44 protein-coding genes and 1 pseudogene are annotated in these 41,635 nt (G+C 72.4%); 25 read left to right on the top strand and 20 right to left on the bottom strand.

Going from position 1 to position 41,635, the window contains the following annotated elements:
• Positions 1 to 58: 58 nt before the first annotated feature.
• From fdxA to RIN75_RS39030, 3 genes are read left to right on the top strand one after another with little or no spacing between them, the layout of a single operon-like run.
• The gene (fdxA, locus tag RIN75_RS39040; protein ID WP_053716290.1) at positions 59 to 385 is read left to right on the top strand and encodes a ferredoxin; all 327 of its coding nucleotides are present in this window, start codon (positions 59 to 61) and stop codon (positions 383 to 385) included.
• Positions 382 to 1,467: a succinyldiaminopimelate transaminase gene (gene dapC, locus RIN75_RS39035; RefSeq protein WP_309117143.1), complete on the top strand. Its 1,086-nt coding sequence runs from the start codon at positions 382 to 384 to the stop codon at positions 1,465 to 1,467. The genes fdxA and dapC overlap by 4 nt, the downstream gene beginning before the upstream one ends.
• Positions 1,468 to 1,517: 50 nt before the next feature.
• Positions 1,518 to 2,048, top strand: coding sequence for a gamma carbonic anhydrase family protein (locus RIN75_RS39030; protein ID WP_309117142.1), 531 nt, complete (start codon positions 1,518 to 1,520; stop codon positions 2,046 to 2,048).
• Positions 2,049 to 2,140: 92 nt separating this feature from the next.
• On the opposite strand, the gene dapD is transcribed toward RIN75_RS39030, so the two are convergent.
• A complete protein-coding gene (dapD, locus tag RIN75_RS39025) occupies positions 2,141 to 3,115 on the bottom strand; it encodes a 2,3,4,5-tetrahydropyridine-2,6-dicarboxylate N-succinyltransferase (RefSeq protein ID WP_309117141.1) in 975 nt (324 codons plus the stop codon).
• Positions 3,116 to 4,167: 1,052 nt separating this feature from the next.
• Here dapD and dapE point away from each other — a divergent pair.
• Positions 4,168 to 5,235, top strand: a complete 1,068-nt coding sequence (dapE, locus tag RIN75_RS39020; RefSeq protein WP_309117140.1) for a succinyl-diaminopimelate desuccinylase — start codon at positions 4,168 to 4,170, stop codon at positions 5,233 to 5,235.
• Between the two features lie 22 nt (positions 5,236 to 5,257).
• Positions 5,258 to 6,028, top strand: a complete 771-nt coding sequence (locus RIN75_RS39015; protein ID WP_309117139.1) for a TIGR00730 family Rossman fold protein — start codon at positions 5,258 to 5,260, stop codon at positions 6,026 to 6,028.
• A gap of 124 nt (positions 6,029 to 6,152) precedes the next feature.
• Here the strand turns inward: RIN75_RS39015 and RIN75_RS39010 are convergent, their stop codons facing one another.
• The 3 genes from RIN75_RS39010 to RIN75_RS39000 are packed head-to-tail and all read right to left on the bottom strand — an operon-like array spanning position 6,153 to position 9,078.
• The gene (locus RIN75_RS39010) at positions 6,153 to 7,193 is read right to left on the bottom strand and encodes a DNA glycosylase AlkZ-like family protein (protein WP_309117138.1); all 1,041 of its coding nucleotides are present in this window, start codon (positions 7,191 to 7,193) and stop codon (positions 6,153 to 6,155) included.
• Complete coding sequence (locus RIN75_RS39005; protein WP_309117137.1) at positions 7,186 to 7,551, bottom strand: DUF3224 domain-containing protein; 366 nt, start codon at positions 7,549 to 7,551, stop codon at positions 7,186 to 7,188. Before RIN75_RS39005 ends, RIN75_RS39010 begins: the two co-directional genes overlap by 8 nt.
• Before the next feature lie 36 nt (positions 7,552 to 7,587).
• A complete protein-coding gene (locus tag RIN75_RS39000; RefSeq protein ID WP_309117136.1) occupies positions 7,588 to 9,078 on the bottom strand; it encodes a CocE/NonD family hydrolase in 1,491 nt (496 codons plus the stop codon).
• 153 nt (positions 9,079 to 9,231) lie between these two features.
• Here RIN75_RS39000 and folP point away from each other — a divergent pair, with 153 nt between their 5' ends.
• Positions 9,232 to 10,104, top strand: a complete 873-nt coding sequence (gene folP, locus RIN75_RS38995) for a dihydropteroate synthase (RefSeq protein WP_375296078.1) — start codon at positions 9,232 to 9,234, stop codon at positions 10,102 to 10,104.
• Positions 10,101 to 10,988, top strand: coding sequence for a glucosyl-3-phosphoglycerate synthase (locus tag RIN75_RS38990; RefSeq protein WP_309117134.1), 888 nt, complete (start codon positions 10,101 to 10,103; stop codon positions 10,986 to 10,988). Before folP ends, RIN75_RS38990 begins: the two co-directional genes overlap by 4 nt.
• A 197-nt stretch (positions 10,989 to 11,185) precedes the next feature.
• Here the strand turns inward: RIN75_RS38990 and RIN75_RS38985 are convergent.
• The 4 genes and pseudogenes from RIN75_RS38985 to RIN75_RS38970 form a co-directional block, all read right to left on the bottom strand.
• Positions 11,186 to 11,608 (bottom strand): annotated as a pseudogene (locus RIN75_RS38985) (ATP-binding cassette domain-containing protein); the annotation flags it as partial.
• 740 nt (positions 11,609 to 12,348) lie between these two features.
• Entirely contained in the window at positions 12,349 to 13,860 is a 1,512-nt protein-coding gene (gene cydD, locus RIN75_RS38980) for a thiol reductant ABC exporter subunit CydD (RefSeq protein ID WP_309117133.1), read from the bottom strand.
• Positions 13,847 to 14,692, bottom strand: a complete 846-nt coding sequence (locus RIN75_RS38975) for a cytochrome d ubiquinol oxidase subunit II (RefSeq protein WP_309117132.1) — start codon at positions 14,690 to 14,692, stop codon at positions 13,847 to 13,849. The genes cydD and RIN75_RS38975 overlap by 14 nt, the downstream gene beginning before the upstream one ends.
• Positions 14,693 to 14,705: 13 nt before the next feature.
• Positions 14,706 to 15,869, bottom strand: coding sequence for a cytochrome ubiquinol oxidase subunit I (locus tag RIN75_RS38970; protein WP_309117131.1), 1,164 nt, complete (start codon positions 15,867 to 15,869; stop codon positions 14,706 to 14,708).
• Positions 15,870 to 15,958: 89 nt separating this feature from the next.
• Between RIN75_RS38970 and RIN75_RS38965 the strand changes: the two genes are divergently transcribed.
• Genes RIN75_RS38965 through RIN75_RS38940 form a run of 6 tightly spaced genes read left to right on the top strand, consistent with a single transcriptional unit; the run spans position 15,959 to position 18,941 of the window.
• Complete coding sequence (locus tag RIN75_RS38965; RefSeq protein ID WP_309117130.1) at positions 15,959 to 16,297, top strand: helix-turn-helix transcriptional regulator; 339 nt, start codon at positions 15,959 to 15,961, stop codon at positions 16,295 to 16,297.
• Positions 16,279 to 16,959, top strand: coding sequence for a permease prefix domain 1-containing protein (locus RIN75_RS38960; RefSeq protein WP_309117129.1), 681 nt, complete (start codon positions 16,279 to 16,281; stop codon positions 16,957 to 16,959). Before RIN75_RS38965 ends, RIN75_RS38960 begins: the two co-directional genes overlap by 19 nt.
• Before the next feature lies 1 nt (position 16,960).
• Positions 16,961 to 17,623 carry a permease prefix domain 1-containing protein gene (locus RIN75_RS38955; RefSeq protein WP_309117128.1) on the top strand — a complete coding sequence of 221 codons (663 nt, stop codon included), beginning with the start codon at positions 16,961 to 16,963 and terminating at the stop codon, positions 17,621 to 17,623.
• Positions 17,624 to 17,681: 58 nt separating this feature from the next.
• Positions 17,682 to 17,993, top strand: coding sequence for a DivIVA domain-containing protein (locus tag RIN75_RS38950; RefSeq protein WP_309117127.1), 312 nt, complete (start codon positions 17,682 to 17,684; stop codon positions 17,991 to 17,993).
• Entirely contained in the window at positions 17,980 to 18,387 is a 408-nt protein-coding gene (locus tag RIN75_RS38945; protein WP_309117126.1) for an SRPBCC family protein, read from the top strand. The genes RIN75_RS38950 and RIN75_RS38945 overlap by 14 nt, the downstream gene beginning before the upstream one ends.
• A complete protein-coding gene (locus RIN75_RS38940) occupies positions 18,387 to 18,941 on the top strand; it encodes a DNA-3-methyladenine glycosylase I (protein ID WP_309117125.1) in 555 nt (184 codons plus the stop codon). The genes RIN75_RS38945 and RIN75_RS38940 overlap by 1 nt, the downstream gene beginning before the upstream one ends.
• A gap of 874 nt (positions 18,942 to 19,815) precedes the next feature.
• On the opposite strand, the gene RIN75_RS38935 is transcribed toward RIN75_RS38940, so the two are convergent.
• Entirely contained in the window at positions 19,816 to 20,610 is a 795-nt protein-coding gene (locus RIN75_RS38935) for an enoyl-CoA hydratase-related protein (protein ID WP_309117124.1), read from the bottom strand.
• Positions 20,611 to 20,615: 5 nt separating this feature from the next.
• Entirely contained in the window at positions 20,616 to 21,389 is a 774-nt protein-coding gene (locus RIN75_RS38930; protein ID WP_309117123.1) for a PaaX family transcriptional regulator C-terminal domain-containing protein, read from the bottom strand.
• Between the two features lie 262 nt (positions 21,390 to 21,651).
• Here RIN75_RS38930 and RIN75_RS38925 point away from each other — a divergent pair, with 262 nt between their 5' ends.
• Positions 21,652 to 21,819, top strand: a complete 168-nt coding sequence (locus RIN75_RS38925; protein WP_012783412.1) for a DUF3117 domain-containing protein — start codon at positions 21,652 to 21,654, stop codon at positions 21,817 to 21,819.
• A gap of 98 nt (positions 21,820 to 21,917) precedes the next feature.
• On the top strand, positions 21,918 to 23,333 hold the full coding sequence (locus RIN75_RS38920) for a peptidase M17 (RefSeq protein ID WP_309117122.1): 1,416 nt from the start codon (positions 21,918 to 21,920) through the stop codon (positions 23,331 to 23,333).
• Between the two features lie 76 nt (positions 23,334 to 23,409).
• On the opposite strand, the gene RIN75_RS38915 is transcribed toward RIN75_RS38920, so the two are convergent.
• Together RIN75_RS38915 and RIN75_RS38910 are read right to left on the bottom strand one after the other, a co-directional pair.
• Complete coding sequence (locus RIN75_RS38915; RefSeq protein WP_309117121.1) at positions 23,410 to 23,772, bottom strand: hypothetical protein; 363 nt, start codon at positions 23,770 to 23,772, stop codon at positions 23,410 to 23,412.
• A 149-nt stretch (positions 23,773 to 23,921) separates the two neighbouring features.
• On the bottom strand, positions 23,922 to 24,788 hold the full coding sequence (locus RIN75_RS38910; protein WP_309117144.1) for a LysR family transcriptional regulator: 867 nt from the start codon (positions 24,786 to 24,788) through the stop codon (positions 23,922 to 23,924).
• A gap of 56 nt (positions 24,789 to 24,844) precedes the next feature.
• Between RIN75_RS38910 and RIN75_RS38905 the strand changes: the two genes are divergently transcribed.
• Positions 24,845 to 26,188: an MFS transporter gene (locus RIN75_RS38905; protein WP_309117120.1), complete on the top strand. Its 1,344-nt coding sequence runs from the start codon at positions 24,845 to 24,847 to the stop codon at positions 26,186 to 26,188.
• A 1,303-nt stretch (positions 26,189 to 27,491) separates the two neighbouring features.
• On the opposite strand, the gene glgA is transcribed toward RIN75_RS38905, so the two are convergent.
• Complete coding sequence (gene glgA, locus RIN75_RS38900) at positions 27,492 to 28,658, bottom strand: glycogen synthase (protein ID WP_309117119.1); 1,167 nt, start codon at positions 28,656 to 28,658, stop codon at positions 27,492 to 27,494.
• A gap of 103 nt (positions 28,659 to 28,761) precedes the next feature.
• Here glgA and glgC point away from each other — a divergent pair, with 103 nt between their 5' ends.
• On the top strand, positions 28,762 to 29,976 hold the full coding sequence (glgC, locus tag RIN75_RS38895) for a glucose-1-phosphate adenylyltransferase (protein WP_309117118.1): 1,215 nt from the start codon (positions 28,762 to 28,764) through the stop codon (positions 29,974 to 29,976).
• Here glgC and RIN75_RS38890 read toward each other — a convergent pair.
• Positions 29,963 to 30,334 carry a cupin domain-containing protein gene (locus RIN75_RS38890; protein ID WP_309117117.1) on the bottom strand — a complete coding sequence of 124 codons (372 nt, stop codon included), beginning with the start codon at positions 30,332 to 30,334 and terminating at the stop codon, positions 29,963 to 29,965. The genes glgC and RIN75_RS38890 overlap by 14 nt on opposite strands.
• A gap of 53 nt (positions 30,335 to 30,387) precedes the next feature.
• On the opposite strand from RIN75_RS38890, the gene RIN75_RS38885 reads away from it, so the two are divergent.
• A complete protein-coding gene (locus RIN75_RS38885; RefSeq protein WP_309117116.1) occupies positions 30,388 to 31,347 on the top strand; it encodes a helix-turn-helix domain-containing protein in 960 nt (319 codons plus the stop codon).
• On the opposite strand, the gene RIN75_RS38880 is transcribed toward RIN75_RS38885, so the two are convergent.
• A complete protein-coding gene (locus RIN75_RS38880; protein ID WP_309117115.1) occupies positions 31,344 to 31,967 on the bottom strand; it encodes an O-methyltransferase in 624 nt (207 codons plus the stop codon). The two genes, RIN75_RS38885 and RIN75_RS38880, sit on opposite strands and share 4 nt — an antisense overlap.
• A 240-nt stretch (positions 31,968 to 32,207) precedes the next feature.
• Between RIN75_RS38880 and sigE the strand changes: the two genes are divergently transcribed.
• The 4 genes from sigE (at position 32,208) to tatB (ending at position 35,444) form a co-directional block, all read left to right on the top strand.
• Entirely contained in the window at positions 32,208 to 32,780 is a 573-nt protein-coding gene (gene sigE / locus RIN75_RS38875; protein ID WP_309117114.1) for an RNA polymerase sigma factor SigE, read from the top strand.
• The gene (locus RIN75_RS38870) at positions 32,777 to 33,373 is read left to right on the top strand and encodes a zf-HC2 domain-containing protein (protein ID WP_309117113.1); all 597 of its coding nucleotides are present in this window, start codon (positions 32,777 to 32,779) and stop codon (positions 33,371 to 33,373) included. Before sigE ends, RIN75_RS38870 begins: the two co-directional genes overlap by 4 nt.
• A gap of 69 nt (positions 33,374 to 33,442) precedes the next feature.
• Positions 33,443 to 34,975, top strand: coding sequence for a trypsin-like peptidase domain-containing protein (locus RIN75_RS38865; protein WP_309117112.1), 1,533 nt, complete (start codon positions 33,443 to 33,445; stop codon positions 34,973 to 34,975).
• Positions 34,976 to 35,042: 67 nt separating this feature from the next.
• A complete protein-coding gene (gene tatB, locus RIN75_RS38860) occupies positions 35,043 to 35,444 on the top strand; it encodes a Sec-independent protein translocase protein TatB (RefSeq protein ID WP_309117111.1) in 402 nt (133 codons plus the stop codon).
• Between the two features lie 81 nt (positions 35,445 to 35,525).
• On the opposite strand, the gene RIN75_RS38855 is transcribed toward tatB, so the two are convergent.
• Positions 35,526 to 36,665: a P-loop NTPase gene (locus RIN75_RS38855; protein WP_309117110.1), complete on the bottom strand. Its 1,140-nt coding sequence runs from the start codon at positions 36,663 to 36,665 to the stop codon at positions 35,526 to 35,528.
• A 132-nt stretch (positions 36,666 to 36,797) separates the two neighbouring features.
• Here RIN75_RS38855 and RIN75_RS38850 point away from each other — a divergent pair, with 132 nt between their 5' ends.
• On the top strand, positions 36,798 to 37,265 hold the full coding sequence (locus RIN75_RS38850) for a MarR family transcriptional regulator (RefSeq protein ID WP_309117109.1): 468 nt from the start codon (positions 36,798 to 36,800) through the stop codon (positions 37,263 to 37,265).
• Between the two features lie 51 nt (positions 37,266 to 37,316).
• Here the strand turns inward: RIN75_RS38850 and RIN75_RS38845 are convergent, their stop codons facing one another.
• Both RIN75_RS38845 and RIN75_RS38840 read right to left on the bottom strand, forming a co-directional pair.
• On the bottom strand, positions 37,317 to 37,823 hold the full coding sequence (locus tag RIN75_RS38845; protein WP_309117108.1) for a DUF1003 domain-containing protein: 507 nt from the start codon (positions 37,821 to 37,823) through the stop codon (positions 37,317 to 37,319).
• Complete coding sequence (locus tag RIN75_RS38840; RefSeq protein WP_309117107.1) at positions 37,816 to 39,069, bottom strand: magnesium transporter MgtE N-terminal domain-containing protein; 1,254 nt, start codon at positions 39,067 to 39,069, stop codon at positions 37,816 to 37,818. The genes RIN75_RS38845 and RIN75_RS38840 overlap by 8 nt, the downstream gene beginning before the upstream one ends.
• A 56-nt stretch (positions 39,070 to 39,125) precedes the next feature.
• Here RIN75_RS38840 and RIN75_RS38835 point away from each other — a divergent pair, with 56 nt between their 5' ends.
• Positions 39,126 to 39,971: a PhzF family phenazine biosynthesis protein gene (locus RIN75_RS38835; protein ID WP_309117106.1), complete on the top strand. Its 846-nt coding sequence runs from the start codon at positions 39,126 to 39,128 to the stop codon at positions 39,969 to 39,971.
• Here RIN75_RS38835 and RIN75_RS38830 read toward each other — a convergent pair.
• Entirely contained in the window at positions 39,955 to 40,809 is an 855-nt protein-coding gene (locus RIN75_RS38830; protein ID WP_309117105.1) for an aminoglycoside phosphotransferase family protein, read from the bottom strand. The genes RIN75_RS38835 and RIN75_RS38830 overlap by 17 nt on opposite strands.
• Complete coding sequence (locus RIN75_RS38825) at positions 40,806 to 41,141, bottom strand: hypothetical protein (RefSeq protein ID WP_309117104.1); 336 nt, start codon at positions 41,139 to 41,141, stop codon at positions 40,806 to 40,808. Before RIN75_RS38825 ends, RIN75_RS38830 begins: the two co-directional genes overlap by 4 nt.
• Positions 41,142 to 41,315: 174 nt before the next feature.
• Between RIN75_RS38825 and RIN75_RS38820 the strand changes: the two genes are divergently transcribed.
• On the top strand, positions 41,316 to 41,635 hold a 320-nt coding region (locus RIN75_RS38820; RefSeq protein WP_375296079.1), incomplete at its 3' end, for an aldolase/citrate lyase family protein.

The following is a 41,635-nucleotide window of genomic DNA, read 5'->3' as shown; positions in this document are numbered from 1 at the left end:
TCCGCCGCGTACTCTCCGGCTTGCGCGGTGTGGACCAGAACAAGAGCAGGAGAGCGCAGTGACCTATGTGATCGCCCAGCCGTGCGTGGACGTGCTCGACAAGGCGTGCATCGAAGAGTGCCCCGTCGACTGCATCTACGAAGGCGACCGGATGCTCTACATCCACCCGGATGAGTGCGTCGACTGTGGTGCTTGCGAGCCGGTGTGCCCGGTTGAGGCCATCTACTACGAGGACGACGTCCCGGACGAGTGGAAGGAGTACACCAAGGCGAACGTGGACTTCTTCGACGAGCTGGGGTCCCCGGGCGGTGCCTCGAAGGTGGGCAAGGTCAGCGCCGACCCCGCGTTCATCAAGGCTCTCCCGCCGCAGGCGTCGCACGAGTGACCAAGCGGCTCCCGGACTTCCCCTGGGACTCCCTGGCCGACCACGCCGCCAAGGCGCGTGCGCACCCCGGCGGTGTGGTCGACCTGTCCATCGGGACCCCCGTGGACGAGGTTCCGGACCTGGTTCAACGGGCTCTGGCGAGCGTCGCCGAGCAGCCCGGCTACCCGACCACGCACGGAACGCCGGAGCTGCGCGAGTCGGTCGTCGGCGCCCTCGCGCGCCGGCACGGCGTCACCGGGCTGGACCCGAAGGACGTCCTGCCCACCATCGGGTCGAAGGAGCTGGTGGCCTGGCTGCCGACGCTGCTCGGGCTCGGCCCGGGTGACGTGGTGGCGATCCCGGCCCTGGCCTACCCGACCTACGAGGTGGGCGCGAAGCTCGCGGGCGCGACCCCGGTCCGCCTGGCCGACGGCGAACCGCCGCCCGAGGGCACCCGCCTGGTGTGGCTGAACTCGCCGTCCAACCCGACCGGCCGCGTGCAGGGCGCCGCCGCGCTGGCCCAGGCCGTGCGGGACGCCCGGGACGTGGGCGCGGTGGTGGCGTCGGACGAGTGCTACCTGGCGCTGCCGTGGGACGCCGAACCGGTGTCCGTGCTGCGCCCCGAGGTCAACGGCGGTGCGCTGGACGGGCTGCTGGCGGTGCACTCGCTGTCCAAGTCCTCCAGTCTGGCGGGCTACCGGGCGGGGTTCGTCACCGGCGACCCGGCCCTGGTCGCGGCGCTGCTGGAGGTCCGCAAGCACGCGGGGATGATCGTGCCCCGACCGGTGCAGGCGGCGATGACGGCGGCGTTGAACGACGACGACCACGTGGCCGTGCAGCGGGAGCGCTACCGCGCCCGGCGCGAGGTGCTGCTGCCCGCGCTGAAGTCGGCGGGCTTCACCGTCGACCACTCGGAGGCGGGCCTGTACCTGTGGTCGACCCGCGACGAGAAGGCGTGGGACACCGTGGCGTGGCTGGCCGAGCGCGGCATCCTGGCCGCTCCGGGCACGTTCTACGGGCCGACCGGCGACCGGCACGTGCGGATCGCCCTGACGGCGACCGACGAGCGGGTCGCGCGGGCGGCCGAGCGTCTCGGCGGCTGAGCGGCTGACGGGGCTGAGGTCGGCTTACCCAGCGGAGATTACTGTTGGGTATGCCGATCTACTCGTTTGAAGGCAAGACGCCCGTCGTGCACCCGAGCGCGTGGATCGCGCCGACCGCCACCCTCATCGGGGACGTCACCGTAGAGGCGAATGCGTCCGTCTGGTACGGGGTCGTCATCCGCGCCGACTTCGGGCCCGTGGTCATCCGGGAGGGCGCGAACGTGCAGGACAACACGGTCATCCACGTCCAGCAGGGCGTCGACATCGGGGCCGGGGCGACGATCGGGCACCTGTGCGTGGTGCACGACTGCACGGTCGGCGCGGGGGCGTTGATCGGCAACGGGGCCACCGTGCAGGACGGCGCGGTCATCGGGGAGCGGGCGTTGATCGCGGCCGGGGCGATGGTGGGGCCGGGGAGCGTGGTGCCGCCGGAGGTTGTGGCGATGGGGGTGCCGGCGAAGCGGCAGGTTCCGCTGGAGGGCGCGCCGAAGATGTGGGTGGACCACAACGCGGCCATCTACCAGGCGCTGGCGCAGCGGCACGCGGCCGGGATCGAAGAGGCGACGATCGAACAAGCCTGACCGGCCGGCATGCGAACAGGCCTGACCGGCCGGCGTGCGAACAGGGCTGACCGGTGGGGCCGCAGCGAACCAGGTTGCGGCCCCGTGGTGGGTCAGTCGTTCGAGTGCAGGGCCGCGTTCAGCTCCACGCCCGTGCCCTTGCGCGGCAGGACCTTGACCACACCGGTCGTCGAGTCGCGGATGAACAGCAGGTTGGACGTGCCGGACAGCGCCGCGCCCTTGACCACCGTCCCGTCCGGCCCGGTGATCTTGGTGCCCGCCGTGACGTACAGCCCGGCCTCGACCACGCAGTCGTCGCCCAGCGAGATGCCGACGCCGCCGTTCGCGCCGATCAGGCACCGCTCGCCGATGGCGATGACCTCCTTGCCACCACCGGACAGCGTGCCCATGACCGACGCGCCGCCGCCGATGTCCGAGCCGTCGCCCACGACCACACCCGCGGAGATCCGGCCCTCGACCATCGACGCGCCCAGCGTGCCCGCGTTGAAGTTCACGAAGCCCTCGTGCATGACGGTGGTGCCCGCCGCGAGGTGCGCGCCGAGGCGGACGCGGTCGGCGTCGGCGATCCGCACGCCGGTCGGCACCACGTAGTCGACCATGCGCGGGAACTTGTCGACGCCGTAGACGGTGACCGGGCCGCGGGTGCGCAGCCGCAGCCGGGTCTCCTCGAACCCGTCCACCGCGCACGGGCCGTGGTTGGTCCACACGACGTTGTTGAGCAGGCCGAACACGCCGTCCAGGTTCGCGCCGTGCGGCTGCACCAGGCGCGCCGACAGCAGGTGCAGGCGCAGGTAGACGTCGTGGGTGTCGGCGGGCGCGTCGGACAGCGAGCCGATGCCCACCCGCACGCCCACGACCTCGACGTCGCGCTCGGCGTCGAAGCCGAGCTGCTTCGCGGCGGCCTCACCGAGCGCTTCGGCGACCTCGGCGGCCGACAGGCGGGTCGTGCCGGTGGACTCGGGCGCGCCCAGCGACGGCGACGGGAACCAGGTGTCCAGCACGGCCCCGGTGGAGGTGACGGTGGCGAGTCCGACGCCGAACGCGCCGGTCGGGTTCTCGGTGCTCACGGGGGTCAACGGTAACGGACCGACCCTCAGCCACCCCCTCGCGCCCAACCTCCGGACACCCAGCCGCCCAGCCTCCCCACGCCCCCCACCACTCCACGGCCCCAGCCACCCCACGGCCCCAGCCACCTCCACGGCCCTCAACCACCCCACGCCCCCAGCCGCCCTACGCGCCCAGTCGGGCGGCGGAGCCGGCGAGCGGGCAGTCCGCCGGGGAGGACGCAACTCAACTTGGGCTTCTTGCTTGTGTCATCCCCGTATGGCCTGCCCGAAGGGCTACCACAGATTTCCCGGGTGCAGCCGAAAAGTTTTGCGAGGTACGAGCAAAAGTTTTCAGCGGTACCCGGGAAATCTGTGGTTGGCTTTGCCAGGCCATGCGGGGATGGCACAAGCAAGAAGCCCCCGCAGTTGCAGTTGTGTCATCCTTGGCGGCCTGCCCGCCGGCGAGGCTCTTTTGATCTTTAGACCTGCGCTTTCGCGCTCAAGTCCACGCTGTGCGCGTGTGAACGCAACGCGCTCCGCGCGGCTGGAGGAGGAACGCGCTTCGCGCTCTTGAACGGCGCTGACGCGCTCACAAGCTGAACGCGCCGGCGCGCTCTCAAGATCAAAAGCGGGCCTGGAGGACCACCGATGGGGGAGGAAGGGCGTCGGTTCCCCACCGCATGGCCTGGCAAAGCCAACCACAGATTTCCCGGGTGCCGCTGAAATTTTTTGCTCGTTCCTCGCAAAACTTTTCGGCTGCACCCGGGAAATCTGTGGTAGCCCTTCGGGCAGGCCATACGGTGGGGGAACCGAAGCCCCGCCTGTGGCTGGGAGCAGCCCGCCGCGCGGAGCGCGGCGAAAAGCAAAAGCAGCCGCTGCGCGGCGAAGGCCGTGTGCGGAACCCGCCACCGGGCGGCCTGAACCGCCGAACCCGAATTCCGGACCCCGGACCCCGGACCCGGGACCCCGGACCTCGGACCCCGGACCCCGGACCCCGGATCTCGAACCCCGGACCCCGGACCCCGGCGACGCCACCCGAAGAGGGCAACCGGCACGCGGTAACGTGCGGAGGCGTGGCCGACACCTTGAACCTCGCTGCCGATCCCGTCGAGCTGACCGCCGCCCTCGTGGACGTGCCGAGCGTGTCCGGGAACGAGGCCGAGCTGGCCGACCTGGTCGAGCGGTCGTTGCGCGCGCAGACCGCGCTCGAGGTCGTCCGCCTGGGCAACTGCGTGCTGGCCCGCACCGACCTGGGCCGCGCGAAGCGGGTCGTGCTCGCCGGCCACCTGGACACCGTCCCGGTGAACGACAACCTGCCCTCCCGCCTGGACGGCGACCTGCTCTACGGCCTGGGCACCTGCGACATGAAGGGCGGCGACGCGGTCATGCTGAACCTGGCCGCCACCGTCACCGACCCGGTCCACGACCTGACCTTCGTGTTCTACGACTGCGAAGAGGTCGAGGCGGTCCGCAACGGCCTGAACTTCGTCGAGCGCGACCTGCCGGAGTGGCTCAAGGCCGACCTCGCCATCGTGTGCGAGCCGTCGAACGCGGTCATCGAGGCCGGCTGCCAGGGCACCATGCGCATCGAGGTCCGCACCAAGGGCGTCCGGGCGCACACCGCGCGCGGCTGGATGGGCGTCAACGCGATCCACGCGATCGGCGAGGCCCTGCGCCGGCTGGAGAGCTACCAGCCGCGCCAGGTCGACATCGACGGCTGCCTGTACCGCGAAGGCCTCCAGGCGGTGAAGATCGAGGGCGGGGTCGCGGGCAACGTCGTGCCGGACGCCGCCGTGCTCACCGTCAACCACCGGTTCGCGCCCGACCGCAGCCCCGAGCAGGCCGAGCAGCACCTGCGCGAGGTGTTCGAGGGCTTCGAGGTCACGGTCACCGACATGTCCGCGGGCGCGTTGCCGGGCCTGCACACCGAGGCCGCGCAGGAGCTGGTGCAGGCGGCCGGCGGGACCCCGGTGGCCAAGCTCGGCTGGACGGACGTGGCGCGGTTCGCGGCCCTGGGCATCCCGGCGGTGAACTTCGGTCCCGGCGACCCGCTGCTGGCGCACACCCAGCAGGAACACGTGCCGGTGAATGACGTCCGACGGTGCCGCGAAGTGTTGTGGCGGTTCCTCAGCCGGGGGTGAGACCCGCACTAGACTCGCGCCAATGAGTGAGCACAACGGCGTCGACGAGCACCCCAAGGAGAAGCAGCGCGGACCGGTCGTCCTGCGCCGCGGGCGCCGTGAGGAGCTGACCACCACCGACCAGCGGCTGCTGGACTCGCGCGGCCCCAGCGACTGGGTCCACACCGACCCGTGGCGGGTGCTGCGCATCCAGGCCGAGTTCGTGGAGGGCTTCGGCGCGCTGGCCGAGGTGCCCAGCGCGGTCACCGTGTTCGGCTCCGCCCGCACCGGCCGCGACCACCCGGAGTACGAGATCGGCCGCAAGCTCGGCGGCGCGCTCGCCGAAGCCGGGTTCGCCGTGATCACCGGCGGTGGTCCGGGCTCGATGGAGGCGGTCAACCGGGGCTGCTCGGAGGCGGGCGGGTTCTCCATCGGGCTGGGCATCGAGCTGCCGTTCGAGCAGGGCCTGAACCCGTGGGTCGACCTGGGCGTGAACTTCCGCTACTTCTTCGTCCGCAAGACCATGTTCATCAAGTACTCCCAGGCGTTCATCTGCCTGCCCGGCGGGTTCGGCACGCTGGACGAGCTGTTCGAGGCGCTGACCCTGGTGCAGACCAAGAAGGTCACCAAGTTCCCGGTGGTGCTGTTCGGCAGCGACTACTGGCAGGGCCTGTACGACTGGGTGGAGCGCTCGGTGCTGGGCGGCGGGAAGATCGGCGAGAAGGACCTCGCGCTGCTGCACGTCACCGACGACATCGACGACGCCGTCCGCGTGGTCCAGGAGGCGCACAAGGCGTGGGGCGAGGCGCATTGACCGCCGTCACCGTTTAATCGTTGCGGACGGTCCCTCAGCCTGCACTCCCGCGGTTTCGTGTCCCGCTTCGCCCTGGACTCGCTGGTGGTGACCGACGACGTCACGGCAGCCTTGGACGCTTGCGCTACTTGAGCCTCGCGCTCTCCAAGCCCCTGGCGACAGCCAGGCGCTGGGCTTCCTCCTCGAAACGTTCGACGTCCAGAGGTGCGAACGGTGACAGGGTGACGTCCAAGCGCTTGCCCGACGTCTTCGCGCGCCAGGTGCCCAGGATCTCGCCGTCCACCATGATCGCCCCCGGCCGCCCCAGGATGCGCCACACCTCCTTCTGGTGCGCCTTGTCCGGCACCAACAGGTCCCGGTCGCGGGCGCTCAGGTAAGGGTCGAGCGGCGGCAGGAGGCGGGCCACGTCCGGCTCGGGCGGGTTCTCGAAGGCCGCCACCCGGTCCGCCGGCAGGAACGCCCCGCGCCCCACCTCGACCAGGTCGTCCGGCCACACCGCCTTGACGTCCTTGACCGGCGCGCCGAAGTAGGCCGCGACCTCGGACGGGCCGGCGGGGCCGTGCAGGGCCAGGCAGTCGTGCACCAAGCCCTCGAAGCCCTTGGTGCGCTGGGGAATCCGACGGCCTTTGATCGGCAAGAACGTCACCGTCTTCGCGGCCGGGTCGAACCGGAGCCCGGCGGGCAGCACGGCGATGCGGAAGATCGGGTCGTGCACGTGGGTCGCCTGGCAGCCCCGGCACCACCCGGTCACCTCCGGCGGCACCAACGGCGTCAGGCGGGTCGACGCCTCGCCCTTGGTCATCGGCTCGTCCACCACGGACTTCAACGCCTCGACCACCGCCCGGAACACGTCCAGCGGCGCGTCCACCTTGGGCCGGTTCATCCGGGCCAGCGCGTCGGCGTCGCTCAACGGCCACAGCGCGGCGGCCAGCGCGGGCAGCGCCTTCGGCCGGTGCCAGTGCGGCGCGCCCCGCACCGACCACGTCAGGGTGAACTCCGCCAAATCCGGCACCTCGGGCAGCCGGGCCGCGAGCGCGGGCAGCGCCGACCGCTCCGAGTCCTGCACGCCCAGGTCGAACACCCGCAGCGCGGCCGGGTCCGCCACACCGCGGTCGAACTGGTGGGCCGCGACCCGGTGGGCGAGGACCTGGCCGCGGTCAGTCAAGGCGGTAGTCCAGTTCGATCAGCTCGTGCGACATCCGCACGGTGCCGCCGATGCCCGCCAGTTCGCCGGTGCCGGACCCGGGCACCACGTGCCCGAAGCGGTCGGCACCGGCCGACCCGACGATCCCGCCGTGCTGGAAGACGAACGACCCCGTCCGCCCGTCCAGCACGCCGGTGAACCTCTCCGTCCCCACGTACCCGGCCTGCGTCTCACCGGGTTGGCACGTGGTCAACTCGGCCGTGCTCGTGCCCTCCATCGGTCCGCTGTACCGCTTGTCCACGGCGACCCGGCCGATCTTCGGCTCGGTGTCGTCGACGGTGGTCTCGTCCCAGCGGGTGATGGTGAACTTCGCTTCCATGCAGGCCATGCTGACAGCAATTCCTGCCACCTGCTGTCAGGCTTGGGGCACCTTCAGCCACGAGTCCGCCCCGAAGCGGACCGACCCGCCGAGGCTGCTCTCGCCGCCGTACCGGGCGTCGACCGAGTCCACGACCAGCACCAACCGGTTGCCCGGCGCCACCTCCCAGACCACCGGCTCCAGGTCGAGGTCCAGCGTCCGGGTGCCCGCGCCGCGCAGCGTGACCGGCTTGTGCGTGACCAGCGCGCCCAGGCCGAGGGCGTTGACCTCGTACAGGTAGGCGAACAGGGAGGTCGTGTCGGCGCTGGTGGTGACGGTGAGGTGGGCGCGGGGCGTGCCGCTGACCGTCGTGCCGCTCCAGTGGACCGGTCCGTGCCAGACCCCGGACGCGAGCCGGTCGACCAGCGGGATGGAGACACCGGTCGGGATGTTCAGGAAGCCCTGCAACGCGCCGCTGACCATGACCGTGCCGCTCTCGGCGATGGTGGGCCAGCCGGTGGTGTTCCAGTCGGCGGACAGCGGGATGGTCGAGGACTTCGTGGTCGCCGCCGCCCAGGACGGGTAGGACCGCCACCCGCCGCCGTTGTTCGGCTTGACCTGCACCGCGCCCTCGCGGTTGATGCCGTTGTCGACGCCCGCCAGGTGGTGGTCGAACCAGCGGCCGACCGACGCCCAGATCTCGTTGGGCAGCCCGGCCGCGCCGAACAGCTCGGCGGTGGCGTGGTCGCCGGGCGAGAGCATGAGCCGCTTCGGCCCCGTGAGACGGCCGAAGAAGTCGGTGATCTGCCCCGGCGGGAAGAGCCCGTCGTTCCAGGCGTTGCCGATCAGCACGGCGGCCTTGATCGAGGACACCTTGGACGCGGGGGAGCGCGGCGGCGAGATCGGCAGGACGTCCTCGAACCGGTTCTCCCGGTAGGCCGCCTCCGCCTCCCGCAGCACCGGCCCCGGCCGCCCGGTGAGGTTGCCCGCCGCGAGCAGCAGTTCGACGGCCTGCTTGCTGACCGTCTCGTTCGGGTACAGCGAGCGGGCCAGGTCGGTCCACGTGCTCAGCGCGGCGACGGCCTTGATGCGCGGGTCGACGGCGGCGGCCAGCAGCGACTGCCCGGCACCGTAGGAGATGCCGCCGACGCCGACCTTCGCCGCGTCACCGCCCGCGTTCGCGATGCCCCAGTCGATCACCCGGCTGACGTCCGCGATCGTGTCCGGGCCCGCCACGTCGATCTCGCCGGCGGAGTCCCAGAAGCCTCGACTGGTGTAGCTGATCACGGTGTAGCCGGACTCGTAGGCCAACCTGGCCGCCGCACCCACGTACTCGATGTTGTTGACACCCCAGCTGGACGGGAACACGAGCAGCGGGAACGGCCCGCTGCCCCGGCCCGTCGGCTCCACCACGAACGCCTTGAGCGGCGTGCCGCCCTGGCCGGGGATCGTCTCGTACCGCACGGCGAAGCCCGGCGCCGCCTGAGCCGGTGGCGCCAGGACCAGACCTGTTATGGCAACGAGCAGCAGGATGAGTGTCCGGCGCACGTGGTCCTCCTTGACCGTGACCTGGATCACGCAGGGTGTTACCAGCGAGTAAACAGAGTGGTACTCGCCAGTAGCAATGGCCTGTGACCTGGTTCACCCGGTCGGCGCCGGAGGTCCGCAGCGCCGAAGTGCGCTGGTGGGAGCGATGGCACGATGGCGACCATGCTTCGGTTCGGTACGCGTGAAGTGCCCCAGGATCGTGCGCTGGTGATGGCGATCGTCAACCGGACGCGCGACTCCTTCTACGACCAGGGGGCGACCTTCGCCGACGACGCCGCCATGGCCGCCGTCGACCGGGCCGTGTCCGAAGGCGCCGACATCGTGGACATCGGGGGCGTCAAGGCCGGGTCCAAGGGGGAGCACGTCGACACCGACGAGGAGATCCGACGGGTCGTGCCGTTCGTGGCGGCGGTGCGAGAGCGGCACCCCGGGTTGGTGATCAGCGTCGACACCTGGCGCCACGAGGTGGGGCGCGAGGTGTGCCGGGCGGGGGCGGACCTGCTCAACGACACGTGGGCCGGGGCCGATCCGTTGCTGGCGGAGGTGGCGGCGGAGTTCGCGGTGGGGATCGTGTGTTCGCACACCGGCGGGCTGCCGCCGCGCACCGACCCGCACCGGGTCCGGTACGAGGACGTGGTGGCGGCGGTCAGCGAGGAACTGGTCGCGCGGGCCGAGCGGATGGTGGCGTTCGGGGTGCCGCGTGAAGGGGTGTTGATCGACCCCACCCACGACTTCGGCAAGAACACCTGGCACGGCCTGGAACTGCTGCGCCGGCTCGACGAGTTGGTCGGCACCGGGTGGCCGGTGCTGATGGCGTTGTCGAACAAGGACTTCGTCGGGGAGACGCTGGGCGCGGACCTCGTCGACCGGGTCGACGGGACGCTGGCCGCCACGTCGGTCGCGGCGTGGCTGGGGGCGAAGGTGTTCCGGGCGCACCAGGTGAAGCAGACCCGGCACGTGGTGGAGATGGTGGCCGGTATCGCGGGCACGCGTCCGCCGGCGAAGGTGTTGCGGGCGTTGGCGTGATCGGCAACACCTGGCAGCGTCCACAGTGGACTTTGGCGGAACTCTTGCGGTGCAAAGGGTCTCGGACCGTGAGTGTTGTGCTGCCCGCGCTGGACGAGGAGGCCACCGTCGGCGGGGTGGTGGCGGCCGTGCGTCCGCTCGTCGGTGGGCTGGTGGACGAGCTGGTCGTGGTGGACTCCGGGTCGGTGGACCGGACGGTGGAGGTCGCGGCATCGGCCGGGGCCAGGGTCGTGCGGCGGACCGATGTGCTGCCGGACTTGCCGCCGTGGCCGGGCAAGGGTGAGGTGCTGTGGCGGTCGCTGGCGGCGACCACCGGGGACGTCGTGGTGTTCCTCGACTCCGACCTGGTCGACCCCGACCCGGGTTACGTGCCGGCCCTGCTCGGGCCGCTGCTGACCCGGGACGTGCACCTGGTGAAGGGCTTCTACCGGCGTCCGCTGGGGCAGGGCGCCACCGGGGGCGGGCGGGTCACCGAGTTGGCGGCGCGGCCGTTGCTCAACGCGTTGCGGCCGGAGCTGTCCTGGGTGGTGCAGCCGCTGGGCGGCGAGTACGCGGGCACGCGGGAGTTCCTGGAGTCGGTGCCGTTCGCGGCCGGGTACGGGGTGGAGGTCGGGCTGCTGCTCGACGCCGCGGACCGGTTCGGGCCGGCCGGGATCGCCCAGGTCAACCTGGGTGTCCGCCGGCACCGCAACCGGCCGCTGGACGAGCTGGGGCCGATGTCCAGTCAGGTGGTCGGGACCGTGCTGCGGCGGCTGGGCGTGCCGGTCGCGTCGGACACGCTGACCAGGTTCGTGCCGGTGGCGGACGAGTGGCTGCCCAAGCCGGTGGACGTGCTGATGGCCGACCGGCCGCCGATGCGCTCGGTGCTCCAGCGGTCCCGGTAGTAGCCATCGGTCGCTGCCAGTTCGGCGTGCGTGCCGCGCTGGGTTACCCGGCCGTCCTCGATGACGACGATGTGGTCGAAGTCCTGGAGCGGTGCGAGTCGGTGGGTCACCAGGACGACGGTGCCGCGAGCGGCGTCGAGCACGCGGCCCAGGACCTCGTCGCCGTGCTGGATCGTCAGGCCTTCGACGGGTTCGTCCAGCAGCAGGACGTCCGGGTCGGCGAGCAGGGCGCGGGCGAGGAGCAGGCGTTGTCGTTGGCCGCCGGACAGCTTGGCTTCGGCGTCCCAGTCGACGTCGAGGTCCACGAGGGCCGCCACGCGGTCGAGTTCGGCCTGGGTGGCGTCGGGTTTGGCGAACAGGACGTTCTCGCGGACCGTGCGCTCGAAGACGTGGGCGTCGTCGAGCACGCCTTTGGCACCGTGCTTGTGCGCGACGGCTCGCAGCAAGGTGCTCTTGCCGGCGCCGCTTGGACCCACGACGCCGATCCGCCGGTAGCGCGTGACGTCCACCAGCGGTTCCGTGCGGGTTTCGTCGGCTGGTGCGGCGAGCACTTCGCGGACGCGGGACACCGAGCCGCGCACCTCGGCCCACTTCTGCGCCGCCCCGGTCAGCGGCACCATCACCTCCAGCACCGCGACCGACCCGAGGACGACGTACGCGGGCGCGCCCTGGACCAGCAACAACACCGCGAACCCGAACTGCGCCGCGACCGCCACCCCGGCCAGCACCGCCGCCGGCCGCGTCCCGCGGCGCTCGCGCACGGCCAGGTCGTCCACCACCTGGTCCGTCCGCGCCAGCTCGCGGTCCAGGGCGCCGAACGCCCGCAGTTCGGCCGCGCCCTCCCGCAACGTCACGACCCGGTCCGCCAACTCGGCCCGCAGGGGAGCGAGCGCCCGCAAGTGCCGGTCTGCCAAGGCGAAAGCCACGAGGGGGAGGACGACTCCGACGATCACCACACCGATCGCCAACTGGGGCACCACCACGACCGCCGCCACGCCGACCAGCGCGGCCACGCACGCCGGCAGCAGGCACCGCAGCACCGCGTCCTGGAGCGCGTCCACGTCGGACACCAGCCGGGTCAACGCGTCCCCGCCGCGCAACGGCCGCCGCAGCAGCGACTCGTACACCCGTCCCCGGACCTCGACCATGGCCTTGAGCACGGCCTCGTGCCCGGCCAACCGCTCGGCGTAGCGCAGCCCGCCGCGCGCCACGGCCAACGTCCGCACCGCCACGATCGCCACCGCCAGCGCGGACATCGGCGGCTGCTCGGCGGCCCGCATGACCAGCCACACGGCCGTCGTCATCAGCCCGATCCCGGCCAGTTCCGCCGCCACGCCGACGACCAGCGCCACCACGAGCCTCATCGCAGTTCCACCACCCGGTCGACCTCGCCGAGCAGGGCCGGGCGGTGCGCGACGATCAGCGCCGTCCGGCTGCGTGACGACTCCCGGGTGAACCACTCCCGGGCGACCCGCAGCACGGTGTCCTCGGTCCGGCCGTCCAACCGTGAGGTGGGCTCGTCCAGCAGCAACACCTGCGCCGAGTCGCGCACCAGCGCCCGCGCGAGCGCCACCCGCTGCCGTTCCCCGGCCGACAGCGTGTGCCGCGCGTCCACCAGATCCCCCAGCCCGACCGCCCGAGCAGCCGACACGACATCCACCCCGTCTGATCCCAAAGCGATGTTCTCCCCGACCGTCCCCGGGAACAGCGTCGGCCGCTGGGGCACCCAGGCCAGTTGCCGCAGCCACTCCGCGCGGTCGAGTTCGCGCAGGTCGACGCCGTCCACCAGGACCCGCCCGGCGCACGGCTCGACCTCGCCCAGCAGGACCGCCAGCAAGCTGCTCTTGCCCACCCCGCTCGGTCCGACCAGGGCCACCCGCTCACCGGGTGACAGCCGCAACGACACGCGGTCCAGCACGAGCCCGTCCCGTCCCGGGTAGCGCACCGACACCCCGTCCACCTCGATGGTCGCCACGCGCAGGTCCGGCGGACGCCGCCCCGCGACCACCGCCGGCGGCCGTACCGCAAACGCTTGCTCCAGCACCGCCAGGCCCTCCGCACTGGCGTGGAACTGGGCCCCGGCCGCCCGCAGCGGCAGGTAGGCCTCGGGCGCGAGCAGCAGCACGAGCAGCGCCACGTGGAGGGTCACCCCGCCGTGCAGCAGCCGCAGGCCCACCGGCACCGCCACCAGCGCCACGGACAGCGTCGCGACCAGTTCCAGGACCAGCGCGGACAGGAACGCCACGCGGAGCGTCCGCATGGTGGCGGAGGCGTGCGCGCCGGCCATCGCCCGCACCGTCTGGGCCTGCGCGGCGGCCCGGCCGAACATCCGCAGCGTGCCCAGGCCGCGCACGACGTCCAGGAAGTGCCCGCCGACCTCGGCCAGGCCCTCCCACTGCCGCCGCGTGCGCTCCCGCGTGTGCATGCCGACCAGCGCCGCGAACACCGGCACCAACGGCAGCGTCAAGGCGATCGTCAGGGCGGCCGTCCAGTCCGCGAACGACAGCCGGACCAGCACCGCCACCGGCACGGTCACCGACACCACGACCTGCGGCAGGTACCCGGCCAGGTACGGCTCGATCGCGTCCAGGCCCTTGACCACCAGGGTGGTGACGGCCCCGGTCGACCCCGAGCCGTCGCGCAGCACCCGCTTGCGCAGCGCGGCCTTCACCGAAGCCGCTTCCCGTTGCGCCACAACGCGTCCGAGCCAGACGAACACAGCCCGCGCGGCCACCACCCCGATGAGCAGCCCCAGGCCGCCGCCACCGCTGAGCACGGTGGCCAACGCCTCGGCCTGCGCGAGCACCAGGCCCGCCGTCACGACGCCCAGCAGGGTCAGCGCGACGACGTACCGCCGGTCAGCGTGCCGCACGGGACAGTCTCCACGTCGCCCACTGGAACACGAGCACCAGCGGCAGCACGACCGCCGCCACCCAGCCCAGCGCCTGCAACGTCGGCGTGTGCGACATCACCCCGGGCGTCACCACGCCCCGCGCCCCGAACACCGCGAGCGCCGGCACCGCGCACACCACCGCCGTGCACAGGAACGCCACCCGGAAAGCCCGTGCCCGCAACGCGAACCAGGCCCCCGCCAAGCCCGCGAGTGCCACCACCGCACCAGCCAGACCGACCGCCGGCAACGCCACCGGCCCGCGCAGGAACACCGCCGCCACCACGAACAGCCCCACCGGCGCGAACAACACCCGCGCCACCACGAGCACCCGCGCCCGGTCGTCCAGCCGCCAGGCCAGGAAAACCGCGCCGTGCAACAGGAACAGCGACACAAGCCCGAACGCCCACAGCACCGGCGGCCCGCCCAGGACGTCAGCCAGCAGCACGCCCCAGCCCACCGCGACCACCAGCGCGCCGCCCACCACGAACACGTCCCAGAACGGCCCGATCCGCAACTGCACGGCCGCCGTGAACAGCACCAGCCCCACCAGCACGATCACGAACGCGATCCGGTGCTCGGACAGCAGTTCCCCCTCCAGCCGGGGGAACGCGCCGAACAGCACACCGACCGCCGCGACCAGCCACACCTCGTTGCCCAGGAAGAACGGCGTCATCGCGCGCAGCACCCGCGCCCGCTCCGCCTCGTCGCGCCCGAGGAACCGGTACAGCAGCCCGACCCCGTAGTCGAACCCCGCCAGCGCGAAGTACCCCGCCGTCAGCAGCCCGAGCAGGGCCACCCACACACCCTCCACGATCAAAACCCCTTCACAGAGCCGGAACCAGCGGGGACACCGGGACGCTCGCCTCGACCGGGCCGCGCTTCGCCAGCCGCGCGATGAGCACCCAGTCCGCGACCGCGAGCACGGCGAACACGGCGGTGAACGCGATGAACGAGAACAACATCCCGTCCCGGGTGGCGTGCGACATCGCGTCTTCCGTGCGCAGCAGCCCGTACACCAGCCACGGCTGCCGGCCCAGTTCGCGGAACAGCCAGCCGCCGATGGCCGCGATGAACGGCAGCGGGATGCCGATGACCATCAGGTACAGCGGGAAGCGCAGCTTCACGATCCAGTCGCGGAACAGCAGCGGCACGGTGATCCAACTCGCGAGCAGCAGCAGGAACCCGATCAGGATCATGAACCCGAGCCCCGCGCCACCCGCCGCGCCCGCCGCCTCGCTCTTGTCCGGCTGGAATTCCCCGATGATCGGGAACTGCGCGAACCCGACCCCGACCACCAACGGCGTCGCCAGGGCCGTGACCACCACGCCCAGCCGCAGCGACCGCCGGAAGAACTCGACCTCGGTCGTCCGCCGGATGAAGTGGAACGCGCTCACCCCGGTCACGAACACCCCGCCGACGGTCAGCGCGGCGAACACGACGTGCACGACGGCCATGCCGAACAGGGGGTTGCTCAACAGCGCGGAGAAGTCGACCAGGCGCAGGACGCCGTCGCGTTCCTCGTGGCCCACCGGGTGCTGGAGGAAGGCGTTCGCGGTCATGATCCACAGCGCGGACGCGTAGGCGGTGAGCGTGACCAGCCAGATCAAGGCCAGGTGCGCCCACCTGTTCAGCCGGTCCCAGCCGAAGATCCACAGGCCGAGGAACGTGGATTCCAGGAAGAACGCCACCAGCGTCTCGACGGCCAGCGGCGCGCCGAACACGTCGCCCGCGTAGTGCGACAGGCCGGACCAGTTCAGGCCGAACTGGAACTCCATGACGATGCCGGTCGCGATGCCCAGCGCGTAGTTGACGACGTAGAGCCGGCCCCAGAACCGGGTCATGCGCGCGTGCACCGGGTTGGCGGAGAGGGTCGCCCGCGTCTGCATGACGGCGACCAAAGTGACGAGTCCGAGCGTGAGGAGCACGAACAAGAAGTGGAAAGAGGTGGTCACGGCGAACTGCAGCCGGGCCAGCCCGAGGGTGTCCATGGGTAGGGACGGTATATGTAGGCAGCCGACAGGTGGATCGGGGTTTCCCCTGATGTGTCCCGGGTTCGCGACCCGTAGAGTGCCTACCTATGAAGCCCGACGCGCTGCGCGGCCACCTCGACGCGCTGCTGCTGGCCACGCTCGACGGCAGGCAGTTGCACGGTTACGCGATCATCGAGGCGCTGCAGGTGCGCAGCGGCGGAGCGCTCGACCTGCCCACCGGCACGGTGTACCCGGCGCTGCGGCGGCTGGAGACGGCCGGCCTGGTGAGCAGCGAGTGGAGCACGGTCGGGGGACGGCAGCGGCGCACGTACCGGCTCACCAAGGCCGGGTCCCGGGCGCTGGCGGCCGAGCGGACGGCGTGGCGCGAGTTCACCGCCGCGATCGAGGGAGTGCTGGGGGGCGGGCCGTGGCCGGCGCAGGCGTGATCGACGAGTACGTGACGGCGTTGGACCGGCGGCTGCGCGGCCCCGGTCCGCTCAAGCGGGACCTGCTCGCGGAGGCCCGCGACAGCCTGGACGACGCGGCCTCGGCACTGGCCGACGCCGGTCTGGACCCGGCGTCGGCGCAGCGGCGGGCGGTGGCCGACTTCGGACCCCTGCCGGTGATCGCCCGGGACTACCAGAGCCTGCTCGCCCTCGCGCACAGCGCGCGGACCCTGCGGACGGTGCTCGTGGTGGTGCCGCTGGTGCACGTGCTGTGGGAGCTGAACCGGCGGTTCTGGATGGGCGCGTGGCCGGACGGGGACGTCCCGCTGCCCGGCTGGTACCTGGTGGTGGCGCGGCTCAACGACTGGGTGGCGTGGGTGGTGGCGGGCTTGGTGCTGGTGGCCCTGGTCGGGGGCCGGGTGCTGGCCCGGCGCGGGGTGGGCACGACGACCCTGGCCCGGTTGGCCGGCGGGGTCGCCGTGGCGGCGGTGGCCGCGCCCCTGCTGGGCAGCCTGTCGATCATCACGGCTACCGCGAGCGTCGACGTGTCGCGGCTGCTGGAGCTGTCGCCGCCGGTGACCTTGGCGACCGTGGCGATGTACGCGGTGATGGTGCGCTTGGCCGTGCTGGCCCGGCGGTGCCTGGTCTTCTCGGCGGCCTGACGTGGACGTGATCGACGAGTACGTGACCGACCTGGGCTCACGCCTGCGCGGGCCGGGTCGCGCCGACCTGCTGGCCGAGGCCCGCGACGGCTTGGAGGACGCCGCCGAGGCTTACGCCCGTGCCGGCCTTTCGCCGGCTGAGGCCCGCTCCCGAGCCGTCGCGGACTTCGGCCCGGTGGCGGAGATCGCCCGCGGCTACCAGAGCCTGCTGGCCCTGGCCCATGGCGCGCGCACCCTGCGCACGCTCCTGCTGCTGCCGCCGTTGGCGCACCTGATGTGGGAGCTGAACCGGTCGCTCTGGTTCGGCTTGTACTTCGGCTCGGACACCCCGGTCCCCGGCTGGTACGTGCTGCTGGCCACCGCCAACGACTCGACCGCGTGGGTGGTGGCCGGGGTGGCGCTATGCGCGCTGCTGGTGGGGCGGCGGATGGTGGTGCGCGGGGTGGGGTCGGGGCGGCTGGCGCGGTTGGCCGGGTGGTGCGCGGCGGGTGGGGTGGCGGCCGTGGTGGCCGGGTACCTGGCGATCCTGGTGGGGACCGCGGTGCTGAGCCCGGGCGTCCTGCTGTTCTCGCCGCCGGTGGTCGTGGGCTCCCTGGTGTCTCTGGCCATGTGCGTGCGGTTGGGCACCATGGCCCGCCGCTGCTTGGTCCTGTCGGCCGCCTGAGGTCGGTGTTCTGGGACGTTCACCGCGAACTGTCGGAGGTGTGTGTCACGATCGTCGTGTGACCAGCGCGCTCATCTACCTCCTCGTCATGGTCCTCGTGGCGGCGGTGGTGTTCCTGCTCGCCTCGCTAGTCTTCGGCCGCGGCGAGGAACTGGAGCCGCTGCCGCCCGGCGCGTCGCCCACCCGGCTGCCCGCCGAGGACGTCACGGCCGACGACATCCGGGGTCTCCAGTTCCAGCAGGTGTTCCGGGGTTACAAGATGACCGAGGTCGACTGGGCGCTCGACCGCCTGGCCACCGAGGTCGACCGGCTGCGGGCCAGGGTGGCGGAGCTGGAGGCCGCCCGGGAGGCCGAGCGTGACCCGGCTTGAGCTGGGCGTTCGCGTCGATGCGCCGGCCCCGGTGACCTGGGCGGCGGTGACCGACTGGGCGCGGCAGGGCGAGTGGATGCTGCTCACCCGGGTCCACGTGGTGTCCGGCGACGGCCGCAGCGCCGGCTCTTCGCTGTCGGCGTTCACCGGCCTGGGTCCGGTGGGGTTCACCGACACCATGCGCATCACAGCGTGGGAGCCCCCGCACCGGTGCGCGATCGAGCACACCGGCCGGCTGGTCACCGGAACCGCCGAGTTCCGGGTCGTCGAGCGCGGGGCGGGTAGCGAATTCGTGTGGGTCGAGGACGTGCCGTGGCCGCTGGCGCTCGCGTTCGCGCCGGGCGTGCGCTGGTCACTGCACAGGTTCGCTTCGTTCGCCCGGGAGTACCACTGATGAACCGATGCCCGTGGGGCGTCAGCACACCCGACTACATCGAGTACCACGACACGGAGTGGGGGGTGGAGCTGCACGGGGACGTGGCGCTGTTCGAGCGGATGTGCCTGGAGTCCTTCCAGTCCGGGCTGGCGTGGATCACCATCCTGCGCAAACGCGAGAACTTTCGGCGGGCGTTCGCTGGTTTCGAGCCGTCGGTGGTGGCGGAGTACGACCAGACCGACTTCGACCGCTTGATGGCGGACGCGGGCATCGTCCGGAACCGGGCGAAGATCAACGCGGCGATACACAACGCGAGGCTGGTCGCGGAGTTGGACGGCGGGTTGGACGAGCTGTTGTGGTCGTTCGCTCCCGAGCACCACGTGCGCCCGGCGACGATGGCCGATGTGCCCGCGGTGACGCCGGAGTCGAAGGCGATGGCGAAGGAGCTGAAGCGCCGGGGTTTCGTGTTCTTGGGCCCGACGACGTGCTACGCACTGATGCAGGCCACCGGCATGGTCGACGACCACATCGCCACCTGCTTCCGAGCCACGACCCCGGCCCCGACTGCCTGACTCGCTGGTTGGTCGGCTTGGGTGGGGTGGTTGCCATGGCGGCTGCTCGGCTTGGGTGGGGTGGTTGCCATGGCGCCTGCTCGGCTTGGGTGGGGGGTTGCCATGGCGCCTGCTCGGCTTGGGTGGGGGGTTGCCATGGCGGCTGCTCGGCCTAGGTGGGGTGGCTGCCATGGTGGCTCGGCTTGGGCGGGCGCCATGGGTGGTCGGCTGCCGGTTGGCCGGAATTGTCGGTGCCCGGTGGGATAATGGAGACGGGGGCCGGAGGCCGCGGGGTGCCGCGGCAGCCCTGCGGAAATGCCAGGTCGCGTTGGGGTTCCGCCCACCCACCCCCTCCCAGGCCCCCTCGCACAAGCCCCAACTGCACCCGCCTTCGGCGGGGCCGCCTGCGGCGGCCGGCGCGGCCCGGCTCTGCCGGGCTGTGCGATCCGAGCGCGTAGCGCTCGGGTCTGCGCGCGGAGCGCGCTTGGCGCGCGCCGCGCGCCTGGCTTGTGCCAGGGGGCCTGGGAGGGGGTGGGTGGGCGGAAACCCAACGCGACCTTTGCACTTCTGCACCTAGCCGCCGCCCCACGACTGAACCGAGCCAAGCCGCTCTCACCTCGGCCGCCCGAGTGCCGCGACCGAGCCGGGCCGAGCCGGGCCGAGCCGGGCAGGGGCGGGCAGGACCGGGGCGGGCAGGACCGGGCAGGGGCGGGCTTGGCTGGGGCGGGCTGAGGTGGGGCGGGCTGAGGTGGGGCGGGCTGAGCCGAGCCGAAGCGGGCTGGCCGGGGCTGCGGCGCACCTGCTTCGGCTCGGGTGGGCCGGCGGGCAGGCGAGGCGGGTTGGCGGGCTCAGGGCTGTCAGGGCTGAGCTGGGTCAGCCACCCGCCCCCCGGCCGTCAGCGGCCCTTGAACTCGGCGGCTCGTTTCTCCACGAAAGCCGCCACCGCCTCCCGGTGGTCGGCCGTCGCCCCCGCCTCCGCCTGGGTCCGCGCCTCCACCTCCAGCGCCTCCGCCAACGCACCCGAGAAAGCCATGGCCTCCTTGATCTTGGCGTACGCCACCGTAGGCCCCGCCGCCAGCTTCCGGGCCAGCGCCTGCGCGGTCGACAGCGCCTCTCCATCGGGCACGACCTGGTTCACCATGCCGATCCGCAGCGCCTCCTCCGCACCCACCGGCTGGGCCAGCAGCATCATCTCCATCGCCCGCCCGTGCCCGATCAGCCTCGGCAGCGTCCACGACGCGCCCGAGTCCGCCGTCAGCCCCACGTTCGCGAACGCCATCAGGAACTTCGCCGACGCCGCCGCGACCCTCAGGTCCGACGCGTACGCCAGGGACGCCCCCGCGCCCGCCGCCATGCCGTTGACCGCCGCGATCACCGGCTTCGGCATCGCCACGATGGCCTTGACCAGCGGGTTGTAGTGCTGCTCGACGGTGTGCAGCGGGGCCGGGTCGCCGGCCTCCAGCAGCGCGATGTGCTCCTTCAGGTCCTGGCCCGCGCAGAACGCCTTGCCGGCTCCGGTGATCACCACCGCCCGCACGGACGGGTCCTCGGCGGTGTCGAGCACAGCCGCCAGCAGTTGCTCCTTCAGCGCCACCGTGAACGAGTTGTACGACTCGGGCCGGTTCAGGGTGAAGGTGCGAACGCCGTCGGCGTCGTCGACGAGGAGTTCGGACACGGGTGGGACCTCCATGCGGGCTAGTCGAGGCAGTCGTCCACGAACTTGCGCACCGCGGGCGCGAGCCGTGCGGTGTGCCGGTCGAAGAACTCGGCCGCCGCGGTGCCCGGCCAGTCCTCCGGCAGCAGTTCGCGGGGCAGTCCGGGGTCGCGGAACAGGAACTTCCGCCACGCGTGCAGGAAGCGCTGGGACGCGGCGAACGCCTCGGCGGGCGACGAACCGTCCACAGCGGACACGATCGGGGCCCACTCGGCGACGAACCGGGCGTAGTCGCGGCCCAGCGTCTCCAGGTCCCACGCCCGCGCCGCCAACGCCGCCGGGGAGCCCTCGTGCTCGCCGTGGAACGTGCTCGCCACCACACCCTCGCCCGCCAGGACGTCGGCCAGCTCGGGGGACGGCCGCGGTGCGATCCACGTCACCGGGCCCAACGCGCCGTAGCCGAGCAGTTGCAGCGAGGACGCCAGCCGGTCCCGCGCCTCCCGGGCGGGCAGCTCCTCCAGGACCACCACGTGCCAGCGTCCGTCCCACGTGGACGGCCGGGTGCGGTAGATGCGGGCGGCGGCCTCGTCGAGGCGGCGTTCCGCGCGGGGGGTCATGGCGTAGCCGGGGCCCGACGCCAGGCGGACCGGCTCCAGCCAGCCCTGCCGCACGGTGCGGGACACGGCGGTGCGGACGGCGGGCGCCGCGAAGTCCAGCGGCTCGAGCAGCCGGACGAGGGCGGCGATGGTCGCGGCGCCGCCCCGCTCCCGCAGGTGGCCGCCGTAGACGTCGAAGAGCGCCGATCGTGCCCGCACGGGTTCCGAGTCTGTCAGGGCGACCCCGCGACACGCCACAGCGTGCGAATTGGTCACAACCAGGTGACGGCGGAAAAAGCGCGGCGGAAATCGTTGGGGCACGGCGATCCTGGCCCTGAACTGGGCGTTGACCAAGATCGTCAACCACTCTTCCCGCCCCCGAGAAGATCGGTTCGGTTTCGCCGCCGAGTCCGCATAGGGGAGAATGGGTCGGTATCCGGCCCTGGTCGGACGGGGAAGAAGTTGACGGAGGGAGCACGCGATGGCGGCCATGAAGCCCCGGACCGGCGACGGTCCCCTTGAGGTCACCAAGGAGGGGCGTGGCATCGTGATGCGCGTTCCCCTGGAGGGTGGGGGGCGCCTCGTCGTCGAGATGTCGGCGGACGAGGCCAACGCCCTGGGCGACGCCCTCAAGGCGGCCGCTGGCTGACCCTAGCCGGAGCGAGAATCGTCGACGCCCCGGTTCCACAGTGGAACCGGGGCATCGCTACGTCGTGACCCCACCCGAAGTTCCTGGAGGACCCTGCCGTGCGCCTGCCCCTGCCCACCCCCCTGGTCGCCGTCGAGGCGGCCGAAACGGTCCGCCGCGGCGTGGGCGCGGTCGTGCTGGCGGCGCCCGGTGAGCCGGTCGTGCTGGGTCCGGGAGGCGACGACGTGGAGGTGACCTCCGAGTTCACCGGCAAGGCGGGCACGACCGCCAGGCCGGCCGGGCGCTGGGTGCTGGGCATCGGCTCGGGGACCGCGTCCGACTGGCGCACGGCGGGCGCTGGCCTGGTCCGGGCGCTGAACGGCGACGTCGAGGCCGGTGGGGCGACCACGTTCGACGTGCTGCTCACGCCCGACGCCGACGTGCGGTCGTTCGTGCTCGGCCTGGTGCTGGGCGGCTACCGGTTCAAGGTGACCGGGCAGGACGCGCCGAAGCGGATCAAGTCGCTGCGCCTGGTCGGCGCGGACGCCGAAGAGGTGCGGGCCGCCGCGGACCTGGCCGCCGCCACCGCGCTGACCCGCGACCTGGCGAACGCGCCGTCCAACGTCAAGGACCCGGCGTGGCTGGCCACGACCGCCGCCAAGCTGGCCGGCGCGGTGCCCGGGCTGGACGTCCAGGTGCGCGACGAGAAGTGGCTGGCCAAGACCGGGTTCGGCGGCGTGCTGGCGGTCGGCCGGGGTTCGACCCGGCCGCCCCGCCTGGTGCACCTGACCTGGGAGGGCGCGAAGACCGGCCCGCACATCGTGCTGGTCGGCAAGGGCATCACGTTCGACACCGGCGGCATCTCTGTGAAGCCGGCCGAGGGCATGCACCTGATGCGCACGGACATGGCCGGCGGCGCGGCCGTCATCGCGGCCATGATCGCCATCGCCCGGCGCAGCCTCCCGGTCCGGGTGACCGGCCTGGTGCCGTCCGCGGAGAACCACCTGTCCGGCGACTCCTACCGGCCCGGTGACGTCGTGAAGCACTTCGGCGGGCTGACCACCGAGGTGACCAACACCGACGCCGAGGGCCGCATGGTGATGGCCGACGCCCTCGCCTACGCGGTGGACGAGCTGGGCGCGGACGTGCTGGTGGACGTCGCGACCCTGACCGGGGCGATGAAGGTCAGCCTGGGCGTGCGGACCGCCGGCCTGTTCGCCTCCGACGACGACGTGGCGGCGGCGATCGCGGACGCCGGTGCGCGGGTCGGCGAGGCGTACTGGCGGATGCCGCTGCTGGACGACCTCGCGGAGGACGTGAAGAGCGACATCGCCGACCTGCGCCAGTGCCCGCCCGGTCCGGGTGGCATCACGGCGGCGCTGTTCCTGCGCGAGTTCACCGGCGGCCTGCCGTGGGCGCACCTGGACATCGCGGGACCAGCGCGGTCGGACAAGAACTACGACGAGGTGGTGGCGGGCGCCACCGGTTTCGCGGCGCGCACTCTCGTGGAGTTCGCGGAGCACTACGGCCGCTGAGCACACGGCCGCTGAGCACTACGGCCGCTGAGTGGAATCGGCGCTTTACCGCGCCGATTCCACCCCGGGCGTCCGGTCAGTCGGTTTCGGCGTAACTCGCGCCGGAATCGTAGAGGAAACCGAGCGGGTGCACGTCCACCGATTCGTGGAAGTGGCCCGCCGAGGCGCCGTCGTCGTGGTGGTCGCTGCCGTCGTCCGCGAACGACGCGATGTGGCCGTAGTGGAACCCGAGGTCGCCCGCGTACAGGTGTTCGTTGTGGTAGAAGGCTTCGCCGTCGCCGGAGTGGGCGTCCGTGTAGTCGACGTGGAGCCCCAGGGGGCCGACGCCGACGTGGTCGTTGAAGTAGCCCGCTGATTCCGCGGAGGCGAAGCCGGCGGCTCCGACGACGATGGGCAGGGACAACGCGGTGGCCGCGACCAGGCGGACGAGGTTGCGCACGGATTCCTCCTCGTGGATTCGGGCATGCCCGCCCATCGTGGCCCGGCGCGAGGAACCCCGCATTCGGCTGCACGCGATCGTGTCCGTTATCCCCCGATCGGGAGAATTTCTTTCTTCACCCATTCACGCCGTGCGTTCGAAAGCCCGGTTCACGCGTTCCGGACGTGGTCGCGGAACGCCCGGACGGCCGGTGGCAGGGGGACGTCCGCGAGCCACACCAGGGCGATCTCGCGGCGGGCGCCGGGGGACAGCGGCAGCTCGACCAGCCCGGTCGGCCCCTCGGCGTGCGGGAGCAGCGCGACCCCCAGCCCGGCGGCGACCAGGCCCCGCACGGTCTCCGTCTCCTGCCCCTCGAAGGCCAACCGCGGCACGAACCCGGCCGCCGCGCACAGGTCGTCGGTGATCTGCCGCAGGCCGTAGCCGCGCTCCAGCCCCACGAACTCCTCGTCGGCCAGTTCGGCGACCTCGACGGCGTCCCGGCCGGCCAGCCGGTGCCCGGGCGGCAGCACGAGGACCAGTTCCTGCGTCCGCACGACGGCGTGTTCGTAAGCGGCACCCTCGGGCGGCGGCGCGACCAGGGCCAGGTCGACCACCCCGTCCTCCAGGTGCGACAACAGGATCTGCCGCGAGTCCTGGACCAGCCGGAACCGCACGTGCGGGTGCTCCTCCCGGAACCCGCGCACGAACTCCGGCACCAGCGCCCGCCCGAGCAGGTGCAGGAAGCCCAACGCCACCAGCCCGCGCGACGGGTCGACCTCCTCCACCGCTGCCCGGTGCCCTGCCTCGAACACGGCCAGCGCCCGGTCCGCCGCCGACGCCAGCAGCCGCCCGGCCCGGGTCAGCCGCACGCGCCGGCCGCTGCGCACGACCAGCGGGGAGCCGAGCGACTCCCCCATCGCGGCCAGCCACCGGCTGACCGTGGGCTGCGGCACCCCGACGGCCGCCGCCGCGTGCGTCACGTGCTCGTCCTCCGCCAACGCCCGCAGTACGGCGAGCTTCGGGGCCAATTCATCCATCACGGCATCAATTGTCGCCGAAAATCGTATTGGACGCATAGTTTAGCGTCGGAAACATGCCCAGTCGCCTCACCACGGCCACCGTTTCGACCGGCTTGGCGACCTTCGCGCTGCTGTACGCGCCGCAACCGGTCTTGCCGCAGGTCGCCGCCGAGTTCGGGCTCGGGCCGGGTGCCGCGTCGCTGGCGGTGAGCGCCGCGACGGGTGCCTTGGCGCTGGCGGTCGTCCCGTGCGCGGTGTTGGCGGAGCGGGTCGGGCGGCGGCGGGTGATCGTGTGGTCGGTGCTGATCGCGGCGGTGATCGGCCTGCTGCTGCCGCTGGCGCCCAGCTACCCGGTGTTCCTGGCGTTGCGCGTGCTGCAGGGCGTGGCGACGGCGGGCATCCCGGCGGTGGCCATGGCGTACCTCGCCGACGAGGCTGCCGCGATCGGTGCGGCGATCGGCGCGTTGATCGCGGGGAACAGCGCGGGCGGCATGATCGGGCGGCTGGTCGCGGGGATCGGGACGGACTGGCTCGGCTGGCGCGGCGCGCTGGCGGTGGTGGCCGGTTTCGCCCTGGCCTGCGCGCTGGTGACCGCCTTGTACCTGCCTGTGGGCAGGCCGACGTCCCGCCGCGAAGCCGGCCTGCGGTCCGCGCTGACCGATCCGGTGTTGTGGTGCCTCTACGCGGTGGCGGTGCTGTGCGTGGCGGCGTTCGTCTCGCTGTTCAACGTGATCGCGTTCCGGCTGGCGTTGCCGCCGGGCCTGACCTCCCTGGTGTTCCTGGCGTACGCGGCGGGTGGTGCGTGTTCGGCGGTCGCGGGCCGGTTGGCCGACCGGTACGGCCGGGCGGTGATCGCCCTGGCCGCGTTGGCGGTCACCGCGCTGGGCGCGCTCACGACCGTGCCGGACCACCTGGTCGCGGTCGGCGTGGGGCTGGCCGTGTTCACCGGCGGGTTCTTCGCGGTGCACGCCGTGGCCAGTGGCTGGGTGGGCGCGCGGGCGACCGCGAAGGGGCCGGCGTCGGGCGCCTACCTGTTCGCGTTCTACCTGGGCAGCAGCGCCGGCGGCACCGCGGGCAGCACCGCCTACCAGCAGTGGGGGTGGACCGGCCTGGTGTTGCTCGTCGTCGGCTGGCTCGCCCTCGCTGCGGTCGCGGTGGCGCTCGCGGCCCGGAGATCCACCGCCCTCCCGGCTGCCGGCGATCGGGCCGTTGGCGACCAGGCCGCCGGCCGCCCGGCTGCCGGCAATCGGGGTGCGGGTCAGAAGTCCAAGGGCACCACCACGGGGTCGCCGGGCTCAACGGGTGTCGCGCCCAGGATGGGCAGGTCGACTGTTCCGGCCGTGACCGCCACGGACACCGACCGGACGTCCGCCGGCACCTCGACCACCACCGCCACCGGGAAGGTGTCGCCGCCGTAGCGCGCCCCCACGGTCGGCGCACGGGTGCCGTCCGGCAAGGTCACCGCGACCAGGTCCTTGGTCAGCGGTGCGCCCGCGGTCTTCGGCAGGTCCTTGCCCTGCAGGCGCAGCTCCAGCAGGGCCTTGTCCGGCGCGGACGCGGTGGCCAGGCCGTACTGCTGCCCGTCGACGTTCACCGGCCGCTGCCGGCCCAGCCGCACCCGCTGCACCTCCAGCGCGCCCTCCTTGCCGCCGACCTTCAGCCGGTGCGCCACCGGCACCGGCTCGGCCGGGCCGGGCGGGCGGCGCAGCGCCGGGAAGGCCTCGCCCAGCGCGGCCCCCGACGGCACCTCCACCCGCTGCTCCAACGACTTCGAGCCCACGGTGTTCAGCACCAGCGCCTCCGGCCCGCCCGCCTCCGGCACGGTGTAGACGACGAACACCGACCCGGTCTCCGGCAACCGGTCCATGGGCAGCGGGTGCCGCTTGCCCGGCACCTGGAGCGCGGCCTCCGGCGGCTGCGGCAGCCACCCGCTCCACGGGACCTGGCGGAACGCCGAGTCGGTCTCCCGCAGCCGCTCCACGGACAGCCGCAGCGCCCGCAGCCGGACCCCGTGCTCGGCGCGCAGCTCGCCCTTCTCGGTGGCCCACCGGTCCGGGCTGCCGTACCCGGTGATCCGCAACGAGAGCTGGTCGTCCCGGAGCAGGCCGGCGGCGGCGTCCAGCGGCCGGCCGTCGTCGGGCTGCACGGCCAGGAAGTCCGGCCCGGCGAGCCCCACGCCCTGGTCCGCGTCGGCCTCCCGCCCGTCGGTGCGGACGAGCTTGCCCAGCGGTGTGCTGCGGCTGCCCGGTCCCGGCACCTGGGGCGGCTCGACCGCCAGCCGCACCCCGCCGTCGCTCTGCTCGACCTCCTTGAGCGGCACCGGCACCCAGTCCGTGGCCGCGGCCGTGCCGGGCACCTGGACCGGGCCGCACCACAACCGCCGGTCGACCTCGGCCTTCGCCCCGGTGCGGGCGAACCAGCAGCTCACCGCGTCGCCGGCGCGCGCCACGTAGCCGAAGCTGAGCGTGTAGCTCAGCTCCGCCTCGGCCTCCATCTGCAACCCCTGCGCGTCCACCACCGGCCGACCGCCGATGGTGAGCGCCACGGGCGACGCCGCCGTCCGCACGTCCGCCACGCCGCAGCCCGCCAAAAGCAGGCAGGCGACCACGACCCACCGCATTGTGACCCCCAGTAGTCGATCCCCTACTGGTTAAAGGTCGTGAGAACGCTCAGAGGTTGCGTTTTGTTGCTGTGACCCACATCACGCAACTACCCGGAAGATCATTCAACGCTGTTCGAGAGGGTCGCCTCGTACACCGCCACGGTCTCCTCGGCCACGCTTGACCAGGAGAACTCCCGCACCGCCCGCTCCCGCCCGGCCGCGCCGAACGCCCGCGCCTTCGCCGGGTCCGCCAGCAACGCGTTCACCGCGTCCGCCAGCCCGGTCCGGAACGCCGCCTCGTCGTCGGCCGAGTAGTGCACCAGCAGCCCGGTCCGCCCGTGGTCCACCACCTCGGGGATGCCGCCCACGTCGGACGCCACCACGGCGGTGCCGCACGCCATCGCCTCCAGGTTCACGATCCCCAGCGGCTCGTACACCGACGGGCACACGAACACCGCGGAGTGGCTCAGGATCTGCCGGACGTCCGCCTGCGGCAGCATCTGCTGGATCCACACCACCCCCGGCCGCGCCGCCGCCAGCTCGGCCACCGCGAGCCGGGTCTCCTCGGCGATCTCCGGCGTGTCCGGAGCGCCCGCGCACAGCACGACCTGGGCGTCCCGCGAGATCCGGTGCGCCGCCGCCACCAGGTGCCCGACGCCCTTCTGCCGGGTGATCCGCCCGACGAACGCGACGATCGGCTTGGTGGGGTCGATCCCGTGCCGCGCCAACGCGTCCGTCTCGTCGACCGGGTGGTACTCGGCGGTGTCGATGCCGTTGCGCACGACGTGCACCCGCGCCGGGTCCAGCGCCGGGTAGCAGTCCAGGACGTCCGCGCGCATCCCGTCGCTCACCGCGATGATCGCGTCCGCCGCCTCGTACGCGGTGCGCTCCACCCACGACGAGATCCGGTACCCGCCCCCGAGCTGCTCGGCCTTCCACGGCCGGCGCGGCTCCAGCGAGTGCGCGGTGATCACGTGCGGGATCCCGTGCAGCAGCTTCGCCAGGTGGCCGGCCATGTTGGCGTACCAGGTGTGTGAGTGCGCCACCTGCACCCCGCTCAGCGCCGCGGCGATCTCCAGGTCCGCCGACAGCACCCCCAGCGCCGCGTTCGCGCCGTCCAGCGACGGCGCCGGGTTGTGGGCGAAGGCGTCCGGCCGCGGCCCGCCGAAGGCGTGCACGTCCACGTCCACCAGCTCCCGCAGCCTCGGCACGAGGAAACCGACGTGCACCCCGGCGCCGCCGTAGACCTCCGGCGGGTACTCCCGTGTCAGCAGTCCAATTCGCACGCCGCCCACGGTAACCCCGGGGTGCCGGACGTCCGGGTGAACAGCCAAAGTTTGCGTTACTTCGCCGTGGTGGCCCGCTGCCCGCACGGTTAGGGTCGTTGTCGTGAAAGGGCAACCGCATGTACTAGGAATTGTCCTCGCCGGTGGCGAAGGCAAACGGTTGTGGCCGTTGACCGCCGACCGGGCAAAGCCCGCGGTGCCCTTCGGCGGTAACTACCGGCTCGTCGACTTCGTGCTGTCCAACCTCGTGAACGCCGGTTTCGTCCGGCTGTGCGTGCTGACCCAGTACAAATCCCATTCACTGGACCGCCACATCTCCACCACGTGGCGGCTGTCCAATGTGCTCGGCCAGTACGTGACGCCGGTGCCCGCGCAGCAGCGGCTGGGCCCCCGGTGGTACACGGGCTCGGCCGACGCGATCTTCCAGAGCCTCAACCTCGTCAACGACGAGAAGCCCGACCACGTGGTGATCTTCGGCGCGGACCACGTGTACCGGATGGACCCGGGCCAGATGGTGGACCAGCACGTCCAGTCCGGCGCGGGCGTCACGGTGGCGGGCATCCGGGTGCCGCGCGCGGAGGCCAAGGCGTTCGGGTGCATCGACTCCGACGAGTTCGGCCAGATCACCCGGTTCCTGGAGAAGCCCGCCGAGCCGCCGCACGTGCCCGGCGACCCGGAGGTCACGTTCGCCTCGATGGGCAACTACGTGTTCACCACGGAGGCCCTGCTGGAGGCGTTGCGCGCGGACGCGGCCAACCCGGACTCCGACCACGACATGGGCGGCGACATCATCCCCATGCTGGTCGACCAGGGCCAGGCGCACGTCTACGACTTCTCCGACAACCTCGTGCCCGGCGAGACCGAGCGCGACCGCGGCTACTGGCGGGACGTGGGGACCATCGACGCCTACTACGAGGCGCACATGGACCTGGTGTCGGTGCGGCCGGTGTTCAACCTCTACAACCAGGCCTGGCCGATCCGGACCGCGACCCCGCCGCTGCCGCCGGCGAAGTTCATCGCGGGCGGCAGCGCGGAGGACTCGATGGTCGGTCCGGGGTCGATCATCTCCGGCACCATCCACGGGTCCGTGGTGTCGTCGGACGTGGTGGTGGAGAGCGGTTCCGTGGTGCAGGGCAGCGTGCTGCTGCCGGGCGTGCGGATCGGGCGCGGCGCGGTCGTGCGGCGGGCGATCCTGGACAAGAACGTCGTCGTGCCGGACGGCGCGTTGATCGGTGTGGACCACGCGATGGACCGGCAGCGTTACACGGTGTCGGCCGGCGGGGTCACCGTGCTGGGCAAGGGCGTCACTGCGTCCTGAGCGGGTGACCGGTGGTCACGTCGACGTGGTCGGGGACCTCCTCGTGGCGGTCCCCGACGCTGACCGTGCCGGACGGTTCGATCATCAGGATGTGCGCGCCCTCGACTGAGGACGGCTTGTGCTCGACGTCCCTGGGGACGACGAACGTGTCGCCCTTCTTCAGGTGAACGGTCCGGTCGCGCAGGGCGATGTCGAGTTCACCGGACAGCACGAGGAAGAACTCGTCCGTGTCGGCGTGCGCGTGCCAGACGTATTCGCCCCCCACCTTCGCCACGCGGACGTCGTGGTCGTTGACGGTGGCCAGGACTCGGGGGCTCCACAGGTCTTCGAAGCTCGCCAGGGCCTTGTCGATGTTCATGCGGTTCATGGTGGTTGTGGTGCGTGCGGCGGCGTGAGTGCTAGGAATCGCACATGTCGCCTGGTTCCTCGCACCGCGTGGTGATGATCGTCGACTCCGGCTCCAACCCGTTCGAGATGGGCGTGGCGACGGAGCTGTTCGGGCTGGACCGGCCGGAACTGGGCGACCGGCCCTGGTACTCGTTCACGCTGGCCGCGCCCGGGCCGGTGACCATGCACAACGGGTTCTTCACGCTGGCCGGCGTGCCGGGGCTGGAGGTCGTGGACACGGCCGACACGGTGATCGTGCCCAACCGGCCGGACCCCGAGGTGAGACCGCCCGATCGGGTGCTGGAGGCGGTGCGCGCGGCGTGGCTGAGGGGTGCGCGGCTGGTCAGCTTCTGCACCGGGGCGTTCACGCTCGGGTACGCGGGGGTGCTGGACGGGCGTTCGGCGACCACGCACTGGCGGTGGACCGAGCTGTTCCGGTCGTTGTTCCCGCAGGTCACGCTGGTGCCCGAGGTGCTGTACGTGGCGGACGGGCCTGTTTTCACCGCCGCCGGGAGCGCGGCGGCCCTGGACCTGGGAGTGCACCTGATCCGGCTCGACCACGGCGCGGAGGTGGCCAACACGGTGTCCCGGCGGCTGGTGTTCGCCGCCCACCGCGACGGCGGGCAGCGGCAGTTCGTGAAGCAGCCGGTGCCGGCGGTGCCGGACACGTCCCTGACCCCGTTGCTGGACTGGGCGCGCGAGCGGCTGGACGAGCCGCTGACCGTGGGCGGTCTGGCCGCACGGGCCGCGTTGAGCCCCGCCACGCTGCACCGGAGGTTCCAGCAGGAGGTGGGCACGACCCCGCTCGCCTGGCTGACCGCCGCCCGCGTGGACCTGGCGTGCACGCTGCTGGAGCGGGGCGAGACCCGGCTGGACGTGGTGGCGCGGCGGTCGGGGCTGGGGTCGCCGTCGAACCTGAGGGCGCAGGTGCGGCGGCGGACCGGGTTGAGCCCGTCCGAGTACCGAGCGAGGTTCGGTGCTTAAGCCTTGGCCGCGACGAGCAGACCGTCACCCAGGGGGAGGATGACCGGCACCAGTCGGTCGTCCTCGCGGACCGCGCGGGCGACCTCCCGCAGGGCCACCGTGTCGGGGTCGCGGTTGGACGGGTCGGCCACCCGCCCGTGCCACAGGATGTTGTCGAACGCGATGACCCCGCCCGGCCGCAGCAGCCGCACGCCCTCTTCCAGGTACTTCGGGTACTCGGTCTTCGCCGCGTCCACGAACACCAGGTCGTAGGCCCCGTCGGTGAGCCGCGGCAGGACGTCCAGCGCCTGGCCCATGATCAGCCGGGTCCGGGACGCGCCCACGCCGGCCTCGGTGAACGCCTTCCGCGCCGCCCGCTGGTGCTCGGGCTCGATGTCGATGGAGGTCAGGACACCCGCCGCGGGCATGCCGCTGAGCAGGTACAACGCGCCGACGCCGGCACCCGTGCCGACCTCCACCACGGCCTTCGCCCGCAACGCGGTGGCCAGGAACCGCAGCGCCGCGCCGCCACCGGCCCCGATGGGCACGCAACCCAGCTGTTCGCCACGCGCCCGGGCGGCCGTGGTCACGGCGTCCTCGGGCAGGTAGCGCTCCACGTACTCGCGCAGCGGCGCATCCACAGGACGGAGGTTAACGCCGGACGCGGCTGAGCGGGTGAATCTCCCGTGAACCGGAATTCTCAGCGTGCTCTCAGCCGACTCTCACCATGGTTATAAGGGAGCCCAGCATGCTGGGTGCCACGCGGGACGGGGCGCACGTCCCACCCGCCACGAGCAGGACACACGGGAACACGCCGGCCGCAGGGAGCGTTGAACCGTGCAGCAGGGCAGCCGGGCCCACTGGAGGTGCTTCACCGCACGATGCCAACGCAGCCGTACACCGCCACCGCGCCCATCGACGACACGGAGTGGATCGTGCCGACGTGGGACCAGGTCGTCCGCGACCACGCCGACCGGGTCTACCGGCTGGCCTACCGCCTGACCGGCAACCAGCACGACGCCGAGGACCTGACGCAGGAGACGTTCATCCGCGTCTTCCGCTCGCTCGCGTCCTACCAGCCGGGCACGTTCGAAGGCTGGCTGCACCGCATCACCACGAACCTGTTCCTCGACATGGCCCGCCGCCGCGCCAAGTTCCGCATGGAGGGCCTGCCCGAGGACACCGACCGGCTCGCGGGCGACGACCCGAGCCCCGAGCAGGTCTACCACGACACCCACCTCGACCCCGACCTCCAGGCCGCGCTCGACGAGCTGCCGCCGGACTTCCGGGCCGCCGTGGTGCTGTGCGACGTCGAAGGGCTGTCCTACGAGGAGATCGGCGCCACCCTCGGCGTGAAACTGGGTACCGTGAGGAGCAGGATCCACCGGGGCCGCCAGGCCCTGCGGGCCGCACTCGAACGCCGTCGGGGTCTTGTTCAGGAGGACTCTGCATGACCGACCTGCGAGGTTGGGGACTGCCCGAGCAGCACCTGCTGCCCGACGCGGTCGTCGCCTTCGTCGACGGCGAGCTGTCGGCTTCGGCCCACAGCCGTGCGGCGGCGCACCTGGCGCGCTGCCCGTTCTGCGCCGCGGAGGCCTACTCGCAGCAGCAAGCGCGGTCCGCCGTGCGTGCCGCGCCGACCCCGTCCGCGCCCGCGAGCCTGCTGGCCCGGTTGGGCGCGATCCCGCAGGAGGTCGAGCTGCCCAGCGCGCCCGACGGCCTCGCGGTGACCGAGGACGGCCAGCTGGTGGCCGTGCAGCGGCCGGACCGGGTGGCGTTCGGCAGCGGACCCGTGTTGGGGTCGAGCCGCCCTTTTGGCACGGGCAGCCGGTTCGGCAGCCGGCGGGCACGGCAAGGCGCCGGCGTGGTCGTGTCGGGTCTCATGCTGGGCGCCCTGGCGCTCGTGGCACCGGGCAGTGAGGAGCCCGCGCCGTCACCGGCGGCCGGCAACCCGCCCCCGCCGCCCGCGGTGGCGCCGCTCGTGGAAGAGCGCGTGGGGCTGCTGAGCGGCACCGGGGCCGGGACCGACCACCTGCCGGCTCGCTGACGACAACTTCACCGGTCACCGGGCACGATGGGCCCCGCAACACCGGGCATCACCGACGTGCGGGGAGCGATGAGCGAGCCACAACAGGGCGGGCCGCAGCAGGGCAACGGGACACCCAGGTCCGGCGTGGACGACGGGGCGCACCGCAGGCTCGCGCCGCGCCCACTCGAACGCCCCGCGGTCGACCCGGGTCAGGCCCACGTCTTCGGCCGTCCCCGGGGTGTGGACGGCGCGTTCTCCGCCGACCGGCCCGTGCTCAACGGTGGCGTCCAGCTCGCTCCGCCCCCGCCCGAGGCGTTGAGCACGGCGTTCGGCCGCCCGCGCGGGACCTCCGAGCTGCTCCAACGGCCTCCGCTGGACGTCAGCGGCGAGCCCGAGGTCGAGCCGGTGTTCTGGGAGGGCAAGCCCGCGGGCGACTCGTGGCGCGACCCCGGCGCGAGCGCGGTCATCGGGCCGCCGGCGGTGACCGAGGAGCCCGAGGTCGAGAAGAAGGCCGCGGCCGAGCCGGGGCCGCAGCTGAGCGTCCCGGAGCTGTTGTTCGGCCGCCGAGTGAAGCCGACCGCGTTGGCGTTGTTGCTGGTGGTGGCTCTGCTGGTGGGCGCGGCCGGCGGGGTCGTCGGGTGGTTGTTCGGCCGGGCGGGCAACCCGTTGACCGACAGCGGGGTCACGCTGGCCGAGGTCAAGCCGGGCAAGGAGCGGCCGACCGGGTCGGTGGCCGAGATCGCCAAGCGGGTCACGCCGAGCGTGGTGTCGATCGAGTTCAAGGGCGCGAACGTGGCGGGCGTCGGGTCGGGCGTCGTGATCGACGGCGGCGGCTACGTGCTCACCAACGACCACGTGGTCGCCCCGGCCGTGCAGGACACGTCCGCCAAGTTGACCGTGGTCTTCACGGACGGCAAGCGCGCGGTGGCCCAGATCGTCGGGCGCGACTCCAAGACCGACCTCGCGGTGATCAAGGTCCAGGTGGACAACCCGACCGTGCTCCAGTTCGGCGACTCCAACGAACTGGCCGTGGGCGACACCGTCCTGGCCATCGGTTCGCCGTTGCAGCTGTCGAACACCGTGACCGAGGGCATCGTCAGCGCCCTGCACCGCCCGGTGACCGCCGCGGGCGAGAACGGCGGCCCGCAGGTCACCTACGACGCCATCCAGACCGACGCCGCGATCAACCCCGGCAACTCCGGCGGCGCGCTGGTCGACTCGTCCGGCGCCCTGGTGGGCATCAACTCGTCGATCCGCACCGAGACCGGTGGTTCGGTGGGCCTCGGGTTCGCGATCACCGGCAACTACGCCCGCAAGATCGCCCAGGCGCTGATCCGCGACGGCCAGGTCAAGCACGCGGACATGAACATCAACGTCAGCTCGGTGGCCGCGGAGACCGCGGAGGGCGCCCGGGTCCAGAACGTGCCCGACGGCGGCGCGGCGGACGCGGCGGGCATCGAGGAGGGCGACGTGATCACCCGCGTCGGCGACCGGCTGGTGCGCAACGCCGCCGAGTTGACCGTTGCGGTACGGGACCACGAAATCGGGGACACGGTTCCGGTCGTGCTGGCCAGGCAGGGCCGGGAGCTGACCGTGCAGGTGACGTTGCGGTCCGACTGACGGCTACGCTGGCTGGTGGCTCACTCGTGGGCCTCGGCGAGGGTGATGTGGAGCGAAGGCGGGCACTGTGTTTGACAGCATCGGCTGGGTTGAGCTGCTCATCATCATCGTCGCGGGCCTGTTCATCCTGGGGCCGGAGCGCCTGCCGTCGGCGGCGGCGTGGGTCGGTCGGACGATCCGCCAGGTGCGCGAGTACGCGACGGGTGCGCGGGACCAGTTGAAGCAGGAGATGGGGCCCGAGTTCGAGTCCCTGCGCAAGCCGCTGGAGGACTTGCGCGAACTCCGCAACTTCGACCCGAAGCGGGCCATCACCAAGCACCTGTGGGACGACCTGCCGAGCAACGGGACGTCCTCATCCGAGGGGGCCAAGCCGAACGGGTACCCGGCGGCCGGGCAGGGGCCTTCGGTGGCTCAGGAACGGCCTTTGCAGCACGGCGAACGCCCGCCCTACGACCCTGACGCCACCTGACACCTCGGCGCTCGCCGTCTGAGAGCGAAAACGAACCGCCGCGCGGCGAGATGCAGCGCGGCGGTTGGCGTTTGCGGTGGGTCAGCGGCCGGCGGGGGAGACGTTCAGGAGGCGGCCGGCCAGGCCCCGGGAGCGGACGGACAGCTTGGTGGCCACCGCGGTCAGGACCTGGGCCGCCGTCGACGTGGGTTCGGCCAGCACGATCGGGGTGCCGGCGTCGCCCTGTTCGCGCAGGCGCGGGTCGAGGGGGACCTGGCCCAGCAGGGGGACCTCGGCGCCGACGGCCTGGGTGAGGGAGTCCGCCACGGCCTTGCCGCCGCCCTCGCCGAAGACGTCCATGCGGGTGCCGTCCGGGAGTTCCAGCCACGACATGTTCTCGATCACGCCGGCCACCCGCTGGCGGGTCTGCAGCGCGATCGAACCCGCCCGCTCGGCCACCTCGGCGGCGGCCTGCTGCGGCGTGGTCACGACCAGGATCTCCGCGTTCGGGACCAGCTGCGCCACCGAGATGGCGACGTCACCGGTGCCCGGCGGCAGGTCCATCAGCAGCACGTCCAGGTCGCCCCAGAACACGTCCGCCAGGAACTGCTGGAGCGCCCGGTGCAGCATCGGGCCGCGCCAGACGACCGGGGTGTTGCCGGGGGTGAACATGCCGATGGAGATGAGCTTCACGCCGTGCGACTGCGGCGGCATGATCATCTTCTCGACCTGGGTGGGGCGCGCCTCGGTGCCCAGCATCCGGGGGATCGAGTGGCCGTAGATGTCGGCGTCGACCACGCCCACCGACAGGCCCCGCTGGGCCATCGCGACGGCGAGGTTCACCGTGACGCTGGACTTGCCGACGCCGCCCTTGCCCGACGCCACGCAGTACACGCGGGTCAGCGAACCGGGCTGGGCGAACGGGATCACCGGCTCCTCGACGCCGCCGCGCAGCGACTTGCGCAGCTCGGTGCGCTGGGCGTCGCTCATCACGTCCAGCTCCACCCGGACCTGGCGGACGCCCTCCAGCGCCGACACGGCGGCCGTCACGTCCGCGGTGATCTTGTCGCGCAGCGGGCAGCCGGCGACGGTGAGGTACACCGCGACGTCGACGACCCCGTCGGTGACGGTGACCGACTTCACCATGCCCAGGTCGGTGATGGGGCGCCGGATCTCCGGGTCCTGCACACCGGCCAGCGCCTTGTGCACGTCGTCAACGGTGGGGAGGGTCTGCGTCGTCACCGGATCGCCTTCACTTCGGGGGAGAACGCCATGCTACGGCGGGGCCGCGTCCTTCCAAGCTACCGGTTGGTCACCCCCGGCTCGACGGGGCTGGGCGCAGCCGGTTGCGTGCTTTCCGTAACATTGCTATCCGTGCCGGAAACCGGAAGCGCCCGGTTGCCCACCCGCGGCGAACTCGGGGTGTGGCGATCCTTCCTCCGGGCCCATGCGCGGCTCACCCGGATCCTGGAAGCCGAACTGATCGCCGAGCAGCGGCTGTCGCTGGCGGCCTACGACGTCCTCGTGCAGCTGGCCGAGTCGCCGCAGTACCGACTGCGGATGACGGAGCTGGCGGACGCCGTCCTCCTGTCCCGCTCCGGGGTGACCCGGCTCGTCGACCGGCTGGAGCGCGCGGGCCTCGTGCTGCGGGAACGTGCCGACGGCGACGGCCGCGGCGTCGTGGCGGTGCTGACACCGCTGGGGCTGGACCGCCTCCGAACAGCGTCGGGCACCCACCTCACGGGTGTCGTGCGCCACTTCGCGGAGGTGTTCGACCGGGCCGAGCTGGACGCGTTCGGCCAGTCCTGCGACCGGCTGGCGAACGAGCCGGACGGCCCTTAAAGCGCAGGGAGGGACTTAAAAGCGCAGGACGGGCTTTAACGCAGGACGGGCTTAAGAGGGCACGTCGTCCCATCGTGGGTCGTCCTTCAGGGTGGGGCGCTTGCGCTCGCGGAACACCCGGTCCAGTTCGCTGCGCAGGTAGTCGCGGGTCGCCACCTCGCCGATCGCGATGCGCAGGGCGGCGAGTTCGCGCGCCAGGTACTCGGTGTCCGCCTTGGTCTGCGCGGCGCGGGCCCGGTCCTCCTCCAGGGACACCCGGTCGCGGTCGTCCTGCCGGTTCTGGGCGAGCAGGATGAGCGGCGCGGCGTACGCGGCCTGGGTGGAGAACGCCAGGTTGAGCAGGATGAACGGGTACGGGTCCCAGCGCAGGTTGACCGCGACCAGGTTCAGCGTGATCCACACCGCGACCAGCAGGGTCTGCCAGAACAGGAACTTCCCGGTGCCCAGGAACCGGGCCAGCCGCTCGGAGAACCGCCCGAACGCCTCGGGGTCGAGTTCGAACCGGAAGCCGGGGCGGCGGGGCTGGTCGAGGCGGCGGCGCGGCAGCAGCTCAGGCATGGGTCAGCCCCGTTTCCCGCCAGTTGTCCGGCAGCAGGTGGTCCAGCACGTCGTCCACGGTGACCGCGCCGAGCAGGTGGTCGTCCTCGTCCACGACCGGCCCGCAGACCAGGTTGTAGGCGGCGAAGTAGCGGGTGACGTCGCCGAGGGTGGCCCTGGGCGTGAGCGTGGTCAGGTCGGTGTCCAGGACGCCCGCGACCAGGTCGGACGGCGGTTCCCGGAGCAGCCGCTGGATGTGCACGCAGCCCAGGTAGCGACCGGTCGGGGTGGCGGTCGGCGGGCGGCACACGAACACCAGGCTGGCCAGCGCGGGCGTGAGGTCGGGGTTGCGCACGTGGGCCAGGGCTTCGGCGACGGTCGCGTCGGGGGCCAGGACCACGGGTTCGGGGGTCATCAGGCCGCCCGCGGTGTCGTAGCTGTACTCCAGCAGGCGTTTGACCGGCGCGGACTCCTCGGGCTCCATGAGTTCCAGCAGCCGGTCCTTCTCCGGTTCGGGCAGTTCGCCCAGCAGGTCGGCGGCGTCGTCGGGGTTCATCGCCTCCAGCACGTCCGCCGCGCGTTCCTCGTCCAGGTGGGCCAGGAGGTCCTTCTGGTCCTCCTCGGGCAACTCCTCGATGACGTCCGCGAGCCGTTCGTCGTCCAGCGCCTCGGCCACCTCGTACCGGCGCTTGCTGGGCAGGCTGTGCAGGGCGAGCGCCACGTCCGCGGCGCGCATCGTCTCGAACACCGCCACCAGGTGCTGGGCGCCCTGGGGCTGGCCCGCGAGTTCGGTGACGGACAGGCCGGAGATGTCCTCCCAGCGCAGCACCTGCACCGGCCCGCGGCGGGCCAGGCGGCCGGTGCGCTCGCGGACGGCGACCCGGGTCATCCGCCAGTCGCGGGTGCGGGTGGGTTCCATGGCGGCGTCGACCAGGACGGCGGTCGCGCCCGAGTCGAGGTGGACGCGGGCGTCGAGCAGTTCGCCGACCACCAGCACCTCGTTGGTGCGCTGGTGGAACTGCCGCAGGTTGACCGACCCGGTGGCCAGCGTCACGGCGTTGGGCTCGATGGAGGTGACCCGCAGCATGGGCACGAAGATGCGCCGGCGGGTGGCCAGTTCGAGGACGAGCCCGAGCACCCGCGGCGGCTGGCGGTCCACGCGCAGCCCGATGACGAGGTCGCGCACCTTGCCGATCGACTCGCCGTCGGGCCCGAAGACGGGGAGCCCGGCGAGCTGCGCGGCGAAGACCCGGTTCACGGCAACCACGCCGCCAGGCTAACCGTGCCCGGGCGTGCTTGCCGATCACGGTTAAGGTCGGGTGCGTGCTGAGCTACGACGTGGTCGACGTGTTCACCGACCGGGCGTTCGCCGGGAACCCGCTGGCGGTCGTCCACGGGGCCGAAGACCTGTCCGACGGGCAGCTGCAGGCGATCGCGAGCGAGTTCGGGCTGTCCGAGACGGCGTTCCCCCTGCCGCCGACGCGGTCGGGGGCCGACTACCGGCTGCGGATCTTCACACCGTCGTCCGAACTGCCCTTCGCCGGGCTGCCCAGCCTCGGGACCGCCTGGGTGCTCGGGACCGCCGGGAAGCTCGCGCTGGGGCGGCGCGTGCAGGAGACCGCGAAGGGCCTGCACGAGGTGGTGGTGCGGGAGGACGGGGCGACGCTGGCGGGGGACCGGCCGGTCGTCGGCGACTACCTCGACGCGGCGCCGCTGGCCGGTGCGCTGGGGCTGTTCCTGTCCGATGTGGACCCGCACGCGGAGGCCGGGGTGGCCGGGGCGGGGATGGACTTCACCTTCCTGCCGGTGCGGGAGGGCGCCGTGGTGCGGGCCAGGCCGCAGGTCGGGTTCGCCGGTCACGTCGTCGGGCGCGGGCTGGTGCCGGTGTGCTTCGCCGGCGGGGAGGCGCACGTCCGGATGTTCCGGGCCGCCGGCGGCGAGGACGCGGCGACCGGGGCGGCGGCGCTTGCGTTGGGGGTGTGGCTGGTCGACCGGGGGCTGCTGCCGCCCGAGGGTGAGCACTTCGTGGTGGTGCGGCAAGGGGAAGAGGTCAGGCGACCGTCCATTGTGGAGCTGCATGTGACGGCCGTGGGCGGGGTGGCCACGCACGTCCGGGTGGGCGGGAAGGTGGTGCCGGTGGCGCAGGGGAAGATCAGAGTCCCGGGCTGAACGCCCGCGCGATCGTCTCGCACTTGGCCGCCAGCTCCGCCTCGCCCGCCTCGGTGCACCACAGCCAGTTGTCGACCGCCCGGTACACCGTCCAGCGCCGCGCCCGGTCGACGTCCAGCTCGCCGATGTCGCACAGCGCGGCGAACCGGTCCCGCAGGCCGCGCTCGCCGTCGACCTCGGACCACCGGTTCCACAGCAGCGGGATGACGCCGTACTCGCGGTCCGACGCCAGCGGCTTGGGGTCGATCATCAGCCACGGCTCGCGGGTGCCGCGCAGGACGTTCTCGTAGTGCAGGTCCTCGTTGACCAGGGTGTTCCCCGCGGTCTTGGCCAACTCGTCGCCCAGTTCGGTCGCCAGTTCGGCGAAGCGCTCCGGGACGTAGCCGTCGTTCTCCTCGGTGAGGTCGTCGGTCTCGGTGGTCCGGAAGCCGGGGCCGGCGGGTTGGCGCAGCCGGCGCAGGAGGCCGCCGGTGACCTCCAGGGCCTCTTCCACGGACGTGTCGAGCAGGGAACGGGTGTGGTCGAGGCGTTCCAGCAGGAGTGCGCCGTGCTCGTCGTCGTGGTCGAGCAGCCGGACGACGCCGTTGCCGTCCCACGTCTTGAGGGCCAGCGGCTCCTGTCGGGTTTCCTCGTCCAGCCAGGTCAGCTTGAGGACGGCGGGGTGGCCGTCGGCTTGGCGCACGGGCAGCACCACGGCGACGTAGCCGTGCATGAGGTCGCCGTCGGGCGTGAGGTCCCAGCGGGCGCAGAACTTCGTGGCCAACGCGGGCAGCGACGCCTTCCAGTCCGCGCCCTCCTCGCCGAGCCACGACGCGAAGTCGGGCGGCACGGTGATCACACGACCTCCAAGCGGTAGACCGACTCCCACGCCGGCGTGGTGTTCAGGCGGGCCGTCCGCAGCGCCGCGGCGGTCTCCTCGTCCACCTCTACCAGGCGGGCGGTCACCGGGACGTCCACCAGGTGCGAGTGGGTCGAGGGGGAGCGGACGGTGAGCACGCACGCGACCCCGTCCGCGAGGCCCGGCACCTCCTGCTCCGTCCCGCCGACGGCCACCAGCACCGACTCGTCGCGCCACAGCGCCCACACCAGCCGGGCGGGGTGCCCGTCCGGCGCGACCCACACGGCGGCGGCCTTGCGCAGCGCGTTGTCCAGCACCCGGGTGATCTCCACCGGTTCAGCCTGCCAGACCCCTGTGAATCGGGACTCACGAAATAGCGGCGGTCCGGCGTGCGTGCCACCCTTCGCTCGACAAGGAGTTACCGGCCGGTACGAGGAGGTACCCCAGTGGTCGACCAGCAGCGTCCCCGTCGCTCGTGTCTGGCCGTGCCCGGCTCGAGCCAGAAGATGATCGACAAGGCCCGCACGCTGCCCGCGGACCAGGTCTTCCTCGACCTGGAGGACGCCTGCGCGCCCCTGGCCAAGCCCGACGCGCGCAAGACGATCGTCGCCTCGCTCAACGAGGGCGGCTGGGGCGACAAGGCCCGCGTGGTCCGCGTGAACGACTGGACCACCGAGTGGACCTACCGCGACGTCACCGAGGTCGTCGAGGGCGCGGGCGCGAACCTGGACTGCATCATGCTGCCCAAGGTGCAGACCGCGGAGCAGGTGCACGCGCTGGACCTGCTGCTCACCCAGATCGAGAAGACCATGGGCTACGAGGTCGG

It is taken from the genome of Saccharothrix sp. (assembly GCF_031180885.1).
Lineage (GTDB): Bacteria > Actinomycetota > Actinomycetes > Mycobacteriales > Pseudonocardiaceae > Actinosynnema.
This window is presented reverse-complemented; position numbering and strand designations above follow the sequence as displayed.

Bases quoted from the DNA above. Each gene is read 5' to 3' on its own strand.
- RIN75_RS39030 (WP_309117142.1), top strand. From the start codon at position 1,518: ATGCCGATCTACTCGTTTGAAGGCAAGACGCCCGTCGTGCACCCGAGC.
- RIN75_RS39015 (WP_309117139.1), top strand. From the start codon at position 5,258: ATGAGTGAGCACAACGGCGTCGACGAGCACCCCAAGGAGAAGCAGCGC.
- RIN75_RS39005 (WP_309117137.1), bottom strand. From the start codon at position 7,551: ATGGAAGCGAAGTTCACCATCACCCGCTGGGACGAGACCACCGTCGAC.
- folP (WP_375296078.1), top strand. From the start codon at position 9,232: ATGGCGACCATGCTTCGGTTCGGTACGCGTGAAGTGCCCCAGGATCGT.
- RIN75_RS38970 (WP_309117131.1), bottom strand. From the start codon at position 15,869: ATGGACACCCTCGGGCTGGCCCGGCTGCAGTTCGCCGTGACCACCTCT.
- RIN75_RS38965 (WP_309117130.1), top strand. From the start codon at position 15,959: ATGAAGCCCGACGCGCTGCGCGGCCACCTCGACGCGCTGCTGCTGGCC.
- RIN75_RS38940 (WP_309117125.1), top strand. From the start codon at position 18,387: ATGAACCGATGCCCGTGGGGCGTCAGCACACCCGACTACATCGAGTAC.
- RIN75_RS38935 (WP_309117124.1), bottom strand. From the start codon at position 20,610: ATGGAGGTCCCACCCGTGTCCGAACTCCTCGTCGACGACGCCGACGGC.
- RIN75_RS38925 (WP_012783412.1), top strand. From the start codon at position 21,652: ATGGCGGCCATGAAGCCCCGGACCGGCGACGGTCCCCTTGAGGTCACC.
- RIN75_RS38910 (WP_309117144.1), bottom strand. From the start codon at position 24,788: ATGGATGAATTGGCCCCGAAGCTCGCCGTACTGCGGGCGTTGGCGGAG.
- RIN75_RS38905 (WP_309117120.1), top strand. From the start codon at position 24,845: ATGCCCAGTCGCCTCACCACGGCCACCGTTTCGACCGGCTTGGCGACC.
- RIN75_RS38890 (WP_309117117.1), bottom strand. From the start codon at position 30,334: ATGAACATCGACAAGGCCCTGGCGAGCTTCGAAGACCTGTGGAGCCCC.
- RIN75_RS38885 (WP_309117116.1), top strand. From the start codon at position 30,388: ATGTCGCCTGGTTCCTCGCACCGCGTGGTGATGATCGTCGACTCCGGC.
- sigE (WP_309117114.1), top strand. From the start codon at position 32,208: ATGCCAACGCAGCCGTACACCGCCACCGCGCCCATCGACGACACGGAG.
- RIN75_RS38870 (WP_309117113.1), top strand. From the start codon at position 32,777: ATGACCGACCTGCGAGGTTGGGGACTGCCCGAGCAGCACCTGCTGCCC.
- RIN75_RS38865 (WP_309117112.1), top strand. From the start codon at position 33,443: ATGAGCGAGCCACAACAGGGCGGGCCGCAGCAGGGCAACGGGACACCC.
- RIN75_RS38845 (WP_309117108.1), bottom strand. From the start codon at position 37,823: ATGCCTGAGCTGCTGCCGCGCCGCCGCCTCGACCAGCCCCGCCGCCCC.